At 72.1% G+C, this 55319-nt stretch carries 59 protein-coding genes, 1 tRNA gene and 1 riboswitch (1 of these 61 running past the window's edge); of the genes, 31 read left to right on the forward strand and 29 right to left on the reverse strand.

What is annotated here, in order from left to right; translation table 11 throughout:
- Positions 1-59 precede the first annotated feature (59 nt).
- The 3 genes from BIV28_RS16670 to BIV28_RS16680 form a co-directional block, all read right to left on the reverse strand.
- Complete coding sequence (locus tag BIV28_RS16670) at positions 60-803, reverse strand: sortase domain-containing protein (protein ID WP_076263661.1); 744 nt, start codon at positions 801-803, stop codon at positions 60-62.
- A gap of 25 nt (positions 804-828) precedes the next feature.
- Complete coding sequence (locus BIV28_RS16675; protein ID WP_076263662.1) at positions 829-1614, reverse strand: CHRD domain-containing protein; 786 nt, start codon at positions 1612-1614, stop codon at positions 829-831.
- A gap of 228 nt (positions 1615-1842) precedes the next feature.
- The gene (locus BIV28_RS16680) at positions 1843-2286 is read right to left on the reverse strand and encodes a hypothetical protein (RefSeq protein ID WP_076263663.1); all 444 of its coding nucleotides are present in this window, start codon (positions 2284-2286) and stop codon (positions 1843-1845) included.
- A 237-nt stretch (positions 2287-2523) separates the two neighbouring features.
- Here BIV28_RS16680 and BIV28_RS16685 point away from each other — a divergent pair, with 237 nt between their 5' ends.
- Together BIV28_RS16685 and BIV28_RS16690 are read left to right on the forward strand one after the other, a co-directional pair.
- Positions 2524-3393: an alpha/beta hydrolase gene (locus BIV28_RS16685; RefSeq protein ID WP_076263664.1), complete on the forward strand. Its 870-nt coding sequence runs from the start codon at positions 2524-2526 to the stop codon at positions 3391-3393.
- A complete protein-coding gene (locus tag BIV28_RS16690) occupies positions 3390-3959 on the forward strand; it encodes an AAA family ATPase (protein WP_076263665.1) in 570 nt (189 codons plus the stop codon). The genes BIV28_RS16685 and BIV28_RS16690 overlap by 4 nt, the downstream gene beginning before the upstream one ends.
- A gap of 44 nt (positions 3960-4003) precedes the next feature.
- Here the strand turns inward: BIV28_RS16690 and BIV28_RS20085 are convergent, their stop codons facing one another.
- The 4 genes from BIV28_RS20085 to BIV28_RS16705 form a co-directional block, all read right to left on the reverse strand.
- Positions 4004-4156, reverse strand: coding sequence for a hypothetical protein (locus BIV28_RS20085; RefSeq protein ID WP_207556050.1), 153 nt, complete (start codon positions 4154-4156; stop codon positions 4004-4006).
- A 116-nt stretch (positions 4157-4272) separates the two neighbouring features.
- Positions 4273-5127, reverse strand: coding sequence for an aldo/keto reductase (locus tag BIV28_RS16695; protein WP_076263666.1), 855 nt, complete (start codon positions 5125-5127; stop codon positions 4273-4275).
- Between the two features lie 71 nt (positions 5128-5198).
- Positions 5199-5606, reverse strand: a complete 408-nt coding sequence (locus BIV28_RS16700; RefSeq protein WP_076263667.1) for a (R)-mandelonitrile lyase — start codon at positions 5604-5606, stop codon at positions 5199-5201.
- Positions 5603-7060, reverse strand: coding sequence for an MFS transporter (locus BIV28_RS16705; protein WP_076263668.1), 1458 nt, complete (start codon positions 7058-7060; stop codon positions 5603-5605). The genes BIV28_RS16700 and BIV28_RS16705 overlap by 4 nt, the downstream gene beginning before the upstream one ends.
- Positions 7061-7172: 112 nt before the next feature.
- Between BIV28_RS16705 and BIV28_RS16710 the strand changes: the two genes are divergently transcribed.
- Together BIV28_RS16710 and BIV28_RS16715 are read left to right on the forward strand one after the other, a co-directional pair.
- On the forward strand, positions 7173-8087 hold the full coding sequence (locus BIV28_RS16710; RefSeq protein WP_083707445.1) for a helix-turn-helix domain-containing protein: 915 nt from the start codon (positions 7173-7175) through the stop codon (positions 8085-8087).
- 139 nt (positions 8088-8226) lie between these two features.
- Positions 8227-9861 carry a sulfatase family protein gene (locus BIV28_RS16715; protein WP_076263670.1) on the forward strand — a complete coding sequence of 545 codons (1635 nt, stop codon included), beginning with the start codon at positions 8227-8229 and terminating at the stop codon, positions 9859-9861.
- A gap of 12 nt (positions 9862-9873) precedes the next feature.
- Here BIV28_RS16715 and BIV28_RS16720 read toward each other — a convergent pair whose 3' ends face one another.
- The 5 genes from BIV28_RS16720 to BIV28_RS16740 all read right to left on the reverse strand — a co-directional run bounded on the left by BIV28_RS16720 (position 9874) and on the right by BIV28_RS16740 (position 13044).
- Positions 9874-10254 carry a VOC family protein gene (locus BIV28_RS16720; RefSeq protein ID WP_076263671.1) on the reverse strand — a complete coding sequence of 127 codons (381 nt, stop codon included), beginning with the start codon at positions 10252-10254 and terminating at the stop codon, positions 9874-9876.
- Entirely contained in the window at positions 10254-10778 is a 525-nt protein-coding gene (locus BIV28_RS16725; protein ID WP_076263672.1) for an SRPBCC family protein, read from the reverse strand. Before BIV28_RS16725 ends, BIV28_RS16720 begins: the two co-directional genes overlap by 1 nt.
- Complete coding sequence (locus BIV28_RS16730; protein WP_076263673.1) at positions 10775-11092, reverse strand: ArsR/SmtB family transcription factor; 318 nt, start codon at positions 11090-11092, stop codon at positions 10775-10777. Before BIV28_RS16730 ends, BIV28_RS16725 begins: the two co-directional genes overlap by 4 nt.
- A 123-nt stretch (positions 11093-11215) precedes the next feature.
- Positions 11216-11782: a dihydrofolate reductase family protein gene (locus BIV28_RS16735; RefSeq protein ID WP_076263674.1), complete on the reverse strand. Its 567-nt coding sequence runs from the start codon at positions 11780-11782 to the stop codon at positions 11216-11218.
- Between the two features lie 11 nt (positions 11783-11793).
- Entirely contained in the window at positions 11794-13044 is a 1251-nt protein-coding gene (locus BIV28_RS16740; RefSeq protein ID WP_076263675.1) for an MFS transporter, read from the reverse strand.
- A gap of 46 nt (positions 13045-13090) precedes the next feature.
- Between BIV28_RS16740 and pdxR the strand changes: the two genes are divergently transcribed.
- On the forward strand, positions 13091-14548 hold the full coding sequence (gene pdxR, locus BIV28_RS16745) for a MocR-like pyridoxine biosynthesis transcription factor PdxR (protein ID WP_076263676.1): 1458 nt from the start codon (positions 13091-13093) through the stop codon (positions 14546-14548).
- Between the two features lie 61 nt (positions 14549-14609).
- On the opposite strand, the gene BIV28_RS16750 is transcribed toward pdxR, so the two are convergent.
- Positions 14610-15425, reverse strand: coding sequence for a GTPase (locus BIV28_RS16750; protein WP_076263677.1), 816 nt, complete (start codon positions 15423-15425; stop codon positions 14610-14612).
- Between the two features lie 248 nt (positions 15426-15673).
- Positions 15674-16972 carry a threonine/serine exporter family protein gene (locus BIV28_RS16755; protein ID WP_207556053.1) on the reverse strand — a complete coding sequence of 433 codons (1299 nt, stop codon included), beginning with the start codon at positions 16970-16972 and terminating at the stop codon, positions 15674-15676.
- Between the two features lie 139 nt (positions 16973-17111).
- Between BIV28_RS16755 and BIV28_RS16760 the strand changes: the two genes are divergently transcribed.
- The 10 genes from BIV28_RS16760 (at position 17112) to BIV28_RS16800 (ending at position 25527) form a co-directional block, all read left to right on the forward strand.
- On the forward strand, positions 17112-18014 hold the full coding sequence (locus BIV28_RS16760; protein WP_076263678.1) for an NAD-dependent epimerase/dehydratase family protein: 903 nt from the start codon (positions 17112-17114) through the stop codon (positions 18012-18014).
- 69 nt (positions 18015-18083) lie between these two features.
- A complete protein-coding gene (locus BIV28_RS16765; protein WP_076263679.1) occupies positions 18084-18704 on the forward strand; it encodes a GNAT family N-acetyltransferase in 621 nt (206 codons plus the stop codon).
- Between the two features lie 123 nt (positions 18705-18827).
- On the forward strand, positions 18828-20357 hold the full coding sequence (locus tag BIV28_RS16770; RefSeq protein WP_076263680.1) for a DNA polymerase IV: 1530 nt from the start codon (positions 18828-18830) through the stop codon (positions 20355-20357).
- A 317-nt stretch (positions 20358-20674) separates the two neighbouring features.
- Positions 20675-21121, forward strand: coding sequence for an SRPBCC family protein (locus tag BIV28_RS16775; RefSeq protein ID WP_076263681.1), 447 nt, complete (start codon positions 20675-20677; stop codon positions 21119-21121).
- 155 nt (positions 21122-21276) lie between these two features.
- Entirely contained in the window at positions 21277-21816 is a 540-nt protein-coding gene (locus BIV28_RS16780; RefSeq protein WP_076263682.1) for an SRPBCC family protein, read from the forward strand.
- 141 nt (positions 21817-21957) lie between these two features.
- The gene (gene cysM / locus BIV28_RS16785; protein WP_242653103.1) at positions 21958-22872 is read left to right on the forward strand and encodes a cysteine synthase CysM; all 915 of its coding nucleotides are present in this window, start codon (positions 21958-21960) and stop codon (positions 22870-22872) included.
- 253 nt (positions 22873-23125) lie between these two features.
- Positions 23126-23698, forward strand: a complete 573-nt coding sequence (locus BIV28_RS16790; RefSeq protein WP_076263684.1) for a PadR family transcriptional regulator — start codon at positions 23126-23128, stop codon at positions 23696-23698.
- Positions 23699-23790: 92 nt separating this feature from the next.
- On the forward strand, positions 23791-23940 hold the full coding sequence (locus tag BIV28_RS20090; protein ID WP_207556054.1) for a hypothetical protein: 150 nt from the start codon (positions 23791-23793) through the stop codon (positions 23938-23940).
- A 1-nt stretch (position 23941) separates the two neighbouring features.
- Entirely contained in the window at positions 23942-24775 is an 834-nt protein-coding gene (locus BIV28_RS16795) for an alpha/beta fold hydrolase (RefSeq protein WP_076263685.1), read from the forward strand.
- 251 nt (positions 24776-25026) lie between these two features.
- The gene (locus BIV28_RS16800) at positions 25027-25527 is read left to right on the forward strand and encodes a hypothetical protein (protein ID WP_207556055.1); all 501 of its coding nucleotides are present in this window, start codon (positions 25027-25029) and stop codon (positions 25525-25527) included.
- Positions 25528-25751: 224 nt separating this feature from the next.
- On the opposite strand, the gene BIV28_RS16805 is transcribed toward BIV28_RS16800, so the two are convergent.
- The gene (locus BIV28_RS16805) at positions 25752-25952 is read right to left on the reverse strand and encodes a hypothetical protein (protein ID WP_076263687.1); all 201 of its coding nucleotides are present in this window, start codon (positions 25950-25952) and stop codon (positions 25752-25754) included.
- 493 nt (positions 25953-26445) lie between these two features.
- On the opposite strand from BIV28_RS16805, the gene BIV28_RS16810 reads away from it, so the two are divergent.
- From BIV28_RS16810 to BIV28_RS16850, 9 genes are all read left to right on the forward strand, one after another.
- Entirely contained in the window at positions 26446-27201 is a 756-nt protein-coding gene (locus BIV28_RS16810; RefSeq protein WP_076263688.1) for a DUF6308 family protein, read from the forward strand.
- A 175-nt stretch (positions 27202-27376) separates the two neighbouring features.
- Complete coding sequence (locus BIV28_RS16815) at positions 27377-27847, forward strand: hypothetical protein (protein WP_207556056.1); 471 nt, start codon at positions 27377-27379, stop codon at positions 27845-27847.
- Positions 27848-28081: 234 nt separating this feature from the next.
- Complete coding sequence (locus BIV28_RS16820) at positions 28082-28378, forward strand: hypothetical protein (RefSeq protein WP_076263690.1); 297 nt, start codon at positions 28082-28084, stop codon at positions 28376-28378.
- Between the two features lie 671 nt (positions 28379-29049).
- Positions 29050-29125 (forward strand) — tRNA-Arg (locus BIV28_RS16825).
- 238 nt (positions 29126-29363) lie between these two features.
- Positions 29364-30170: a CYTH domain-containing protein gene (locus BIV28_RS16830; RefSeq protein WP_076263691.1), complete on the forward strand. Its 807-nt coding sequence runs from the start codon at positions 29364-29366 to the stop codon at positions 30168-30170.
- A gap of 227 nt (positions 30171-30397) precedes the next feature.
- On the forward strand, positions 30398-31387 hold the full coding sequence (locus tag BIV28_RS16835; protein WP_076263692.1) for a cupredoxin domain-containing protein: 990 nt from the start codon (positions 30398-30400) through the stop codon (positions 31385-31387).
- Between the two features lie 508 nt (positions 31388-31895).
- Positions 31896-32264, forward strand: a complete 369-nt coding sequence (locus BIV28_RS16840; protein ID WP_076263693.1) for a hypothetical protein — start codon at positions 31896-31898, stop codon at positions 32262-32264.
- A 64-nt stretch (positions 32265-32328) separates the two neighbouring features.
- Positions 32329-32541, forward strand: coding sequence for a hypothetical protein (locus BIV28_RS16845; protein ID WP_076263694.1), 213 nt, complete (start codon positions 32329-32331; stop codon positions 32539-32541).
- An 87-nt stretch (positions 32542-32628) separates the two neighbouring features.
- On the forward strand, positions 32629-33273 hold the full coding sequence (locus BIV28_RS16850; RefSeq protein WP_076263695.1) for a carboxymuconolactone decarboxylase family protein: 645 nt from the start codon (positions 32629-32631) through the stop codon (positions 33271-33273).
- A gap of 45 nt (positions 33274-33318) precedes the next feature.
- Here BIV28_RS16850 and BIV28_RS16855 read toward each other — a convergent pair whose 3' ends face one another.
- From BIV28_RS16855 to BIV28_RS16870, 4 genes are all read right to left on the reverse strand, one after another.
- On the reverse strand, positions 33319-34011 hold the full coding sequence (locus tag BIV28_RS16855; RefSeq protein WP_083707447.1) for a DsbA family oxidoreductase: 693 nt from the start codon (positions 34009-34011) through the stop codon (positions 33319-33321).
- Positions 34012-34153: 142 nt separating this feature from the next.
- Complete coding sequence (locus tag BIV28_RS20460) at positions 34154-34906, reverse strand: C40 family peptidase (RefSeq protein ID WP_076263696.1); 753 nt, start codon at positions 34904-34906, stop codon at positions 34154-34156.
- 2 nt (positions 34907-34908) lie between these two features.
- Positions 34909-35111: riboswitch (cyclic di-AMP (ydaO/yuaA leader) on the reverse strand.
- 228 nt (positions 35112-35339) lie between these two features.
- Entirely contained in the window at positions 35340-36041 is a 702-nt protein-coding gene (locus BIV28_RS16865) for an iron-dependent transcriptional repressor DtxR (protein ID WP_076263731.1), read from the reverse strand.
- A gap of 18 nt (positions 36042-36059) precedes the next feature.
- A complete protein-coding gene (locus tag BIV28_RS16870) occupies positions 36060-37478 on the reverse strand; it encodes an MFS transporter (RefSeq protein WP_242653104.1) in 1419 nt (472 codons plus the stop codon).
- Between the two features lie 68 nt (positions 37479-37546).
- Here BIV28_RS16870 and BIV28_RS16875 point away from each other — a divergent pair, with 68 nt between their 5' ends.
- Positions 37547-38650 (forward strand): hypothetical protein, encoded by a 1104-nt coding sequence (locus BIV28_RS16875; protein ID WP_076263697.1) that lies wholly within the window; start codon positions 37547-37549, stop codon positions 38648-38650.
- A 232-nt stretch (positions 38651-38882) separates the two neighbouring features.
- On the opposite strand, the gene pdxH is transcribed toward BIV28_RS16875, so the two are convergent.
- Positions 38883-39608 (reverse strand): pyridoxamine 5'-phosphate oxidase, encoded by a 726-nt coding sequence (gene pdxH / locus BIV28_RS16880; RefSeq protein ID WP_076263733.1) that lies wholly within the window; start codon positions 39606-39608, stop codon positions 38883-38885.
- 187 nt (positions 39609-39795) lie between these two features.
- On the opposite strand from pdxH, the gene BIV28_RS16885 reads away from it, so the two are divergent.
- Positions 39796-40200 (forward strand): hypothetical protein, encoded by a 405-nt coding sequence (locus tag BIV28_RS16885; RefSeq protein WP_076263698.1) that lies wholly within the window; start codon positions 39796-39798, stop codon positions 40198-40200.
- 25 nt (positions 40201-40225) lie between these two features.
- Here the strand turns inward: BIV28_RS16885 and BIV28_RS16890 are convergent, their stop codons facing one another.
- The gene (locus tag BIV28_RS16890) at positions 40226-40852 is read right to left on the reverse strand and encodes a pentapeptide repeat-containing protein (RefSeq protein ID WP_076263699.1); all 627 of its coding nucleotides are present in this window, start codon (positions 40850-40852) and stop codon (positions 40226-40228) included.
- Positions 40853-41000: 148 nt separating this feature from the next.
- Here BIV28_RS16890 and BIV28_RS16895 point away from each other — a divergent pair, with 148 nt between their 5' ends.
- Together BIV28_RS16895 and BIV28_RS16900 are read left to right on the forward strand one after the other, a co-directional pair.
- A complete protein-coding gene (locus tag BIV28_RS16895) occupies positions 41001-42122 on the forward strand; it encodes a citrate synthase 2 (protein WP_076263700.1) in 1122 nt (373 codons plus the stop codon).
- Positions 42123-42224: 102 nt separating this feature from the next.
- Positions 42225-44333: a PQQ-dependent sugar dehydrogenase gene (locus BIV28_RS16900; RefSeq protein ID WP_083707448.1), complete on the forward strand. Its 2109-nt coding sequence runs from the start codon at positions 42225-42227 to the stop codon at positions 44331-44333.
- A 159-nt stretch (positions 44334-44492) separates the two neighbouring features.
- Here the strand turns inward: BIV28_RS16900 and BIV28_RS16905 are convergent, their stop codons facing one another.
- Positions 44493-45395, reverse strand: coding sequence for a hypothetical protein (locus tag BIV28_RS16905; protein WP_207556058.1), 903 nt, complete (start codon positions 45393-45395; stop codon positions 44493-44495).
- A 305-nt stretch (positions 45396-45700) separates the two neighbouring features.
- Between BIV28_RS16905 and serC the strand changes: the two genes are divergently transcribed.
- Together serC and BIV28_RS20320 are read left to right on the forward strand one after the other, a co-directional pair.
- A complete protein-coding gene (serC, locus tag BIV28_RS16910; RefSeq protein ID WP_076263703.1) occupies positions 45701-46843 on the forward strand; it encodes a phosphoserine transaminase in 1143 nt (380 codons plus the stop codon).
- A 168-nt stretch (positions 46844-47011) separates the two neighbouring features.
- Entirely contained in the window at positions 47012-48358 is a 1347-nt protein-coding gene (locus BIV28_RS20320; protein WP_076263704.1) for a lytic transglycosylase domain-containing protein, read from the forward strand.
- Positions 48359-48502: 144 nt separating this feature from the next.
- On the opposite strand, the gene BIV28_RS16920 is transcribed toward BIV28_RS20320, so the two are convergent.
- From BIV28_RS16920 to BIV28_RS16935, 4 genes are all read right to left on the reverse strand, one after another.
- Positions 48503-49030, reverse strand: a complete 528-nt coding sequence (locus tag BIV28_RS16920) for a ferritin (RefSeq protein WP_076263705.1) — start codon at positions 49028-49030, stop codon at positions 48503-48505.
- A 166-nt stretch (positions 49031-49196) separates the two neighbouring features.
- The gene (locus tag BIV28_RS16925) at positions 49197-50495 is read right to left on the reverse strand and encodes an MFS transporter (RefSeq protein ID WP_076263706.1); all 1299 of its coding nucleotides are present in this window, start codon (positions 50493-50495) and stop codon (positions 49197-49199) included.
- Positions 50492-50929 carry a MarR family winged helix-turn-helix transcriptional regulator gene (locus BIV28_RS16930; RefSeq protein WP_076263707.1) on the reverse strand — a complete coding sequence of 146 codons (438 nt, stop codon included), beginning with the start codon at positions 50927-50929 and terminating at the stop codon, positions 50492-50494. Before BIV28_RS16930 ends, BIV28_RS16925 begins: the two co-directional genes overlap by 4 nt.
- Before the next feature lie 160 nt (positions 50930-51089).
- Positions 51090-52586 (reverse strand): NCS2 family permease, encoded by a 1497-nt coding sequence (locus BIV28_RS16935; protein ID WP_076263708.1) that lies wholly within the window; start codon positions 52584-52586, stop codon positions 51090-51092.
- A 71-nt stretch (positions 52587-52657) separates the two neighbouring features.
- Here BIV28_RS16935 and BIV28_RS16940 point away from each other — a divergent pair, with 71 nt between their 5' ends.
- On the forward strand, positions 52658-52933 hold the full coding sequence (locus tag BIV28_RS16940) for a DUF2530 domain-containing protein (protein ID WP_076263709.1): 276 nt from the start codon (positions 52658-52660) through the stop codon (positions 52931-52933).
- Positions 52934-53027: 94 nt separating this feature from the next.
- On the opposite strand, the gene BIV28_RS16945 is transcribed toward BIV28_RS16940, so the two are convergent.
- The 3 genes from BIV28_RS16945 to BIV28_RS16955 all read right to left on the reverse strand — a co-directional run.
- A complete protein-coding gene (locus BIV28_RS16945; protein ID WP_083707456.1) occupies positions 53028-53882 on the reverse strand; it encodes a DUF3027 domain-containing protein in 855 nt (284 codons plus the stop codon).
- A 5-nt stretch (positions 53883-53887) separates the two neighbouring features.
- Positions 53888-54283, reverse strand: a complete 396-nt coding sequence (locus BIV28_RS16950; RefSeq protein WP_076263710.1) for a cold-shock protein — start codon at positions 54281-54283, stop codon at positions 53888-53890.
- A 137-nt stretch (positions 54284-54420) separates the two neighbouring features.
- Positions 54421-55319, reverse strand: the 3' portion of a protein-coding gene (locus BIV28_RS16955) for an aldose 1-epimerase family protein (protein WP_076263711.1). The gene runs 55 nt beyond the window's last position; only the last 899 of its 954 coding nucleotides appear in the window; the start codon falls outside the window, past its right edge; the stop codon is at positions 54421-54423.

The raw sequence follows: 55319 nt of genomic DNA on the forward strand, positions 1-55319 counted from the left end.
GCTTGACATAGGGCTCTCAGGCGTCGGCCGGCGGTGGCGAGCCGCTCCCCCGGCCTCGGTCAGTCGACGTGGCTCAGACGGGCGAACACGACGACGTTGTCGCGGTACTCGTTCCTGCTGTCCGTCGGCCCCCCGCAGGTCACGAGCCGGAGCTCCGCGTGGCGGAAGTCGCTCTTGTAGACGAGATCGGTGGGGAAGTCGGTCTTCCGGTAGGCGGCGACCCGCTCGACGATGAAGGTGAGGTGGGCACCGTCGCCGCGGCTGACCCGGACGACGTCGCCGGTCTTGACCCGACGCAGGTCGGCGAAGATCCCGGGAACGCCGGCTGGGGTGTCGACGTGGGCGGCCAGCACCGCGGGCCCGAGCTCGCCGGGGGTCGGGCCGTCGCGGTAGAGCCCGACCTCCTGGGCGGTGCCGGGCACCGAGATCGTGCCGTCTCGCTGCACGCTCAGGGGCACGAACGTGCGAGACCGGACCCCGATCGACGGGATCTCCAGAGCCGTCGGTTCCGACGCGGGGAGGGCCGCAGGAGCCTGGGTGGAGGGGCCGCCCCGGCCGGCCGCCGAGGTCTGCGTCTGCCTCGGGGTCCCGGCGGTGCCGGGGAGGCTCGTGCCGGGCGTCGCCGGGCCGGCCGCAGGAGGCGGCGGGCCCGACGTGCCCGCGTCGGGGGACGTTCCGCGCAGGCCAAGGACGAGCGCGACCACCCCCCCGACGAGCAGGACGGCCGTCGCCGCCACGGCCGCCGCGACACCGGTGGTGAGGCGGCGGCCTGGCGTCGACGGCGTGGGTGCCGGATCGGTCACAGGACGCTCTGGGGTCGAGGGCTGGTCAGCCGCGGGACCTGGCCGAGCGACGCGCGGCGAACGCGCCGGAACCGGCCGCGCCGAGCAGGGCGATGCCGCCGACGGCCAGCAGCGCGCCGTTGGTGTTCTGGGCGCCGCTCAGGCCGCCACCGGTGTGCATCCCGCCGGCGGGGGCGACGTGCAGGGCCCCGCACAGCGCCGGGTCGGTCGCCTCGGTGGGCAGCTTCGGGTCGAGGTCGCTCTTGGTGCTGCCGGAGTACTTGCCGTCGTGGTTGTGGTCGACGCCGTGGATCACGACGACAGACTGGCCCTTGGCGATGGCCTCGGCGACGCCGTCGGAGACGGTGATGCTGCCGCGCTCGTAGCTGATCCTGCCGCCTGGAGCGGTGCTGAAACGGTCGACCGCGAGGCCGCTCTTGGGGCTCGTGTCGCCGGTCTTGGTCAGCGAGACGACGATGTCGCCGTAGGCCGGGCCGCCCTCGGTGGTGTTGATCGTGCCGTCACCGCTCGTGTCGTCCTTGATGGTCGGGCACTCGTGCCGCGCCGCGGCCGCGAAGTGGATGTGGGCAGCGTGGGGCTGGTCGGGCAGCAGGCCCCGCGCGGCCATCTCGACCTTGATCGTGTTGCCGGTCACCGTCACCTGGGCGGTGCCGGAGCCGGTGACCTCACTGCCCGGGACGGGCCTGAGGTTGGCGCTGACCCATCCGTCGGCCGCGAAGGCCGGACCGACCGAGAGTGCCATGGCGGCAGCGGCAGCGAGGCCGGCGCCGGCGATCCGGGTCGTGCGAGTGCGAGTAGTGCTGGTGCGCATCTGTTCTTCCTCCTTGAGAGGAGACACAGCCGTCCATCCTTCTCTGCTTCAGACGGGGGTCGTCATCGACCGTCTCCGTTCTGGGGTTCGCCGCGAGCCGCCATCGGGATTGGGGAGTGCGAGAAGTCAGCAGGAGCGGCGGTGCAGTCGGCGATGATCGAGGACTCGCCGACGGGGCCGGGGAACGTCCGCAGCGACCTCCGCGCGACACCGACCGGCCCGGGCGCCCTAGGTGTCGGATGTCCGTCGGCCGCGCCGGTGGCGCACCAGCACGATCACCCGCCACACCAGGACGCCTGCCACCGTGGCCGATACGAGGATGTCCCAGACGCCGAACCGCACGCCTGGCGCCCACGCCCGGTCCCCGACGCGCACTCCCTGCAGCCGGTCACCCACGGCGGCCGGACGGTCCTGCCAGGCAACCTGCGAGGTGCTGGTGCCGTCGGCCTCGGTGAACGTGCCGATCGGGATGTCTGCACCACGGGCCGGCCGGAGGGCCTCGATGACCATGACCCCGGGGCGCCCGTGACCGGACGCGGCAACGACCTTCTCGGCCTCTGCGTCGACGGTGACCCAGAGCACCCACCCCAGCGCGAGGACGATCACGACATCGAGCATCACGACCCCGGCGGAGCTCCTCCTGACGGGGACGTCGCGGTCCGAGCTGCTCATCACGTCCCTCCCGCCTCGAGCCGATCGTGAGCCCGCGCCGCCGACCAGCAGGGGGCTTCGCGGTCACGACTGCTCCATCACCACGCTCACCCGAGTCCGAGCCAGTAGAGCACGCCGTCGGGCCTCGACGAGCCCAGGCGATCTCCACTCCCACCGCGGAACATCCGCGATCGCCGATCGTCGACCCGACGGAAAACGTCTCGCGCCCCAGGCCGCGCTGCACCTACCGTCGCGACCGTGGAACCCGTCGCCTACCGACCGCTGCCCGTCGACCAGTCCGACGTCGTGTACGCGCACGGCCCGGACTCCCAGCGCCAGGAGGGCGTTCCCGTCGGCGAGACGGTCGAGGTCGTCCTCCCGGGCAGCACCGTGTACCCCGGCACGTCACGCCGCGTCTGGGTGCACGCACCGGCCGGTCACGACGCCGCGACGCCCGCGCACCTCGTCGTCTTCCAGGACGGCTGGTGGTACCTCGATCCCGACGGTGAGGTGCGGGCCGGGATCGTGCTGGACAACCTCGTCGCGTCGGGCGCGCTGCCCCCGACCATCGGCGTGTTCGTCGACCCGGGAGTCTTCGCCGGCGTCGAGGATCCCGACGCGCGCAAGAACCGCAACGCCGAGTACGACGCCTTCGACGACCGGTACGCGACCTTCCTCCTCACGGAGGTCCTTCCCCTCGTGGAAGCCCGCTGGGCCCTGAGCGCCGACCCCGCCCACCGGGCCATCTGTGGTGGTAGCAGCGGAGGGAACGGCGCCTTCACCGCCGCCTGGCTCCGGCCGGACGCGTTCGGCCGGGTCATCGCCTTCCTGTCCAGCTTCGCCCAGATGCCCGGCGGCAACCCCTACCCGCAGCTCATCCCGAGCACGCCCGCCAAGCCGTTGCGGATCTTCCTGCAGGCCGGCCACCGTGACCTGTACTGGGACCAGCCCGACTGGAACTGGCTCGCCAACAACCTGCGCGTGGCAGCAGCCCTCGCCGAGGCGGGCTACGACTTCCGGCTCGTCCTCGGCGACGGCGGCCACAGCCCGAACCACGGCGGTGTCCTGCTCCCGGACGCGCTCCGCTGGACCTTCCGGGCGACCGACGCCCAGGGCTCCGGCGCGTGAGCGCGGCCAGGCTCGCCTCGAGCCGGCTCGACGGCGGCCGAGCCTGCCTGCTCGTCACCGGCGCCCCTGGAGCCGGCAAGACCACGGTGGCCCAGAGCGTCGCTCGCTCCCTGTCCCGGTCCGCGCTGATCAGCGGGGACGCCGTGGCGCGCATGGTCGTCGGCGGCTACGTGTGGCCGCTCGGTGACCCGCCCCGGGAGGCCGCCCGCCAGGTGAGGCTCGTCAACGACAACCTCTGCTCCCTGGCCGGCAACTTCATCGACGCCGGGTTCACGCCGGTCATCGACTGGATCGTGCCCGACGCCGACCGGCTGGAGGTCTACCGAGCGCAGTTCGGTTCGCGCCTTCGGCTCGTGGTCCTGGACCCCGGGGCCGAGGCGTGCGTCGCACGGAACCTCCAGCGGCCGGCGGTCGAGCAGTTCGCCTTCGACGGGCACGCCCAGCTGCGAGCGAGCATGTGGGACGGCTTCAGGTCCCTCGGGTGGTGGCTCGACTCCTCAGGCCTCGACGCGGAGTCCACCACTCGCCGGATCGTGGACCAGGCCTACGAGCGAGCGGCCTGCTGACCGCAGCGTCCGGCGCGGACCGCCGGCAGGTACGAGCCCGCAGGTCAGGCCCACGGGTTGGTGGCCTTGTCGTTCAGGCGCTTGCGCCATGCCAGCTCCTGGGCGGCGCACCGCTGGCACACCAGCATGTCCTTGTCGCCGGCCTTGACCCTGTACATGTGACCGAGGATCCAGCACGGGAAGTTTCGAAGGCTCATGACCGGCCCCTCTCGTTTGCGCTGCCACGCCGCTCCGGCGTCCTGGGCCCCACTCTCGCGTCACCCGCGACGCGCGTCTGTGTCCGTGGCGACACTGCGATGAAGACCCGGCGCCGCTACTTGCCGCTGTAGACGGGAAACGCTGTGTGGTCGCCGTAGTCCTGGAACACCAGGCTGCGCAGCTCGTCCATGTCGCCTTCGGAGATGACGAAGTCGACGCGGGCGTTGTCCCGCAGGTGATCGGGGTCCGCCGTCTTGGGCAGGGACACGGTGCCCAGCTGGAGGGTGTAGCGGATGCACAGCTGGGGCACGGTCACCGAGTAGCGGTCGGCGATCGCCGCGACGTCCGGGCTCTTGAGGATCTCACCGTGCGCGATGGGCGAGTACGCCTCGACGAGGATGTCCTGGCTCTTGCAGTAGGCGAGCAGGTCGGCCGGGGTGTTCCCCACGTGGACGAGCAGCTGGTTCACGTGCGGCCTCACCGTGCAGGCGCTCAGGATGTTCTCGAGGTCGCGCTGCTGGAAGTTGGAGACGCCGATCGACCGGAGCTTGCCCGCCCGGTAGGCGTCCTCCAGCGCGCGCCACGCCTCGCGGTTCCCCTCGGCGTAGTCGCCGCCGCGGAAGTCGTCCCACGGTTGCGGGCTGTGGATGAGCATGAGGTCGATGTGGTCGAGCCCCAGGGTGGCGAGCGAACCGTCGATCGCGGCCGCAGCGTCGTCGTAGTTCTTTATTTCGGCCGCGAGCTTGGTCGACACGAACAGCTGCTCGCGCGGGATCCCGCTCGCGCGGATGCCTTCCCCGACGCCGCGTTCGTTGCCGTAGGCCTGTGCCGTGTCGATGTTTCGGTAGCCGGCCGCGACGGCGTCGGTGACCGCTCGGGCGGCCCTGTCGTCGTCGATGAACCAGGTGCCGAGGCCGAGCCTGGGGACGGTGACGCCGTTGGACAGCGTGTAGGTCTCGTCGAGGATCATGGGTTCTTCCTTCTGTTCCTTGGTGATTCGTGGCTCGCGTGCCGACGCGGCACGCGGGCCGAACGTGGTCGTCAGGCGCCGTACTCGCTGTCGGTGACGTGGTCGAGCCAGGTGACGACCTGCCCCGACTCGTCGGCCTCCTGGATGGCGACGTGGGCCATGAACCGGTCGGGGGTGGCGCCGTGCCAGTGCTCCTCCCCCGGCTCGATGTAGACGACGTCGCCGGGGCGGATCTCGCGGACCTCGACCGTGCCGTCACCACCCCGTCGCGCGACGTAGCCGATGCCGTCGGTGACGTAGAGGGTCTGGCCCTTGGGGTGGTGGTGCCAGGCGGTTCGCGCTCCGGAGGTGAACCGGACGTGCGAGCAGCCGACGGCGGACTGGTCGTCGGGCGTGCGGACGCCGTCGATGTAGACGGTGCCGGTGAACCAGTCCGCGGGTCCGGTCGCGGTCTGGCCGCTGCTCTGGGTGAACTTCATGGTGTCTCCTCTGGTGTCTCTCGGTGGATTCGGTGGTGGCGGTGGTGCCGGTGGTGGCGCTGGTGGTGGTGCCGGTGGCGGACCGGCCGCAGGGCGGTCGCGGCAGCCGCGGTGAGCAGGGCGACGACTGCAGCGGTCAGGAGGCTGGCCCGCAGCCCCGACATGAAGGTGCCGTGGCCCAGCAGCGCCCCGAAGACCGCGACGGCGAGCGCCCCGCCGACCTGGCGGCTGGTGTTGAACACGCCCGAGGCCACACCGCCGCGCCCGGGCGGAACGGTGTCGAGCAGGATCGCGGTGGTCGGCGGCATGACGAGCGGTCCGGCCACACCGACGAGGACCATCAGCGCCGCCACGACGGGTAGCGGTGTCGTCGCGGTGATGAACGCGAGCGCGCAGAGCCCGAGCACCATCGACGCGAGCCCGGCGACGATGACCGTCCGGGCGCCGAGGCGCTGCACGATCCGCGGCGCGAACGGCGTGAGCACCAGCCCGACCAGCATCATCGGCAGGAACACGACGCCGGTCCCCAGCGGGGACAGCGCCCGGACCTGCTGGAGGTAGAGGCTCAGCACGAACGGCAGGCCGTAGTAGCCGATCATGAAGGCGAAGCCGATGACCAGGGGCGTCGCCGCGTTCCGCGCCCGGAACAGGCCCAGCGGCACCATCGGGTGTGCCACGCGAGCCTGGCTGAGCAGGAAGGCGACGCCGGCCACCGCGGCGGTGCCGAGCGCGACCACGACGCGTGGGTCGGTGAAGCCGCGGTCGCCGGCCTCGATCACGCCGAAGGTCAGGCCGGCCATGGCCAGCACGCCGGTGAGCTGCCCCACCCAGTCGAAGGCGGCCCGGTGGAGGCGGGTGGTCGCGGTCCGGGCCATGAGCAGCAGGGCGAGGACGCCGACCGGCACGTTGACGAGGAAGATCAGCCTCCAGCTCGCCAGGGTGAGCACACCGCCCAGGACCGGCCCGGCGGAGGAGGCGATGGCACCGCCCATGGCCCACATCGCGATCGCGCGCGCCCGCTCGACCGGGTTCGGGAAGGCCTGCCCGAGCAGCGCCATCGAGGCCGGCATCATCGCCGCGGCGGCCGCGCCCTGCACGAACCGCGCGGCCACGAGCATCCCGAGGGTGGGTGCGGCGCCGCACGCCGCCGACGCGAGCACGAACAGCGCCATGCCGTACGTCAGGGTCCGCCTGGCACCGACCCGGTCGGCGAGCGAACCCGACGACAGCAGCAGTGCGGCGAACATCAGCGTGTAGCCGTCCACCACCCACTGCAGCCCCGCGATCCCACCGCCGAGCTCGGCGCGGATCCGGGGCAGCGCGACGTTGACGATGACGGCGTCGAGCGTGATGACGAAGAACACCAGCGTGGCGGCGACCAGCGCGGTGGCCGGCCGAGCCGCCCGACGCGTGGGCGTCGGTGGGGCCGGGGCGGTGACGGCGGGGGCGGGCATGCCTCCATGCAAGCCGGGCCGCCGGCCGCGCAACAGGCCGCGTCGTTCCGGGTCACGACGCGACCCCCCACGGCACCCTCGGCGGCCCTCGAGCCGCCGTAGCGTGGAAGCCGTGAGCAGGAGAAGCCAGGAGGCGCGCGACTTCCTCGTCAGCCGCCGCGCCAAGATCACCCCCGAGCAGGCCGGGCTCCGACGCTACGGCGGCCTGCGCCGCGTCCCCGGGCTGCGCCGGGAGGAGGTCGCCATCCTGGCCGGCGTCTCCGTCGACCACTACACCCGACTCGAGAAGGGCAACCTCTCCGGGGTGTCCGACGGCGTCCTCGATGCGGTCGCCGGCGCCCTGCAGCTGACCGAGGCCGAGCGCGTCTACCTCTTCGACCTTGCGCGCGCCGCCAACGCCGCCGGCGGCCGGCGCGAGCCGCCGCCCGCAGCAACCGTCCACGCGTCCCTGCACCGTGTCCTCGACGCCATGACCGGGGCCGCCGCGTTCGTGCGCAACGGACGGCTCGACATCCTGGCCGCCAACCTGCTCGGTCGGGCCCTCTACTCCCCTGTGTTCGACAGCCCCACGCGGCCCACGCCGACCGCCCCGCCGAACATCGCCCGGTTCCACTTCCTCGACCCCAACGGCCCCGACTTCTTCCCGGACCTCGACGCGTCCGAGAGCACCGCCGTCCAGCTGCTGCGTGCCGAGGCCGGGCGCCGCCCCCACGACCGGCAGCTCACCGACCTCGTCGGCGAGCTGTGCACCCGCAGCGACAACTTCGCCCGACGCTGGGCCGACCACGACGTCCGCAGCCACCGCACCGGCCTCAAACGCTTCCGCCACCCCGTCGTCGGCGAGCTGGCCGTCTCCTTCGACGCGATGGACCTGCCCGCCGACCCCGGCCTCACCATGACCGTCTACACGACCGAGCCCGGCTCCCCTGACGAGGAGCGGATGCGCCTGCTGGCCACGTGGGCCGCCACCGAGCTGGCGCCGGCGGCGCTCTCTGCGCCGGTCGAGGACCCGGCCCCCAGCACCTGACGACGCACGAACGGGGCGTATCCGACGGAAATCCGGGTCCTGACCCGGGGCGTCACCGGCGGGCTTATCGTCGAAAGACCGTCGGCGGCGCCTGGCCGCGCCGTCGCTCCCTCGGGGCCATGCCGCTACAGGAGTTGTCGTGTCCGAGTCCACGCCGCGCCTGGGGGGGCCCGCGGGCCGCCCCAACATCCTGCTCATCACCACGGACGAGCAGCGCTGGTCGCTGCCGAAACCTCCGGGGTTCAGCCTGCCCGCCCAGGACTGGCTCCGCGAGAGAGGCACGACGTTCGACCGGTACTACGTGGCCTCGGCGATGTGCAGCTCCTCGCGGTCGGTCATGTACACCGGCCGGCACGTGCCGGTCACGCAGATCTACGACAACGACAACATGCCGTACATCCGGCCACTCGACCCGGGCCTGGGCACCCTCGGCACGATGATGCGCTCGGCCGGCTACTACACCTCCTACCAGGGCAAGTGGCACCTCTCGAACGCCTACCTCTCGCCGACGAAGCAGACGACGACGGTCGACGAGCTCGAGCCGTACGGCTTCTCGGAGTTCAACGACTGGGGCGACATCGATGGCGGCGCCTGGGCGGGGCTCAAGATCGACCCCGTCATCGCCGGGCAGGCGGTCAAGTGGCTGCGCAACCGGGCCCCGGTCGTGGCGCAGTCCCAGCCGTGGTTCCTCGCCGTCAACTTCGTCAACCCGCACGACGTCATGAGCTACGACTACGGCACCCGGCGCTCGATCGCCCCGCCGCCCAACCTCGCCGAGGCCGTCAAGGTGCGCCCGCCCGCCGGTACGCCGCTGTACGACAAGGTGTGGGACCTCGAGCTGCCGGCGACGGCCGGCGACGACCTGTCGGGCGCGCCGCAGGCGGTACGGGAGTACGCCGGCCTGGCCGACACGATGTTCGGCGGCATCACCTCACCGGAGCAGTGGCGGCTGGGAATCAACTTCTACCTCAACTGCATTCGCGACGTGGACCGCAGCATCGCGCTCGTCCTGGACGCGCTCACCGCGTCGGGCCAGGCCGACGGCACGGTCGTCGTCTTCACCTCCGACCACGGTGAGATGGCCGGCTCGCACGGGCTGCGGCAGAAGGGCAACCTGGTCTACGACGAGAACTTCCACGTGCCGCTCGTCGTCGTGCACCCCGACGTCCGAGGTGGTGGCCGCAGCCACGCCCTCGGCTCCGCGGTCGACCTCGCGCCGACGATCCTCGAGCTCGCCGGCGTCGACCCGACCCGTCTCCGCTCCGAGTTCGCGGGCCTGCACGGGCGGTCCCTGGCGCCGGTCCTGCACGACCCGTCGGCCCGGGTGCGCGACGGCGTCCTCACGGCCGTCGAGTCGGTGCTCACCCTCGACGCCGACTTCTGGCGCGCCTTCGGCCGCGGCGACGCGCCGGCCCGGGTGCAGTCGGGTGACCTGCGCCCCGACTGGCGCAAGCGCGGCTTCCTGCGCGGGTGGACCGACGAGCGGTACACGTTCGGCCGCTACTTCTCACCGCTCGAGCCGAACCGGCCACGCAGCGCGGCCGAGCTGGTGCGGGACAACGACGTCGTCCTGTACGACCGCGAGAGCGACCCCGGCGAGACCCACAACCTCGCCTCCGACCCCGCGCACCAGGGCCTCGTCGAGTCGCTGTCGAGCAGGCTCGAGGCCCTGATCGACGCCGAGATCGGCGCCGACGACCGCGCGTGGGTGGTCGAGCGCCCGGTCCTGCTCGGACCGCCCCGCTGGCGCGGGGACTCGGTCGGCGCCGCCTGACGCGGGTGGCCGCTAGTCGCCGACCTTCGGCTCGCCCCACGTCGACAGGCAGAACGGGTGACCGGCCGGGTCGGCGTACACGAAGGAGTGGTCGGCGTTGGGCTGGTGCTCGAACCGGGTGGCCCCGGCGGCCAGCACCCGGTCCCCAGTGGCCTCGAGGTCGTCGACGAAGAACTCGAGGTGCATCTGCATCCGGACCTGCCCGCCCGGCCACGTGGGCGGCCGGTACTCCTCGACCTGCTGGAACCCGATGTCACCGTCAGGGCCCTCGACGAGCGCCCAGCGCTCGTCGCCCGTCGCGACGCCGCCGGTGATCTCGGCGTAGAACCGCGCGAGCGCGATCGCGTCCGGCGCGTTGACCGTCGTGCCGCTGAGCCGGATCCGGTTCGACATCAGTGGATCTCGGCCTGCTGGTAGCTGGGCGTGAGCTCTTCCCAGCGCCGCTTCCAGCCGGCCGCCCCGGCGTCGGAGCCCCATCCGTCCGTGTGCACCGGGCCACCGAGCTCGAGGGACCGGCCGAGGTCCTCGAGGTGGACGCGCCAGCCGGAGGCGTGGAACGGCAGGTGCGTCAGCGGCAGCCCGCGCTCCTCGACCACGAGGCGCGTCCGGGAGCCCTCCTCGGTGAGCCAGACCTCGATCTGTCCCTCGTCCTCGGTCCCCGGTTCGGTCGTCAGCAGCAGGTGGTGGGGCGCCTCGCACTGCTCGACGCGGGCCGGGCCGGTCCAGCTGCTCGTGAAGACGAGGTCGACGGTGCCGCCGACCCGCAGGTCTCCCTCGACCCGCGCGATCCAGCGGGCCAGCCGCTCGGGGGACGTGCACGCCTGCCACAGGTCGTCGACGTCGGTGTCGTACAGGTCCTCGACGCGGACGGCGCCGCGGGTCTCGTCGAGCGCTCGCATCGTCGCACTGGTGGTCATCGTCGTGCCTTCTTTCCTCGGGCGATCTCGGTGTGCAGGGCATCGAGCCGGCTCTCCCAAAGCCGGCGGTACTCCCCCAGCCACTCGTCGACCTCGACGAGCGCCTCCGGGCGGAGGGTGTAGATCCTGCGCTGCGCGTCCTGGCGCACCTCGACCAGGCCGGCCTCCCGCAGCACGCGCAGGTGCCGGGACACGCCCGGACGCGCGATCGGCAGGGCGTCGGCCAGCTCTCCCGAGGTGGCGGGGTGGTCCCGGAGGATCTCCAGGACCGTGCGCCGGCTCTCGTCGGCCAGCGCGTGCAGCACAGCATCCATGACGCCAATGTACCTACTTGGGTAATTACCCGCAACGGTAAACACTGCGAGGACCCGCACGGCCGTCCCGGCTCCGGGCGATGGTGCGGCCGGAGCGCGCCGTCCCCGGGCAGGCGACGCCAGTCAGGACGCGTCGCGCTCGCGCACGTGACGGAGGCCCACGACGCGTCCGTCGAACGTGCGAGCCTCGGCCAGCCGCAGCGCGCGGCGACCGTCGACCGCGTGGAACGACGCACCTCCCCCGAGCAGGACCGGGTGGACGAAGACCTGGTACTCGTCGACGAGATCCGCCTCCTCGAGCGCCGCGACGGTGCGTGAGCCGCCGAAGACGTACGCATCACCGTCGGCGTCATCGACGAGGGCTCTCAGGCCCTGCGTCGAGGGCAGCACGGTGGAGTTCCACCCGGCGGTCTCGCGGGTGGTGGACAGGACGGCCTTCGGCATCGGCCGCCAGATGCGCGCGTAGGCCATCTGGTTCGGGGTGCTGTCGGGGAGGGTGTCGGCGATCGGCCAGAACGAGGCCATCATGTCGAAAACCTCTCTGCCGTAGACGAAGAGGCCGGCGTCGGCCAGCGTCGTGACGAAGTGGGTGTGCAGCTCCGTGCCCACGTCGGCCCAGTCGAACTCACCGTTAGGGCCCGACGTGAAGCCGTCGGCGGACGCCTGCATCCAGACGATGATGCGGTTCATGGTGGTGCCTCTCAGCTGTTGAGCGGTGCGGGAACGTGGACGGCGTCGGTCACCGGGCGGGCGACCACGTCGGGTCCCGCCTCGCGGCGGGCGAGGACGAGCGCCGGGAGCATGGCGGCGGCCACGAGGAGGAACGCGACGCCGTAGCCGGTCGAGGCCACGAGGGCACCGACGGCGACGGCGCCGAGGCCCATGCCGAGGTCGTAGGCGCCGTTCCAGATGGCGCTGACGGCGGCATAGGCGTCGGTGGGCACCCGCGCGTACATGAGCGCGAGCGACGCGTTCTGCAGGACGCCGAAGCCGGCGCCGAAGACGGCCGCACCGGCGACGACGGCAACGCCCGACCCGGTGGCCGCGATCGCTGCCATCCCGGCGGCCGAGAGCGCGACGCCCGGCACGAGCAGCCGTGCCTGACCGACGCGGTCGCCGAGGCGTCCGGCCCACCAGCGGGCGACGGTCGAGGCCGCGGGCTGGGCCAGCAGTGCCGTGGGGACCACCCATCCCGCACGGTCGCCGACGGCGAGCGGCAGGTACGTGACGAGGACGCCGGCGGCCGATGCCGAGGTGGCGAAGACCGTGGCGGGCCGGACCAGCCGCCGGTCGCGCAGGCCGGCCACCACTCCGACGACGCCGCTGGGGTCCGCGCCGGTCGGCGACAGGCTCGACGACCGGCTCGACGACGTCTTTGCCGACGGGCGCCGCCCGAGCCCCGGCGGCAGGCCCGGCACGCTCGCGACCCCGACCAGGGGCACCACCGCGGTGAGGACGAACACGGCGCCGTAGCCCCAGTGGTCGGCCGCCCAGGTGCCGAAGGGCAGGGCGAGCAGCGACGGCACGCCGCCGACCAGCCCGACGAGCGCGAGGCCCTCCCCGCGTCGGTCGGCCGGGAGCAGGGCCGCGGTGAGCGCGCCGCCGGACACGACGGCGATGGCGAAGCCGACGCCGCGCACCGCGTTGACGACCAAGGTGGCGCCGACGGACGCGCCCAGGGGTGTGAGCAGGAGCAGGGCCGGCGTGCCGAGCAGGACGAGCCCCAGGGTGAGCGCCCACCGGTGCCCGACCCGCTCGACGAGGCGCGGGGTGGACAGCTCCGCGGCGACCGTGGCCCCGAGCAGGGCCCCGTTGGCCAGCCCCGCGGCAGCCGCCGCGCCGTGCGCGTCGGCGAACATCGGGATGACCGACAGCGGCAGGTAGAAGCCGACGGCGCAGGCCACGACCGACACGAGGCGGACGGCGAGGGGGCGGGAGATCAGCGGGCTCATGCCGACGACGCTAGGAGCCACCGGACCGCTGTTACAGTCCGGTTGCATGGCCGTCGAGTGGTCCAGTTCGGCACCGGAGGTGCTGCTCACCGTCGACCGCGACGCGCCGGCGCCGTTGCGGGCCCAGCTCGAGCTGCAGCTCCGCGACGCGATCCGCGCCGGTCGCCTCGCCGCCGGCGAGCGCATGCCGTCCTCGAGGGCCCTCGCCGAGCACCTCGGCCTGTCGCGCGGGATCGTGCAGGAGTGCTACGAGCAGCTCGTGGCCGAGGGCTACCTCGTCTCCCGGCCCGGCTCGGCGACCCGCGTCGCGTCGGTGTCGACGCGGGCCGACGAGCGAACCGAGCAACCGTCCGCCGCACCGGGCGGACGCGTCGGACCGGCCGGACGCGTGGGGCCGGGCTCCCTTCCCGCGTCGGCCCCGCGGCTCGTGGCCGACTTCCAGGCGGGCCTGCCCGACCTCGGCCTGGTGCCGCGGGAGGACTGGGCGTGGGCGGTCCGCGAGGCGTGCCGGACCGCCCCGTCGGCCGCCTTCGACTACGGCGACGTCCTCGGCGACGACGGGCTGCGCGAGGTCCTCGCGTCCTACCTGCGCCGTGTCCGGGCCACCGACGCGAGCGCGGCCCGGATCATGGTCTGCGCCGGCTACCAGCAGGGCCTCACGGTCGTCCTCCAGGCGCTCGCGGCGTCCGGGCGGCGGCTCGTGGCCGTCGAGGACCCCGGCTCGGTCGGCACCGTGACGGCGGCAGCCCGGTCGGCGCACGGCGACTGCGTCCCGGTGCCGGTCGACGCGGAGGGCATCGACGTCGAAGCCCTCGACCGCACCGGCGCCCGCGTCGTCGTCGTCACGCCGGCCCACCAGTGGCCCACCGGCGTCGTGCTGTCGCCCGGTCGCCGGCACGAGCTGCTCGCCTGGGCCCGTCGCCGCGACGCCGTCGTCGTCGAGGACGAGTACGACTCCGAGTTCCGTTACGACCGTGAGCCGGTCGGGTCGCTGCAGGGCCTCGACCCGCACCGCGTCGTCTCGATCGGCACGGTGAGCAAGTCACTGGCGCCGGCGCTTCGCCTCGGCTGGGTGGTCCTCCCGCCCTCGCTCGTCGACCCCGTCGCGGCGGTCCGGCGCACGGTCGACCGGGGCACGCCGACGATCGACCAGCTCGCCCTCGCGGTGCTCATGGAGTCGGGTCGCTACGACCGGCACCTGCGACGCATGCGGGCCGAGTACGCCAGACGCCGACAGTCCCTCGTCGCGGCCGTCGAGACCCACGCGCCCGAGCTGCGCCTCACCGGGTTGGCGGCCGGGTTCCACGCCGTGGCCCACCTTCCCGACGGGTCGCCGGAGGAACGCGTCGTGGCACGGGCCCGCGAGCACGGGGTCGGCGTCGAGGGCATGAGTCGCTATCGCTCCACCGGCGCCACCACCCCGGGGCAGCTCGTCATCGGCTTCGGCAACACCGGGCCCCGCGCCATCGCCGAGGGCATCGGCAGCATCCGGTCGTGGCTCTGACGCTGTGGGTCCCGGGGGCAAGACGCGCCGTGCCCACCACTCGCGGTGTCGGGGTGGTCTCTCAGGCGTGGCCGCTGAGCCGACCCAGCCGGTCGGCGAGGGCGTCGACCATGGCCGAGGCGCGCTTCTCGGAGATCGGCGCCTTGCGGTCGCCGCCCTGGCTCGAAACGGCGAGCACGTCGATGGACAGCTTCGCGCCGCCGGCGAGGGCCCGCAGCGCGTCGATCTTGGCGGCGAACGGCGAGCCGCTGCCCGGCGAGTAGTAGCGCACGACCTGCTCGATGTCGTGCGGGTAGAGGTCGGTCTTCGTCACTGCGATGACGAGCCAGATCGGCTTGTAGCGGCGCACGGCCATCGAGGCGATCCGGTGCGAGGTGATCGTCCAGTCCTCGAGCTCGGCGGCGAGCTGCTCCTCGCGCGACGCGGTGGCGGCGCCGGTCGTGCCCGCGGCGCGTCGGGGGGTGGCGTAGCCGTTGGCGACGACGTGGATGACGCCGTCGACCGGCTCGTCGTGGAAGACCTCGTCGAGGGCGCCGAGGCGCGTGGCGGCGTTGTCGCCCGGCACGACGAGGAAGCGGAAGCCGTGCAGCTTCGAGCCGCGGCGGGTGCGACGCTCCATCACCGCCGACCCCACCTCCGACAGCGCCTCGTCGGTGGCGCGTCGTGTCAGCCGGTCGACGAGCTGGCTCTTGCCGACGCCGGTCATGCCCGTCACCGCCACCATCGGGTAGCGGTCGCGCATGAGCCGGCCCAGCTTGTCGGGAGCCGAGGCCAGCGCGGTCAGCACTCCCCCGGCGACGGTCGCCCCGATGGCGGGCAGGGCAGCGCGGCTCGATGGCGGCAGGATCGTCCGGATCCGCGATGACGTCTGGGACACGGTGCCTCCTCGGCGTGGTGGTTCAGGTGCCAGTTGGCCCCACGAGCCTACGGTCCGGGGGTCCTCGTGTGCACTGCGGTGCCGTCGGGTCCGTTCTGTCCCCGGTGGCCCCGTGCGGCGGGACACGTCCTCACGTACCCACCGACGCCACGGCGTCCCGCGGCCCGACGCGTCCAGCGCAGCGACGCGTCCCGCGCGCCCCGACGCGTCCCGCAGCCCAGGCGGCGTGCCCCGGGGTGCCGGCGGGCTCAGGCGTGCCCGGGTGCCGCAGGGTCGACGGGGAGGGCGAAGCGTCCGCGCAGGGCACGGCCGACGGAGGACCCGACGAGCAGGCCCAGCGAGATCGCGATGGCCACCCCGAGCAGGCCGAGCGCGACGTCGGTGACCGACTCGCGGCCGGCGGCGAGCTCGGTAACCCCGACGAGGCCGAGGCTGCCCGGCACGAGCAGCCAGAAGGCGGGCAGGAAGAGCACGAGGCGGGGCAACAGGGGACGGCGCAGCTCGACGACGCTCGCGCCGAGGCTCGCGGCGATGGCGCCGAAGAAGCCGCCGAGCGCGACCGAGCCGAGCTCCTGCCCTGCGACCTGCGCGCCGAAGGCGAGGGCCAGCACGAGCAGCACCCAGCCCTGCAGGCGCAGCGGCACCCCTTCCATGAGGCAGATGCTCGCGCCGACGAGCAGCAGCCCGACGGGCGCGCCGGCCCAGCCGATCTCGTCGACGCGGAGGTTGACGAGGGTCTCGGTGGGGATGCGCAGCAGGGCCGTGGCCATGAGCAGCCCGAGGGCGAAGAGGCCGAGCTGGGCGAGCCCGTAGGTGAGACGGGCGGAGCCGGCCTGCATGTGCCCGGCCGCGAGCTCCGACATGCCGTTGACGACGAGGGCGCCCGGGAGCAGGACGGCCAGCGGCGGCAGGACGGTGCGCAGCGGTCCCTCGAGCAGGCCGGCGTTCGCGGCCCCGAACACGGCGAGCGACACGACGAACGCGGCGAGCGTCGGCATCAGCGCCTTGACCACCTCGTAGCGCTCGGCGAGGTGGACGAGCCCGAGGACGATGAGGGCGCCCACCGCCGCGGCGGCGATGTTGGCCCAGCCCGGCTGGAGGATGAGCGCGATGCCGACGGCGAGCACGGGCCACGCGAGCGCGACGAGCCAGGGCGACTGCTGCACCGGACGCGTCGTCGTGGCCGCCAGCTCGGTGCGGGCCTCGGCGACGGTCAGCTCGTCGTGGAGGAGCTGGTGGCGGATGAGGCGCACGCTCGCCGCCTGGTGCAGCCGCAGCCCGGCGGGCGCGGACCGGTAGGTGGTCGGGCCGCCCGGCGTCAGGGTGACCATCAGGCCGGTGGGCCCGACCGCCGACTGGACGTCGGGGTACCCGAGCCGGACGCTCACCTCGGCGAGCTCCTCCTCGATCTCCTGGACCGGCTGGCCGGTGGCGATCATGGCGGTGCCGAGCTCGGCCAGCAGGGCGCGGGTCTCGGTCTCGCGGTCCGGGTCGGCTCGCTCGGCGTCGGGCTGGCCGGCGTCGGGCTGGCCGGCTGGGAGCGTCACGACGCGGCGTGCCCGCCTTCGCGCGCGGCCGCAGGTCCCTCCATGCGGCCATCATGTCAGGGCCGTGGGCCGGGTCGTCGGTCCCGCTCGCCCGGCGGGCTCGAGCCCCGGCGTGCTACGCCGGTGGTTGGATCGAGGCATGCGCATCTTCTTCACCGGAGGCAGCGGCAAGGCCGGCAGGCACGTCGCGCCGTTCCTCGCCGAGCAGGGCCACCAGGTCACCAACGCCGACCACGTGCCGCTCGGGCACCCGGCCGTCGACGACCTGACCGTCGATCTCACCGACATCGGCGAGACGTACTCGGCCCTGGCCGGGCTCGCGCGCTTCGACGAGCTGGAGCTCGAGGCAAAGCCCGCCTACGACGCGGTCGTGCACTTCGCCGCGGTCCCGCGGATCCTGCTCACGTCGGACGCCAAGACGTACGCGACGAACGTCCTCAGCACCTACAACGTGCTCGAGGCGGCGACCCGGCTCGGCATCCGAAAGGTGGTCTTCGCGTCGTCGGAGACGACGTACGGCATCTGCTTCGCGCAGGGCGAGCGGCGGCCGCTCTACGTGCCGGTCGACGAGGAGCACCCCACGGTCCCGGAGGACTCGTACGCGATGTCGAAGGTCGCGAACGAGGTGACGGCGCGCTCGTTCCAGGCCCGCACCGGCGCCGACGTGTACGGGCTGCGGATCAACAACGTCATCGAGCCGCACGAGTACGCCGAGATGTTCCCGCCGTTCCTCGCCGACCCGGCGCTACGGCGTCGGAACGTCTTCGCCTACATCGACGCCCGCGACCTCGGCCAGATGGTGCAGCGCTGCCTCGAGGTCGACGGGCTCGGCTACGAGGTCTTCAACGTGGCCAACGCCGACATGTCCGTAGCCGCCACGACCGACGAGGTTCGCGAGCGCTTCTACGAGGGCGTCGAGCTGCGCCGGCCGATGGGGCGCGACGAGACCTTCTACTCCATCGACAAGGCCCGCGACCTGCTCGGCTTCTCGCCCCAGCACTCGTGGCGCGAGGTCCTCCGGGACCCCGGGCACGACGCCTGAGCCCCGCGCCGCCCGGATTCGGCGGGTCGCGCGGCGCCACACGCGTCGACGCGCGTCTACGCTCGCGACGTGCCCGAGTTCAACTGGCGGTCGGCCAACGAGGCGACGTGCGAGGACCTCGAGGCCGTGTTCGATGCCGGTGGCGCTCGGAAGTGCCGGTGCCAGGCACTCAAGGTTCCGGGCTGGATCTGGCGCGACACCACGCAGGAGGAGCGCGACGAGGCCCTGCTGGAGCAATCCGGCTGCGGCACGAGCGGCTCGAGCAGTTCGACCTCCGGCCTCATCGGCTACGTCGACGGCGAGCCGGCCGGCTGGGTCGCCGTCGAGCCGCGCGAGAACTACCCGAGGATCTGGGCCCGGCAGAAGGCGTGGATGCGGATGGACCCCGACCTCGACGGCGTCTGGTCGGTCACCTGCTTCGTCGTGCGCCCGGGGTTCCGCCGGCAGGGCCTGATGTACGAGCTCGCCGCGGCCACCGTCGAGTACGGCACGAAGGTCGGCGCCCATGTGCTCGAGGGCTACCCGACGGAGCCGGTGCCGGGAAAGACCGTGATCTGGGACGAGGCGTCCGTCGGGCTGCTCCAGGTCTTCCTTGCCGCCGGCTTCGAGGTCGAGGCCTCACCCACGTTGCGCCGCAGGGTGGTCCGCCACCGGCTGGGCGCGACGACCCCGGACGCGCACCCCGCCTGACCGCGTCGGACGCCGTCCGCGACGGGCGCCGGTGGGACGCGGGTGCGTGGGCGTGCGGCACAGTGAGGGCTGCGGCCACCACCGGGACGGTGCCGTCGGAGAGGCGCGGAGGGAGGCCCAGCGGTGCGCGAGGACGCGAGCGTGATGCACGTCGACGCCGACTCGTTCTTCGCCTCGGTGGAGACCCGGCACAAGCCGTCCCTGGCGCGCACCCCGGTCCTGGTCGGCGGGACCGGCCCGCGAGGGGTGGTCGCCACCGCGAACTACGAGGCGCGGGCCTTCGGGTGCCGGTCGGCGATGCCGATGTCCCAGGCGAGGGTCCTGTGCCCGTCCGCGACCGTGCTCACGCCCCGGTTCGCCGCGTACGCCGCCCACAGCGCCGTCATCATGGCCACGTTGCGGCAGCTGTCACCGCTGGTGCAGCCGGTCAGCCTCGACGAGGCGTTCGTCGACCTGGCCGCGGGACCGTTCGCGGCCGACCCGGTCACGGCCGCCGACCTGGCCCGCCGGCTCGTCTACAACCGGTCGGGGCTGGTGGTCTCCGTCGGGCTAGGACGGTCCAAGCTCATCGCGAAGATGGCCTCCGACGCGGACAAGCCACACGGGTTCACCGTCGTGCCCGGTGCGGACGAGGACGCGTTCCTCATGCCGAAGCCGGTGGGCGCCCTGTGGGGTGTCGGGCCGGCCACCGAGGCGACCCTTCGCACGCTCGGGATCCGCACCGTCGCCGACCTCCGCGCGGCCGGGCGTGAGGAGCTGGTGCGCGTCCTCGGCGACGCGGCGGGGTGGAACCTGTACCGGCTCGCGCGCGGGGACGACCCGCGCCCGGTCGTCGTCGAACGCGAGGCCAAGAGCGTCGGTGCGGAACGGACCTTCGCCCAGGACCTGCTGCGGTGGGAGCTGCCGGGCGCGCTCGAGGACGTCCTGGCGCGGGCGCTGCGCCGGCTCGGGCACCACGGCGGTGGCGCGCGGACGGTCACCGTCAAGGTCCGGCTGGCCGACTTCACGACGCTGACCCGCTCGGTCACGCTGGCCCACCCGACCGCCGAGGCCGCGCAGCTGCGCGAGGCGGCGGGCGCGGCGCTCGCCGCGGCGAACCCCGTCGAGCCGGTGCGCCTGCTCGGCGTCTCCCTGTCCGGCCTCACGCACTGGGCCCAGCTGCGCCTGCCGGAGGACGACGGCGGCCGTTCTGCCGGCGATGACCTCGACGCCTTGGACGTCCTGACCGGATCGCCTTCCCGCAGTGGGGAACCGGACGCTTCGGCCGATACGGAGGCCCCGGCCGGAGCGGAGGACCCCGCCGGCGCGGACGACGCGGACGACACGGACGGCGCGGACGACACGGACGAGGAGCGGCTGCCGGCGCCGCTGACCCTGCACACCGTCGCGGTCGGGCTGGACGTCTCCCACCCGGACCACGGTGCCGGCTGGGTGGTGCGGGCCGAGGACGGCGTGGTCACCGTCCGGTTCGAGGGCCCGGGCACCCCGCCGGGGCCGGAGCGCACGTTCGACATCCGTCGTGAGCTGCTGATGCAGGTGGACCCGCCCGCGCCCTGTCCGCCAGCGCGCCTGACCTCGCTGGCGAACCTGGGCGGGGTCGAGGACATCACCGCGATGCTGCTGCCGAGCGAGGCGACTCCCCCGGCCTCGTGACGGCGTGACCCGCGGATGCGCGCCCGGGAACCGCATGAGGGGCGAACATCTCGATGCGACGAGACGTGCAGGTCACGGTTCCGTCGGAATTCATCAACCGTGTGTGGTTCCCGGGCTCAGGAAAAACGGTAGGTCCTGTTTGCTTGATCATCAAGTGGCGCGATCATCAAGCAATAGATCGTGGCTGCCTCAGGCCCGGAAGGGCGCGCGAAATGGGGTTCTCCTGACGAACGGTTGGGCGGTCGGGGCTCGCCGCCACGGCGCCGGGCGAGCCATCGGCGGAATCCTCGCCGCCCGCGCCCGAGTAGGCTCCAGCGATGGCCGTGGACGTGCAGACCTCCATCGACATCGACGCTCCCCGCGACCGAGTGGCCGCCTTCGCGTCCGACCCGGAGAACGCCCCACGCTGGTACGTGAACATCAGGTCCGTGGTCCTGGAGACACCGCCGCCTGTCACCGTCGGGTCACGGATGGCGTTCGAGGCGCAGTTCCTCGGCCGGCGCATCGCCTACACCTACGAGGTTCGCGACCTGGTGGAGGGCGAACGGTTCGTGATGAGCACCGCCGAGGGGCCGTTCCCGATGGAGACGACCTACACCTGGTCCGACGCGGCGGCCGGAGGGACCCGAATGACGCTGCGCAACCGCGGGGAACCGACGGGCTTCGGCCAGCTCGCCGCTCCCGTCATGGCACGGGCCATGCGACGCGCGAACCTCAAGGACCTGCGCGCCCTCAAGGACCTCCTCGAGGGCACGACCACTTAGTCCTCCCACCGCGTCGCGGCGACCCCTGCGGACGCTAGGCAAACGGCGGTGGGACGCACGTTCCGAGAGAGCGGATCGCGCCAGTCCGGTGACGGCCGCAGGTCTGCCGGCACGGATAGAGTCATTGCCCGCCGACCATCGTCGATAGGCACGGCATGTTCGCGTCCATCGCGGCCACGGCCGCGGAAAGAGCCACAGCGCGTCGCGGCGACGAGTTGATCGCCCCGGCCGACGTCGTCATGGACCGCGCCTTCACGCTGCCCGCCCCGCCGTCGCAGGTGTGGCCTTGGCTGACCCAGCTGGGCAAGAGGCGCGCCGGGTGGTACCTGCCTGCCGGGCTCGAACGGTTCCTGCCGGCCTCCAAGCGGGCCGCCTGGGAGATTCAGGACCGCTGGCAGCACCTGCAGGTCGGCGACACCGTTCCCGACTACGGCGGCACGAACGAGACACTCACGCTCGCCCAGATCGAACCGCCAACCGCCATCGTCTACACCTCGCAGCGCGGCGCCACGAGCTTCAGCTGGTCCATCACCCTGGAACCGACCGGCGTCGGAACCCGAGTCTTCCTCCGACTGAGGATGGCCCCTGTCCGCCGTAGGTGGCTGGCCAAGACAGCAGGGGAACTCATCGACGTGCTGACCATCGCTGGCATGGCCACCGGCCTGCGGCAACGCCTGACCGCCCGATCCAGCTGACTCGCGCTGAGCATCCCCGAACGGTGCAGCGGGCTTCAGCCGCTCGACCACGACGTCCCGCGGTAGGGCTTCCGCGGGACGTCCAGACGCAAGTTCTGGTCGAGCCGGGGTGTCAGCGGCCGCCCCCGTAGACTCCGGCGTGTGAGCAACCCTCCGGCGTACCCCACGATGGAGGACGTCATCGGCGACACCCCTCTGGCGCGTCTGCAGCGCCTGCCGGGGCCGGAGAACGAACGCCGCGGCAACGTGCTGCTCGCCAAGCTCGAGGGGAACAACCCGGCCGGCTCGGTCAAGGACCGGCCGGCGATCAGCATGATCCGGGGCGCCGAGGCGCGAGGGGAGATCTCCCCCGGCGACACCCTGTTGGAAGCCACGTCGGGCAACACCGGGATCGGCTTGGCGATGGCGGCGGCGATCAGCGGCTACCCACTGGTCATCGTGATGCCCGAGGACGCCTCCACCGAGCGGATCCAGACGATGAAGGCGTACGGAGCCGAGCTGGTCCTCACCTCGGCGCGCGGCGGCATGGAAGAGGCCCGCGACGTCGTGACGCGGATGGAGCGGGAGGGCCGCGGGCGGGTCCTCGACCAGTTCGGCAACCCGGACAACCCCCGTGCCCACGAAGACGGAACGGGCCCGGAGCTGTGGCGACAGACCGACGGACGGATCACGCACTTCGTGTCCGCGATGGGCACCACCGGCACGATCACCGGGGTCTCGCGGTTCCTGAAGGCGCGCGACCCCGGCATCCAGATCATCGGGGCACAGCCCGCCGAGGGCTCCAAGATCCCTGGGATCCGCGCCTGGCCACCGGAGTACGTACCGAAGATCTTCGACCCGTCGGCGGTGGACCGGACCGTAGAGGTCACCCAGACCGACGCCGAGGAGACAGCCCGCCGGCTGGCCCGCGAGGAGGGCATCTTCGGCGGTGTCTCCGCGGCCGGCGCCTGCTGGACCGCCCTGCAGGTTGCCAAGGAGGTCGAGGGGGCGACGATCGTCTTCGTGGTCTGCGACCGCGGCGACCGGTACCTCTCCAGCGGCGTGTTCCCCGCCTGAGAGTTTGGCTGACGCACAGAGACATCCGGCCCCGAGCACGCGACTTGACGTTCCATTCCGTCCCCCAAACGTCAGGTCGACTTGCGGCGTTGCAACGCGAGCTCCTGTCTTTGGAGGTCTCCACCAGCACCGTTGTAGGTCAGTGCTGACACCACCCGGACCAGGAGGGCGCCCTAGTGTTGGTGGGAGTTGACACAACCCTGGCGGGCGCGCAAGCGGAGTGAGTCCGAGCAGATTGAGCGGAGGTGGGCGCATGTCGGCGACGAAGCTCCTGGTACTCGGTGTCGTGCACCTTTCCGGCGGCGCGCATGGCTACCAGGTGCGGTCCGAGCTGCAGAGTTGGCGTGCGGAGATTTGGGCCAAGATCAAGCCCGGCTCGATCTATCACGCGCTGAAGAAGGCGGCGGCTGATGGCCTCCTCACCGAACACGCCGAGCCGGGCGATTCCGGGCCGGATCGCGTTCTGTACCGCGTGACAGCTCGGGGACGTGACGAGATAGTCGAACTGGTCCGCGACGGTCTGCGGCGCACCCATGACCCCACCATGCTCGACGCGTCGATCGCCATGTTGCCCATGCTGACCAGGACAGATGCCATCGCGCACGTCAACGAGCGGGTCGCGCGCCTGGAAGCGGAGCTCGTAGAGCAGGCCAGGTGGCGGGAGCACCCGAACCCCGACATTCCCGAACACGTCCGCGATCAGGCCGAACTGTGGGCGGGCCATGCACGCACCGAACTGGAGTGGGCGAAGAGCCTGAGCAAGCGACTGGCTGAGGGCGCCTACACCATGGCCGATGATCCGGGTTCGTGGCGAACGGTCCCCTAATCAACCTTGACTAGACGCTCCTCCTCACGTACTTTGGCCGGGTAATCAAACTTGACTAGTCCGCTAGGCCTGGACGCGGTGAGGAGAGCCGAATGAGCACCATCCTCGAGCAGAGCCCGTGGCTGCCGCTCGCCCTTCTCGTCGGTGGCGGCCGTGATCGCAAGGGCGCGGTGGTCGCGCACCGAGGCCGTCGTCGGCACGCTGCTCAGGCGCTGAGACAAACCTCTCGAACGGAGGCGTGAGATGCACGAGATGGCCTTTCGCGTGACATCAAATGATGGCACCACCATCGCCTACGACCGGAAGGGAAGCGGCCCGGCTGTCGTCCTGGTGGGCGGCGCACAGGACGACGGAGCCGAGAACGCCCCCTTGATTCCTGCTCTCGCCGAGCACTTCACGGTTTACAACTATGCCCGTCGGGGACGCGGCGCGAGCGGCTTCACCGAGCCCTACGCCGTGGAAAGGGAGATCGAGGACCTGGATGCGTTGATCGCGGAGGCGGGCGGCTCGGCACACCTGTTCGGGGCGTCCTCTGGTGGCGCTCTGGCGCTGGAAGCCGCCGCGGCCGGGTCAGCCATCGACACGATCGCCGTGTGGGAGGTGCCGTACGCGGTCGGGGACGACATACGCCCGCGATTCGAGGAGTACGTCGCGGACACCCGACGCGCCTTCGACGCCGGGCGAGACGAGGAGGTTCTCGAACTGTTCATGCGCATGACCGGCGCCTCCGACGACAACATCGCGGCCAGGAAAGCGGCAGGCAAGCAGTCGGCGCATTGGGCGGATTCAGTCGCCCTCGCGCCCACGCTGGTCTACGACAGCCTCTTCCTCAACCGCTACCAGTTGCCGGCCGATCGGCTGGCAACGGTCACCCAACCGGTCCTGGTCACCACCGGAGGACCGATCACGGTCCCCTATATGGCGGGCCTGCCCTCGGACTTCTTCGACCGCGCAGCCGACGAGCTTGCAGACCTCCTACCCCACGCTCAACGGGAGACCCTCGAGGGGCCGGATCACGTCGTCGACCCACAGATCATCGGCCCGCCGTTGCTACGGTTCTTCAGCAGCGAACACTGAGGGACCCGCGAGTTGTTGCGGGAAGACCGATCAGACACCGCGCAAGCAGATCTTCGTCGCGCCAGGGACACAGGGCGGACAGGTGGTGTCGAGGTTCGATGTCGTCGTCGGCATCACAGGCCTGATCCGGCCCGGCGGCATCGCCCCGGCAGGCGGCGAAGTGACGCTGGTTCCGGGCGGTGTCGTCCGCCAGTGAACGGCCGTTCGCGAGCTTCGCAACGCGTTCCCGTGGAGGCTGCGATGATGCCTCGGTGAGCCCGCGCGCCACCCGATTCCCGTTCGACCCGAAGTCGACGGCGCACCTACGACCCGGGATGTTCTGGCCGATTGTTCTGGCCGATGGAGCATTTGGCGCGGGCGTCGTGCTGGGCGTGCCGCGCGCCGACGATCCACACCTTCCACAATCCAGCCGGATCTTCGTGGCCGGGCTGGTGGACTGGTTCGGCATTGCGGCCCCGGCTGTCGACGACCTCGTGGGCGCCCGGTTGATTACGTGGGGCACGGCGCATGTGAAGTCGATCAGTGCGACGAGCGATGGTGTGGGGCTGACTGGCGCGGCCTCGACCGATTGGAACGGCGTTGCCATGGTGTCGCACCGCGGCGGCGGACAAGTTGCGGTCTACGTGAACGGCGCGATGCGGGGTCCGGCTACGGCGAGCGAGGCCATGGACATGCCGGTGCTGGCCACGTGGGGCCTGACGTTTGTTCGGGCGCTCGCTGAGCGCCGCTTAGCTGCGAGGACGGCATCTTGAAATGCCGCGATCGCCTCTGTCCTCGCCCCTTGAGGCCAGTCGGATGCTTGAATGCGAACCATGCCGAACTGGGCGTTGCTCAATGACGCGTACGGGACAGCGGAGGACGTCCCGGGCCTCCTGACGAGGGCCGAGGGCTCGGACAGAGCGCTGGAGTGGGACGAGCTGTGGGGGCGGCTGTGTCACCAGGGAACGGTGTACTCGGCGAGCTATGCAGCGCTGCCTCAGTTGGCCGTCATGGCCAAGCGGCATGAGCCGGAAGGGCTCAGTGCGCCGGTGTATCTGGCGGCGTCGATCATCGCGTCCACCGACGGGCCGGTCGACCCGCGCGTCGTGCGCGCCGAGCATGCGGGCGTCTTGGCCGACCTGCGCGACATTGCCGAGCGGAACCTGTCCGAGCAGCGAATGACGTCGATTTCCTTCATGGCCTCGAGGCTCTCATGGCGTTCGAGGACGGCGGAGTGTGGCAGCGCAATCTCAACTTTGTGGCCGACGGCGAGATGCCCATGGAATGCCCGGCTGCCGAGAGCTACTGGTCCTCGACCTGGACGAGGATCTTGGCGCGCTCTCCAGCGAGACGGATGCCTCGGTGGCCGCAACCACAGTGTCCCCCGCTGCGCCACCGCCAGCGACAGTCGAGGGCCGACTTCTGCACCTGTCGCGGCTCAACGGGCACCCTGCCGTCGCGGAGAAGCTGTCCCTTCTCTTCGGACCCGGCAGCTGTCCTCACTGCGCTCAGAGCTTCGAAGTGGCCTCAGCGCTGTTCTGACCGCATGATCAGCTGGCGGCGAACAGACGCAGTCAGGCTGGAAACTTGATGGGCCGCCCAACCTCGATGAGGAGCGCGCTGGATAGTCTCGGGAATCCCGGCCCGCTGAGGCGTGTGGCTGAGGAGCATCGGTCGGTACCGTGCGGGTCATGACGACGCACACGGGGGATGTCCGGATCGGTCGAGTTGTCATCACGCTCGACACTGCTTCCGCTTGGATCCGCGACTACACCAATAGTGCGGGAAACATGGTGAGTGCGCGCCCGTTCGCCTTCCCCGCGTACGACAACTACGACGGCGGCACCACTGAGCCAGACCGACTCACTGACGGCGACCTGCTCGCGCCGGGACTGTTGAACGTGCCGGTCAAGATCAGGTCGTTCTACGGACTCCAACGCGTGCGCGGTCAACTGGAGGAGGCGCTGAGACACCCCATCTTGGAGGAGCCCCTAGCCGATGTGGAAGATCGAGAGGAGTTACAGCAGGCCGTGCGTGGGCTGTACGAGGTGCTGGACGACCCGACCTCGTCTCCGTGGGGCGTCGGAGGGACAACTCTGTCCAAGGTGCTCCACCGCAAGCGACCTCACTCGGTTGTGCTCCATGACCGGTGGGTGCACGCCTGCTACGTCGGCGACGACGCCCCAGTCGGCCGTGCTAAGGGCCGGACCTGGGCCGACTACATGGTCCTGATCACCGATGCGATCAAACAGGACATCACGAGCCAACCCGGTGCGTTCGGGATTCTCAGAGCCGCCGCCGGAGAGCCGGGCCGTCTCAGTGACGTTCGGCTCCTGGACATTCTGGCTTGGAACTCCAAAGGCGACGCTCCAGCAGTGAGCCCTGACGACTCCAACAGCGACGATGAAGAGGCCAGCTACCGGAACTCGGACACGACTGTCAGGTAGCGCATTAGGTCAGGTCAGCGCCGCGTAGAGCAACGTCCCGCCTGCGCGGCGGATAGACACGGGTCAAGTGCCCGACCCGCTGGACTCGACATTGGCCATCTGCCAGCCGAGGAAGGGGCCCGCCCTCCACCGCGTCGATAGAGCGCAGGAGCAAGTCCGCCGCTACCGTGCCAATGTGAGCACCCACCGCCTCCGAAAGCCCTTCGTACTACTCGAGGCCTTCTTGACTCCGGCTATCGCAGCTGCGTTGTTGCTGGCGGTCCTTCGACCGCTCTCCCTCGCTGTGCCCCTCGCGGTGCTGGTCTTGGCGTTCGGCGTCTCGACGATGGTTCGGGCATCACGTCGCTCCCTGACTGTCACAGAAGACGGGATCCAAATTCAGCGCGACAAGTACCGGCTGGACGCTCCATGGGATGCGATCACCGGGCTTGACTGTGGCCGGCGCCGGGGCCTGATCAGGGCCGACGAACTCCTCCTTGACGACTGCACGATCAGTGCTGTGGATCACCGCGGACGGGCCACAACCCTGCCTGACAGCCTGCAACCCCACCCCGCGACCACCCGGGTGCAGGTCAACTTCTACGACCGCGATTGGGCCTCAGGCCCCATCGGCGCGCATCTCAAAGCCAGAGGCGTGGCCAGTTAGCTCAGTGCGAGTGAGCAACTCCTGAGCGCGCGGCCACGCGGCGTTGTGACACGGCACCAGCTGGGCCGGCCGACCCCGGCCTACTCGCCACCGAACCGTCAAACACGCATCCCCATCAGTGTCGAACATGTGTTCTAATGGATGTCGGGCCAAATATGCGCCCGAGGACGCTGACGCACCGCAAGACGCGTGCGGTGTCACACTCGCGTGGTTACCTTGCGTTATCGTCAAACGATGGATCGGGAGGGGACGGGGTCGATGGTCACCGTGAAGACGCTCGAGTTTGAACTCAGTGGACGGTTCCAAGAGATCGCGGACACGGTGGGCAAGCGCCACCTCAGCGTGCGCTGGGAGCCCGCCCCTCGGATCGCCCGAGTGGGCGCGATGCTCGAGAACTACGACTGGGATACGCGCATGGCCGCGATCGAGGTCCTGCGCGCGTTCGAGCGCGAGCACGAGGACGAGTTCGCCCTCGAGTACGACGTCGTCCCGCTGGAAGCAGTGACGGACGAGTCCTACGCAGAGGCCTGATGGGGAGTCGGAACTGGCACCTCGAGCGTGCGAAGCGGCATAAAGCTGCGGCTGACGCTCTTCGGGACAACGACTTCGAGGACTGGGCGGCCGTCGCGCTGGCCTACGCCGCTCACCAGTGGGTGCACTCCGCACTCTCCGGCGAGCCTACGCTTTCGCGTGATGAGCGCCACCCCCCGAAAGCACACATCCCCGCCCGGGGCCGCCCATGGTGGTCGTGGGACCAACCAACTCGTCAACGCCTTGTTCCCGGACAGTGTGTCCCTCGCCTTCGCGTCGTTGTTCGAGATGGGACGCCGCTCCCGATACGACTTCAACAAGCTGGGCCCAGGAGCGTACAAACTGCTTGAGATGCAGTACGAAGTCGTTGTCCGCCATTGCAAGGCGCTCAACGCTTCCCGTCCGGATCGCTCAACACAAGAGCCCTGAAGCGGCGGTGTGACACTGGTTCGCGGAGCGCCGGTGCCCTCTTGGCTGGCCCATGGCCGAGCGCGCACTGACACGGGCGGACGCGGGGCTTCGGCTCGTGGGCGCGGCAACAGGCGGGCGGGCGCCTGTGCGCAGCCTGGTGACGCGGTCCAGTAGCCTGTCCCCCGTTGGCCAGCCCATCCGGGCCTCGCTATTGCGACGTTTGCAGCGAGGCTCCATCCAGAAGGTTGAAGCCATGCCCCGCCCTCGTAGCTCAGGGGATAGAGCACCGCTCTCCTAAAGCGGGTGTCGCAGGTTCGAATCCTGCCGGGGGCACCACACCTTCACACCTTCCGTCCGAACCGGGCAGCCAGCGCGCCGCCGGCCCATTCACCCGCAACGGCTGACGCGGACCTCCGCGCCGGGCGTCCACCATGACTGCGTCGGCGGCGTCCCGACGCCCGGCGTTGCGGCGTGGTCGGCACCATCCCGGTTCGCGGGCGAAGCGAGCAGTCGCGAGCGAATCGGGCCATCCGGCGGGCGACCTTGCGTCGAGCCGTTTCCGAGGAGGTTGCTTGTGACCACACAGACGAAGCCCGACCAGCCCGCCGAGCCGGCTCGCGCGGGGGCCCTCAGCGACAAGCAGCTCGTCGAGCTGCTGCGGCTCATCAAGGGCGCCGACACCGTCGAGCTCAAGCTGAGCGTGCCCGACGCGAACCAGCGATCGACGGTCATGGCCCTCGGCATGGACCCGCTCGAGAGCCACATCCGCCAGGTCTTCTTCTTCGACACCCCCGGCCTCGACCTCAACGGCCACGGAGTCGTGCTGCGCGCCCGGAGGATCCAGGCCCGGCCCGGCGACTCCGTCGTCAAGCTGCGCCCGGTCGACCCCGAGAACCTCAGCGCCGAACAGCGGCAGGCGCCCGGCTTCGGGGTCGAGGTCGACGCCATGCCCGGCGGCTTCGTCTGCTCGGCGTCGATGAAGGCCGAGCAGCCCGACGCCAAGATCCTCGAGGTCATGGCCGGCGCCCGTCCGCTGTCCAAGCTGTTCACCAAGCAGCAGCGCGCCCTGTACGAGTCCCACGCGCCGGCCGGCATCGCCATCGACGACCTCTCGGTCCTCGGCCCGATCAACGTCCTGAAGCTGAAGTTCACGCCGCCCGACTTCGACCGCCGGCTCGTCGCCGAGCTGTGGCTCTACCCCGACAGCACGCGCATCCTCGAGCTGTCGACCAAGTGCCCCACCGCCGAGACGTTCGACACCGCCGCCATCGTCCGGGGCTACCTCTCCTCCCACGGCGTCGACCTGGCGGCCGCACAGCAGACGAAGACCAAGACGGCGCTCGAGTTCTTCGCGCGCGAGCTGTCGGGCGCGACGTCGTAGCATGAGGCCGCATCCCGATGTTGCGGGATGTGCTGCGACACAGTCGATTCCGGAGACACGTCACGGAATGGACCGACATGGTGGGGCCAAACGACGCTCCCCGCTGGGAGGTCCTTGGGGGCCCTCTGGGATGTTCCTGTTCCACTGTGGGCGCACCTCGTCTTCCCTAGCGTGGACACGCCCTTCGGGGGCTTCGGAGGGCGACGTTCCGCTCCTATGGAGGACCCATGAAGAAACACGCGTCCACACGACTCAAGACGTTGCTGGCAGCCATCGGGTCGGTCCTTCTCGGCACCGCGTTCCTCGCACCAGCGAGCGTCGCCGGAGCCGAGACGAGCCACAGCCCGACCACCTGGAGAGTGCACGTCGGAGCGCAGTCGCCCAACGGGGCGATCCAGGGGATGCAGTTCCTGCCGGGCGACATCTGGATCGACGTGGGTGACACCGTGCACTGGACGGCCGACTCCATGGAGCCCCACACCGTCACGTTCCTGCCGGTCGGCCAGCTGCCGGCACCGTTCGACCCCACGGACCCGGCGCAGACGACGCCGTCTCCCCAGCACTCGATCGCGGCCCCGGGCGACATGCGCAACTCCGGCGTCCTGTCGACCCTGCAGTTCTCCGAGCTGCCCGCGACGTACACCTCGTACAACCTGACCTTCACCGGCACCGGGGACTTCGTGTACTACTGCCTCATCCACGGCAAGGCCATGAAGGGCACGGTCCACGTGGCGGCCGCCGGCACGGCCTACCCGCACAGCCAGCGGTTCTACGACCGGCAGTTCCGCAAGGGCCGCGCCGAGATGATCCGTGACGGCAACCGGTTCTACGCCAAGGCGCGCACCGAGTCCTCGAGCCACCACGTCTTCGTCGGCGCGGTCGACGAGGCCGGGATGCTGATGATCATGCGGTTCATCCGCACCACGGTGCACGTGCACGTCGGCGACACGATCGACTTCGACTGGTCGCTCAACAACGGCGACCCGGTCCCGCACACGGTGACCTTCGGCCCCGAGCCGCCCGCGCCGTTCCCGGTCGGCGATCCGACGCACTTCACCGGCGGGTCCCTCAGCTCGGGCGTCCTGCCGACGGCCGGGCCGGGCACGCACTTCCGCGTGACCTTCGACAAGGCCGGCACCTACCCGTACATCTGCATGTTCCACGACGGGATGGGGATGGTCGGCAAGGTCGTCGTCACGGCCGGCCACGACGACTGACCTGCCGGACCGACGCCGGTGGGGCGGTGCGTCGACACCACCCCACCGGCGTCGACCGGGACCCGGGCCGGCGACGGCTCGTCGTCCCGGGTGGCCCAAAACGGACGCCGAGGGAGCATCCGACAGGATCCGGCGCACACCCAGCCCACTCACGGGGATGTTGCAGGAAGTCGCAGCCACAGAATCCCCCACGGGGTACCGACGTGTGTCACCGTGGACTCAGGGTCGAAAAGACGGCCGGGTCGTTTCACCGTCCGGCCGGACCCGTCCACACTTGCTCGTCCCGCCGCGGCGCCCTCCCGGACCAGGCTTCACCCTCCCGGAACTGGCCACCCGAAACGCGGCGGGACGAGCCCCTTCCCAGCCCCGGCGGCCCTCGCCCGACGCTCCCTGCGCGGCGCGTGTCGGCGCGTGTCGGCGCGTCCTGACGCGGGTACGGCGTCCACCGGCAGCACGACGCCGCAGCGACCGACGCTGCGCAGCGCCCGACGCCGGAAAGGACGCCCCCATGAGCGTGACGAGCTTCCAGGACCTCCCCCTCGCCGACCGCGACCGTGAGTGGGACGGCGACGCCGCCGAGAAGCGGGTCCGCCGCTGGGCCGACGCCGAGGACGAGCCGAACGCGAGGTACCGCGACGCGCACGTCTGGTACGACGCGAAGAAGAAGGACAACTTCACCGCCTACAAGCTGCTCGTCGCCGATGTCGTCGACGGCCGGCTGCACGCCGTGCCCCGCGGGGTCATGGCCGCGGCGGCCGTGATGCAGGGCTCCCGCGGCGGGGTCGACCTGCCGGCGAAGGACGCCGACCGCGTCCGCAGCCACCTCGCGAAGTACTACGCGAAGATGGGCGAGGAGGCTCCGTGGGAGCGGGACTGACCCGCCCCCTGGCGACGCGCCGACGCGGTGTTCAACGGGTACCCGGGGTGGGTACGGGCAGCCCATGAGCAGAACCGTCACAGCGATCGTCGCCGAGCTGGCCCGCGTCGAGGACGAGGTGCGCTGGGCCGCCCTGTCCGCCGGCACCCGCACCGACGCCCTGCACCTGGCCGAGCTCACCGCCCGGGAGGACGCGCTCGTGCGCGAGCTGCGCGCCGTCGACGTCAGCATCGACCTCTCCCAGGGCCCTGACGCCCTCACGGCCCCCGCGCTCTGATCGGACGCCCCACCGGACCACTCCCCCGCCCCGTCCGCGCGTGCCACGATGTGAAGGCGTCGCACGCACGGACGAACGGAGCGCGTCATGGCCACCGACCCCGCCCACGGCTTCCTCACCGAACCGCCGCTGACGGATCACGTCCGCGCCTCGTTCCAGGTTGACGTCGACACCCAGGGCTTCGTCATGAACCTGTCGCACCTGTGGGCGCACGACCCGGCCGCGCACGACACGCTCTTCGCGCTGCTCGCCGACATGGTCCGCATCGGCGGCCTGAGCTTTCGGCAGCGCGGCATCCTCGTCAGCGCCGCGGCGGCCACCGCGGGCGACTCCTACTGCGCGCTCGCGTGGGGCAACCGCCTCGCCGGTGAGGCCGGCGACGACGTCGCGGGGGCCGTGCTCACCGGCGACGACGCGTCGCTCGACGCCACCGACGCCGCGCTCGCCGCGTGGGCGCGCACGGTCGCCCGCGACGCCAACGCGACGACCCCCGCCGACCTCGAGCCACTGCGCGCGGCCGGGTTCGACGACCGGCAGATCTTCGCCATCACGGTCTTCGTCGCGCTGCGCCGGGCCTTCTCGATGGTCAACGCGGCCCTCGGCGCCCAGCCCGACGCGCAGCTGCGCTCGGCGTCCCCGGTGCCGGTCGGCGACGCGGTGTCGTTCGGGCGGCCCACCGCCGGGGCGCCCTCGGCCACGAGCGTCGACGCGTCGACCCCGGACGCCCCCTGAGCCCGGACGCGTCGAGGCCCGGACGCGTGGTGCGTCAGCCGGGCGCTAGGCCCGGTCGCCGCCCTGCACGGCGACCCCGCGCAGCAGCGCGAGGTACTCCTCGACCGGGCGCGCCCCGGCCACGGCGGCGAACCCGTTGGCGAGCACGAACGGCGTCGAGGTGATGCCGAGGTCGCGGGCCTGCTTCTCGTCGGAGCGCACCTCGCCCGCGTAGTGGTCGGACGCGAGCACCGCGGCCACGCGCCGCTCGTCGAGGCCGCACTCGGCGGCGAGCCGCTGCAGCACCTCCGGCTCGTCGAGCGGCAGGCCCTCGCGGAAGTGCGCGGTGAAGAACCGCTCGACCGCGGCCGACTGCAGGGCCGGGCCGCCCAGCTCGCGGGCCAGCGACACGAGCCGGTGCGCGTCGAAGGTGTTGGCCGTGACGGCCGAGTCGAGGTCGAAGACGAGGTCGTCGGCCTCGGCCACCTCGTGGGCGTGCGCGCGCAGCGCCCGCTCGGCCTCGGCCTCCTCGTCGGGCCGCGAACCGAGCTGGTCGGGCACGGGCTCGTTGCGCCGGGCCGGCCACTCCGGGTCCAGCTCGTAGGCGCGCAGCCGCACCGTGACGTCGTGCGGCCGTTCGAAGGCGTGGATCGCGGCCTCGATCCGGCGCTTGGCGATCCAGGACCAGGGGCAGACGAGGTCGGCCCAGACGTCGAGCTCGATGAGGGTCGTGGACTCTGCAGCAGGCTGGACGGTCATCACCTCATCCAACCACGGTCGCACCCGGCGACGGGCGGCCCCGATGCCTCGGGACGAACCCCGGAAAGTCCCGAGAACGACGTCGCGCCCCCACCCGGACGGGTGGGGGCGCGACGGAGGGTCCGTGGCTGCGAGCCGAGGCTCAGGCGCGGCCGTAGCCCGACGGCGTGGTCCAGATCGAGTGGTAGCCGATCGTGGTGCCGGGGCGCTGGGCGTCGATCATGACGCCGGGGCTGACGTAGATGCCGACGTGGTAGACCGGCGAGCCGAAGAAGACGAGGTCACCCGCGCGCGGGTTGCTGACCGGCGTCGTGGCGGCCTTCTGCTGCGACGCCGTGCGCGGCAGAGAGACGCCGGCCTGGCGGAAGACGTACTGGACGAAGCCCGAGCAGTCGAAGCCCGACGGGCTCGTGCCGCCGTAGACGTACGGGACGCCGAAGTAGGACTGGGCGATGCCGACGATGCCGGACGCCGTGGGCGCCGGGTCGGACAGCGCGACGCGGGAGGCCGAGCGGGACGCGCGGTCGGCGGCCTGCTGGCGGGCGTCCTCCGCAGCCTTGGCGGCGGCGCGCTCCTTCTCGACCTTGACGTCCTTGATGACGACCGGCTTGACCGTCGCCTGCTTCGCGGCCGGCTTGGCGTAGCCGATCGAGGAGAGGGCGCTGGCCGCCTTGAGCGTGCCGACCTGGGGGCCGACGACCGACGGCGCCGCGGTGCTCGAGCCGTCGGCCGCGCTCGCCGGACCGGCGAACGTCGCGACGAGACCACCGGAAGCGGCCACGATCGCGGCACCCTTCACGGCGGGCTGAGCGGACTCCTTGGCGATGAGCTTGAGCTCGGCGATCGCGTTGAACCGGCCGGGGGCGCGGTGGCGCCCGGTAACGTTCTGAGCCACGTTTGACCTCTCGACGCCTACGAGGTGAGCTGTCGGGTTCGGGCGGATTGAGGTACTGCTCGCCCGGCCATCGCTCGGACCTTGCGGTCCACGGAGGGCTTCACCCCGAGGACGTCCGGAGACGCCCGAAGGTGGTTCCCCCGCTCCTGCCATGCGGATCGTGCAGGGGCCCCGGGTCGATGGCAGGATTAGGCGGTTCGACCCGTGGCACTCGCCCGACGGGGAGAGCGAGCGGGGCTCACGCTACCCAAACTGCGCGCGGGTTGTCACCCCGAGAGACCGACGATTTCAACGGATTTTCCGTCGGATCGTCCGAGGCCGTCCCAAATGCCCACAGCCCCAACACAATCGGGCACGCCGAATCGGACGAAACGGACAGGTCGGGCCCGGTCCGCTCCGTGGGCACGCCTCCGAGGCGTCCGCTGGCGTGGGCTCAGGCGGCCTGGCAGAACACGTGGACGGCCACCTCGTCGGGCAGCGACACGCCCTCACCGGCGTCCGGCGCCTCGCTCACGGCCACGACCCGCCCGCCCTCGCGGACGACGCGCACCCGCGCCCCCGGCAGCACCCCGGCGGAGGTGAGCAGGGCCAGCGCCTCGGGGTCGACCTGCACCGGCTCGCCGATCCGGCGGATCGTCACGACAGCCGGCTCGGCGCCCGCCGCGGTGGTCAGGGCCGTGAGGCCGGTGAGGAAGCCGGCGGCGGCCTCCTCGGACACGCCGAGCTCGTGCAGCCCCGGGATCGGGTTGCCGTAGGGCGACTCGAGGCCACCCTCGATGAGGCCGAGGATCTTGCGCTCGACCTTCTCCGACATGACGTGCTCCCAGCGGCACGCCTCGTCGTGGGCGTACTCCCACTCGAGGCCGATGACGTCGACGAGGAGCCGCTCGGCGAGGCGGTGCTTGCGCATGACGCGCGTCGCGAGGAGGCGGCCGTGGTCGGACAGCTCGAGGTGACGGTCGCCCGACACGGCGACGAGGCCGTCGCGCTCCATCCGGGCCACGGTCTGCGACACCGTCGGGCCGGAGTGGCCCAGACGCTCCGCGATGCGTGCGCGCAGGGGGACGATGCCCTCCTCCTCGAGCTCGAAGATGGTGCGCAGGTACATCTCGGTGGTGTCGATCAGGTCCGTCACGGTCATACCTTCTCAGAATCAGGACGCCTCGGGCGTCGCCCCTCCCGGCGCCCCTTCCGCCGCCTCTCCCGCGGCGCCGGCACCGCGGCCCCGCAGGGGTCGCGTCGGGTCGTGGCGCGGCACCCAGATGCGCAGCCACCCCGCGCCGAGCAGCGCCGCCGCGCCGAGGACGACGGCGGACGCCCCGAGCGTCAGGACGGCCGTCAGGGCTGACAACGCCAGCGGGCCCGCCGCCCTTCCCAGGTCGGCGCAGAGGCGCCACCCGCCGAGGAACTGGGCACGCCCGTCGGCCGGCGACGCGTCGGCCCCGAGGGTCATGATGAGCCCGGCCCCGAGGCCGTTGCCGATCCCGAGCACCGTGGCGGCGGCGGTCACGGCCACGAGCGAGGTGGCGAGCGGCAGCAGCGCCATGCCGAGGCCGAGCACGAGCATGCTCGGCACCGCGGCGGCCACCCGGCCGAACCGGTCCATGAGCCAGCCCGAGGGATAGAACAGGAGCATGTCGACGGCTCCGGCGACGCCGAAGACGAGCGAGGTCTGCGCCGGGCTGAACCCGACCGACTCGGCCCACAGCGGCACGAGCGCCTCGCGGATCGCCCGCGCGCCGGCGACGCACATCGCACCGGTGCCGAGGGTCAGGAGCACGTGCCGGTGCTCGAGGAGCACCGACGCCACCGACCGCGGGGCGCGCCCGCCACCCCGGACGCGACCGCCCCGACCGCCCCGACCGCCCCGACCGGCCGCGTGCGCGTCGTGGCCGGCGGTGATGTCGGGCGCGACGAGCACGAGCAGGAACGCCGCGACGCTCGCGATGCCGCCGACGACGTAGGCCGACTCGATACCCCACCGGGTGATGACGAGAGAGCCGACGAACGGGCCGATGAAGTAGCCGATGCGGTGAACCCCGCCGAGCGTCGACAGGGCCCGGGCCCGCATCGCGACCGGCACCGCCTCGGTGAGGTAGGCCTGCCGGGCCAGGCCGAACAGCGATCCGGCCAACCCGATGACGAGCACGCCAGTGAAGAGCCCGGCGACCGAGCCGGCCAGCGCCGCCACGACCATGCCGACGGCCTCGACGACGGCGGCCACGAGCAGGGCCCGCCGCTCGCCGATGCGCGCCGCGAGCGCCCCGGACGGCAGGTCGCCGAGCAGCTGGCCGATGCCGAGGGTCCCGACGAGCAGGGCCGCGACGCCGAGCGAGGCACCGAGCTCACGGGCCGAGACGGCGATGATCGGCGCGACGGCGCCGGCACCCGTGGAGCCGAGCAGCGTCGGCCCGTACGCCGACAGCGCGACGGCGCGCAGGCGCAGGGGCTCGCCCTCCTGGGCAGGCGCCGATGCAGGGCCGGGCGCAGGGCCCGGGCGCCCCGACGGGCGTCCGATATGCCCCGGTTCGGGCCCGGGCCCGCCGTTCCGCTCCCCCTGAGTCTCGGTCACGCCACAGGACCCTAACGATCGGGTTACTCAGGTGGCCGGGTCGTTCCGGCCGACGGAACGATGGGGCCGTGACGACGAGCGAGCGGGCTACGGGGGCCCTGGCGGTGGCAGCAGCCACCGCCCTCGTCGTCGCGCTCGCCTCCCCCGTCGCCACCGCCGTCATCGGGCTCATCATCTTCGGCACCCTCGCCGTGCTGCTCGAGCTGCGCTACCTCATCGGCCGCCTGCCCGTCATCGCGCGCCGCGACGTCGTCAGCGGCCTCGCGGTGCTCCTCGCCGGCACGAGCGTGCTGCGCCTCGCCGAGCACCTGCTCGGCAGCCAGGCCCGACGCGCCGAGGCCATGCTCGGCTTCTGCGTGGTCGCGCTCGTGGCCCGGGTGGGCCTGCGTGGACGCCGACGCGTCGTGGCCTACGTCGTCGCCGGGCTGCTCGGCGCCGCGTCGCTCGTGTGGCCCGACCACTACGCGTTCGCGCTGCTGCACCTGCACCAGCTCGTCGTCCTCGTCTTCCTCTGGGACTGGGCCGGCCGCCTGCCCCGGGCCTTCGACCGCCGGCTGTTCCGCGGCGTCCAGCTCGCGTGGGGGCTGCTCGTCCCCGCGGCCCTGCTCGCCGGCGCGGTCGACTCGTGGCTGACCGGCGAGCCCGGCATCGTGCGCAGCGTCGTCGGCGACGGGCGCTCCCTCGTGGCCGCGGCCGCCCTGCCCGGCGACGCGTCGGGCGTGCTCGACCTGCGCCTGCTCACCGTCTACGCGTTCCTGCAGACGATGCAGCTGCTCGTGTGGGTGGCGTTCATGCCGCGCTTCGCCACCGAGGAGTCGGCCGCCTTCGAGGGCCGCTTCCCGTGGCTGACCGGGGCCCGGGTCTGGGCGGTCGGGTTCATCGCCGCGGCGGTCGTCGCCGTCGTCTTCGCGATGGGGTTCCGGCAGGGGCAGGTGCTCTTCGGCGCCCTGTGGTCGTGGGCCGTGCACCTCGAGATGGCAGCGGCGCTCGTCGTCGTCGCGGCCGGTCGCCGCACCCGGACCAAGCCGCGCCTCACCCTCGTGCCCGACCCGCCAGCCAGCGCCGAGCCGCCCACGCCGCGCCAGGCCGGGCCCGCTGCCGGCGGCCACGGCTCGGTCGCCGACCCGCAGCCGGCCACGGCCGTCGCCCCCGAGGCCGAGGTCGGCAGCTGACCGACCGCGCCACCGGCGTCGGTTCGCCCGGTGGAAAAGTCCTTGCCCGCCTCCGCGGCGCGACGTAACGTCGTCGCATCGACAACGGAAGGAGGTGGTCCGAGAAGTGATCTCTTCCGGAACGTGCGAGGTGGCCACGCGATAGCCGCGTCCCCACCTTCACTCAGGAGTGAGGCAGGGCGGTCCGGTCAGCCGGGCCGCCCTGTTCTGTGTCCGCCGCCGGTCGGCCCGCTCAGGGCTGCAGGCGCGAGCGGCTCCAGGCCGAGGGGTCGGCGAGGCTGCCGACGCCGGTGCGGCGGAAGACGATGCGGTCGTGGAGCCGGTTGGCGCGTCCGGCCCAGAACTCGACCTCGTCGCAGACGACGCGCCAGCCGCCCCAGAAGTCGGGCACCGGCACGTCGGCATCGCTGCCGGTGTCGGGGAAGCGCGCCAGCACCTCCTGCCAGCGGCGCTCGAGCTCGGCGCGGTCGGCGGCCGGGCGCGACTGGTCCGAGGCCCACGCCGACAGCCGGGAGCCGTACGGGCGCGAGGAGAAGTAGGCCTCGACCTCGCTGCGCCCGACCAGCTGGGCCCGGCCCCGGAACCGGATCGCCCGGTAGAGCGAGGGCCAGGTCAGCGACACCGCGACGCTCGGGTTGGCGCGCAGCTCCTCGCTCTTGGCCGAGCCGAGGTTGGTGACGAAGCCGGGACCCCGCTCGTCGAAGAAGCGCATGAGCACGGTGCGCACGTTCGGCACGCCGGACGCGTCGACGGTGGCCACCGAGATGGCCGTCGGCTCTGGCACGTCGTCGCGCTCGTGGGCCGCGAGCACCGCGGCGTCGACCCACGCGCGGGCCTGCTCGTAGGGCGATTCCGCCACCTGCGACTCGTCGAGGCCCTCGCCCGCGTAGTCGACGCGTCGCGCCTGCGGGGGCACGGACGCGTCGGACGCACCTGACGCGTCGGTCGCGCCGGCCATGCCGCCGGACGCGTCGGTCGAGCGGTTCGCGTCGGTCGCGTCGCTGGTGCCGGCGCCGGGCGGGTACGAGGAGTCCGGAGTGTCCATGACCTCAGACTAGGGTTTGGGGCAGACGGCCCGCGGGCGTCGGGCGACGGCCCCGCGGACGCAACGATCGGCCCGGCGACGGGCAGGAGGAGTAGACGCGATGGCAGGCAAGGGCAAGGTGATCGGCCAGGGCGTCCGGCTCGGCATCAAGTACGGACCGCAGATCTGGGTGGCCACCCAGGCGTTCCGCGAGCCGGCCAAGGAGGCCATCAACAAGGCCGTCTCGAGCGAGAAGGCCCGCCGGCAGGCCATGGCCCACGCGTCGTCGCTGTCCGAGGGCAGCATCCTCAAGGTCTACAAGGGCGATCGCGCGCACTGGGTGGTCTTCAGCGCCGACGAGTCGGTCACCGTGTACCCGCCGGCCGACATCCCGCTGTCGATGCTCGTCGAGCGTGCCGACCTCACCAAGCGGATCCGCCCCGAGGACAAGGTCGGCGTCAAGGGCCGCGCCAAGGACGCCGCCACCGCGGCCCTGCGCCGCGGCAAGCCCAACCAGCTGAACTGACCCCGCTCCACGCCGCGGGCCCGCGTCAGTCGGCGATGACGATGCCGAGCTCGGCGGCGAGCGCGTCGGCCAGGTCGATGACCTGCGGCCGCGACAGCGTCGCGCCCTTGAGGCCGGCCAGGCCGTGGGGTGCCCGCAGCGTCGCCCCTGATAGGTCGAGCCCCTTGTAGCGGCCACGGCCGAACGACGGCTCGACCAGCGTGCACCCCTCGAACGTCAGCCCGTCGACAGTGGCCTCCTGCAGGTCGAGCTCGACGACGACGCAGTCGAGGAACGTGACGTCCTTGAGCTTCGCACCGCGCAGATTGAGGAAGTCGATCTTGCCGCCCCGCACCGTGACGTCGCGCCACGTCGAGCCCCACGCCGACACGGCCCCGAGGCGGCAGCCCTCGAGGGTCGTCTCGATCAGGCTCGCCTCCGGCAGGCTGACGCCGACGCCGTGGACGCGGTCCCACTCGCACTCGGACCAGCGCGAGGACTCCAGGTGGGCGTCGTCGAGGCCCACGTCGACGAGCGAGCACTCGAGGAAGGTGAAGCCGCCGGCGCGCGCCGCGGTGAAGTCGGTGCCCTCGAAGCGCACGGCGTCCTGGTGGGGGTCTCGTGTGGCGAACACCGCGTCGCGAAAGGAGGTCTGGTCGGCTGCTGACGGCATACGGTGAGTCTGGCAGCGAGGACCGACGGCTCCCGACCACGGCGCCCGACGCGTCCGCGAGGACCGACGGCTCCCGACCACGGCGCCCGACGCGTCCGCTGCCTGGCCTCCACACCGCGGTGGTACCGCCTGCACAGCAAGGACCCACATGGCAGACAGCACGCCGGACCCCGACTTCAAGCCGGGTCTCGAGGGAGTCATCGCGTTCGAGTCGACGATCGCCGAGCCGGACAAGGAGGGTGGGGCCCTCCGCTACCGCGGCGTCGACATCAACGACCTCGTCGGCCGCGTCGACTTCGGGCACGTCTGGGGCCTGCTCGTCGACAACGAGTTCGACCCGGGCCTGCCGCCCGCAGAGCCCTATCCCCTGCCGGTCCACACCGGCGATGTCCGCGTCGACGTCCAGTCGGCGCTCGCGATGCTCGCGCCCGTCTGGGGCTTCCGCCCGACGCTCGACATCGACGCCGAGGAGGTGCGCGACAACCTGGCTCGGGCCGCCGTCATGGCGCTGTCCTTCGTCGGCCAGTCGGCGCGCGGCCTCGGCCGCCCGATGGTGCCCCAGCGCGAGGTCGACAAGGGCCGCTCCATCACCGAGCGGTTCATGATCCGCTGGCGGGGCGAGCCCGACCCCAAGCACGTCGAGGCCGTCGACGCCTACTGGGTGTCGGCCGCCGAACACGGCATGAATGCCTCCACCTTCACCGCGCGCGTCATCACCTCGACCGGCGCCGACGTGGCCGCCGCGCTCTCCGGAGCGGTCGGCGCGATGTCGGGACCGCTCCACGGCGGGGCCCCCTCGCGCGTGCTCCACATGCTCTCCGGCGTCGAGGAGCAGGGCGACGCGTCGGCCTACGTCAAGGGTGTCCTCGACCGCGGCGAGCGCCTCATGGGCTTCGGCCACCGCGTCTACCGGGCCGAGGACCCGCGCGCCCGCGTGCTGCGCGCGGCCTGCGAGCGCCTCGGCGCCCCGCGCTACGAGGTGGCCGCGGCCCTGGAGAAGGCCGCGCTCGAGGAGCTGCAGGCCCGGCGCCCCGACCGCGTGCTCGCCACGAACGTCGAGTTCTGGGCAGCGGTCATCCTCGACTTCGCCGAGGTGCCGCCGGAGATGTTCACGCCGATGTTCACGTGCGCGCGCACCGCCGGCTGGTCGGCGCACATCCTCGAGCAGAAGCAGACCGGACGCCTCATCCGACCGTCCTCGCGCTACATCGGCGAGGGGCCCCGCAAGCCCGAGGACGTCGCGGGCTGGACGCCCCAGGTCACCGGCTGAACCCACCGCTCTCCCGGGGTGCCCCCCGGCTCTGACGCGCGTACGGTGGCGGGAGGAACCTCGCAAAGAGGACACCTGCAGCGCCCAGAGTCGGGAGGCACCATGGTGCGGCGTGCGGTTGTCAGAGCGTCCATCGCGGCGGCGAGCACGATCCTCGCCGCCGGCGTCGTCACGGCCTCCGGTCCACCGGCTGCCACCGCCTCGCCGACGCCGCCGGGTTCCCTGGCGCCGCTCGCGGCGCCGGCCCCGGCGTCCGCTCCTGCAGCGCCTGTGGCCGCCACCGCGCCCTCCGCCACCACCGCGTCCACGACGCTGCAGGTCACGACGGTCGTGTCGGGCCTGTCCTACCCGTGGGACCTCACGTGGGTCGGCAGCCTCATGCTCTACGACCTGCGCGGCGGGCAGGTGTGGTCCAAGCGCGACGGCGCCGCCCCGCGTCGGGTGACGATCAGCGGCTTCCCGTCCCTCTACGTCAACAGCGAGGGCGGGCTGCTCGGGATGGTCGCCGACCCCGGCGCCGCGACGAACAAGCGGTTCTACACCTGCCAGTCGGTCCGCGGCTCCACCGGCAACCCGCTCGACGTGCGCGTCCTGCGCTGGCGGCTCACGAGCGACACCACCGCGGTCTCCGACGGCTCGCCCGTCGTCACCGGGCTGCCCGTCACCAGCGGGCGGCACTCGGGCTGCCGGCTGCGCTTCGGCACCGACGGCAGGCTCTACGTCGGCACCGGCGACGCCGCGACCGGCACCAACCCGCAGAGCCTGTCCTCGCTCGGCGGCAAGGTGCTGCGCGTCAACGCCAACGGCACGATCCCCTCCGACAACCCCTTCTACTCCCGCGGCGGCAACGCCCGGTACGTCTGGAACTTCGGGCACCGCAACGTCCAGGGCCTGGCGCTGCGGCCGGGCACGAGCGAGCTGTGGTCGGCCGAGCACGGCACCGACCGCGACGACGAGATCAACCTGTCGGTCCGCGGCGGCAACTACGGCTGGGACCCCGTGCCCGGCTACGACGAGTCGACGCCGATGACCGACCTGTCGAAGTTCCCGTCGGCGCGCACGTCGCAGTGGTCCTCCGGCTACCCGACCGTCGCGACGAGCGGGGCCACCTTCCTGCGCGGCGCGGCCTGGGGCCAGTGGCAGGGCGCGCTCGCGGTCGGCCTGCTCAAGGGGCAGGGCCTCTACCTCATGCGGCTCAACCCCTCGCCGACCACCGGGAAGGTCGCCCACGTCGAGCGCCTCGCCGTGGCCCAGGGGTACGGACGCGTCCGCGCCGCCCAGCTCGGCCCCGACGGGTCGCTGTGGTTCACGACCTCCAACGGCAGCAACGACCGCATCGTCCGGGTGCACCCGACCGGGACGGTGCCGCGCAAGAGCGGTGGGCAGCTCGTCACTCCGGTCGGGGTGACGGCAGCCCGCACGGGTACCGAGGTCGTGGCGTTCGCCCGCGGCGCCGACGGCGTCGTGCGCTTCACCCGCTCCACCAACGACGGCTCCACGTGGGCCTCGTGGGCCAACACGTGGGTGTCCTCGACCGACGCCCCGTCGGCCACGAGCTCGCGCGCCGGACGCGTCGACCTGCTGACCCGCAACGCCTCGGGCCAGGTCGTGCACACCTGGTACGTCGGGGGTGTCCGCAAGGGCGCGACCAACCTCGGCGGACGCGTCGTCTCCCAGCACGCGTCCTCGCTCGGCGACGGCACGCTCGACGTGTTCGCGGTGGCGCCCGACGGCACCGGCCTGCGTCGGCACTTCGACGGACGCGTGTGGCGGGCGTGGCTGCCGGCCGGGGGCGTCTTCACCTCGGCGCTGTCGGCGTCGGCCTCGCCCTCGGCGAAGGGCACGATCGTCAGCGGCCGGGGCACGAACGGCGCGACGTACGAGGCGCTCTTCACCCCGAACAGCACGAGCCGCGGCACGTGGACGCTGCGCTACGACTCGCTCTCGCTCTTCTCGGCCCGGGCGCTCGGCGACGCCTTCCCCGGCCAGGCGCGGGTGGCGGTCGGCGTCGGCATCGACGGGCGCCTCGTCGTGCAGCGCGGCAGCATCCTCACCGGCACGGCCGCGGCGTCCACGTCGGCGCCCGACGTCGTGGCCCGCTCCGACGGCGGCTTCCTCGCCTTCGGCCGTGCCTCCGACGGCACGCTCTCGCTCTACGACGCGCGCCCCGGCCAGTACGTCGTCCGTTCCCTCGGCGGCACCGTCCGCTGACCCCGGCGGGGTGCGCGATCCCCTCAGGAGTGCGCGGTTCCGTCAGGAGCGCTGTCTGCTCGGCGCACTCATCGGGGAAACGCGCACTTCTGGCGCGAAGACGCACGGCTATGGCCGGCTCAGGCCGGCTCAGGCCGGCTCAGGCCGGCTCAGGCCGGCTCAGGCCGCCCAGCGTCGGGAGTCGGCGATCGCCTGCGCCGCCCGGGCCCCGATGAGCCGGACGTCGTCGCGCTCGTCCCAGACGTACCGGGCGAAGAAGTAGCCCTTGCGCCGCATCGCGTCCTCCCGCCGCTTCTCCTCGAAGGCGGCCTCCCTGCCGCCGTACTTCTGCGCGCCGTCGAACTCGACGAGGACCCGGGTGCCGCGGATGCGGAAGTCGGCGAACCGCGGACCCAAGTCGGTCTTGACCTCGAACTGCGGGTCGAGCACGTAGCCGAGGGCGCGGAGCCGGTGGCCGATGATGCTCTCCCCGGGCGACTCGATGCGCTCGTCCGCCTCGCGCAGGATCGCGCGCACGGGACCGATGCCGCGGCAGCCGGCCATCAGGTCGCAGGCCAGGTCGAGCTGCTCTGCCGTCACGAGCCCCCGGTGCAGCGCCGCGTCCGCGGCAACGAGAGCGGTGAGCGGCACGCCTTCGAGCCCGGCCTGGACGACGCCGACGGCGGTGGGTACGCGGTCGGGCAGACCGCCGGAGAGGGGCGACGGAAGGTCGGGAAGGGCGCGGTGGACCTTCAGCCCACGCCCGTTCCGCGTCGTACCGTGGCCCTTCCTCGTCAGGTGGACCACGCCGAGGTCGAGGGCGTAGTCGGGCAGGTTCTGCGCCACGAGCACCGACTGGTGGCTGAGCAGCGCCCGACCGCCGAACCTGCGCCACCCGGCCGTGGCCCGCAGCCAGTGCAGGTCGCGAGCGTCACGAGCAGGACGCACCGAGTACCAGCCCCGAATCAGTGGCACGAGGAGGCCGGCCCGGACGGCGGCGGCGATGGCGGCATCGGAGTGCCCGGCGGCGGACAGTCGGGCAGCGCTGACGACGTCGTCCCGGGCCAGCTGCTCGACGTCCATGCCGTTCATGATGGCCCGACCGACGCAGGCGCCGCGGGGAGCCTGTGGACAGCCGCGGGCGATGCCGCCAGAGGTGCGCGCTCCCCGCACCGATGCGCGTCGCATCGGCCACCCCTGGTGGAAACGCGCACTTGTGGCGCAAGTCCGCACGGCTGGCGTGGGTGGGTGTGGGCGTCCACACGTCGGGCAACGGTGTCCACCAGTCGGGCAGATCGGGTTCAATGTGGCGGGTGACACCGGAGTCACTCCGTCGAAACACCCGTGCCACACGCGAGGCGTCGTGGCCCCGTCCGAGGTGAGCACACGTGACCGAAGCACCCGCCGCGACCCCGACCATCACGATCCCCGCCGAGCTGCGGCCCAGCGACGGACGCTTCGGGTCCGGGCCCTCGAAGGTGCGCCCCGAGCAGGTCGAGTACCTCGCCTCCCTGGCCGGCACGGTCCTCGGCACCTCGCACCGCCAGGCCCCGGTCAAGAACCTCGTCGGCGAGGTCCGCCAGGGCCTGCGCGACCTCTTCAGCCTCCCCGACGGCTACGAGGTGATCCTCGGCAACGGCGGCTCCACCGCGTTCTGGGACATCGCCGCGTTCGGCCTCGTCCGCGACCGCGCCCAGCACCTCGCGTTCGGCGAGTTCTCGAGCAAGTTCGGCGCGGTCACCAAGGCCGCCCCGTTCCTCGGCGAGCCGACGATCATCACGGCCGACCCCGGCACCCTGGCGACCCCGCGGGCCGAGGCCGGCGTCGACGTCTACGCCTGGCCGCACAACGAGACCTCCACCGGCGTCATGGCGCCGGTCCGACGCGTCGAGGGTGCCGACGACGACGCGCTCGTGCTCGTCGACGCGACGTCCGGCGCTGGCGGCCTGCCCGTCGACATCACGCAGGCCGACGTCTACTACTTCGCGCCGCAGAAGTGCTTCGCCTCCGACGGCGGTCTCTGGCTCGCGCTCTTCTCCCCCGCCGCGCTCGCCCGCGTCGAGGAGATCGCCGCGACCGGCCGCTGGGTGCCCGACTTCTTCAGCCTGCCCACCGCGATCGACAACTCGCTGAAGAACCAGACCTACAACACCCCGGGGCTCGCGACGATCGCCATGCTCAACAGCCAGCTGCAGTGGCTCAACGGCAACGGCGGCCTCGACTGGGCCGCGGCCCGCACCAAGGACTCGAGCAGCCGCCTCTACGCGTGGGCCGAGCAGACCGGCTACACGACGCCGTACGTCGCCGACCCGGCCGCGCGCTCGCAGGTCGTCGGCACCATCGACTTCGACGCCTCGGTCGACGCCGCCGCGGTGGCCACGGTGCTGCGCGCCAACGGCATCGTCGACGTCGAGCCGTACCGCAAGCTCGGCCGCAACCAGCTGCGCGTCGCGATGTTCCCGGCCGTCGAGCCCGACGACGTCACGACGCTCACCCGGGCGATCGACCACGTCGTCTCCGCCCTGCGCTGACCTCGCGCCGACCCCGCGCTGACCCTGCGCTGACCCTTCGTTGACCCCTCGCCGACCGCTCGTGTGGCGGACACCACACGAGGCGATACCACGACGCGTGACCTTCCGCCTCCCGACTCGTTGACCCCTGCGACCGCCAATGGGGGCGGCTGTCATCGAGGAGTCACCATGGTCCGCATCGTCCGAGCCGGTCGCGTCAGCCGACGCGTCGCCGCGGCGCTGCCCGTCATCGCGCTCGCGGCCACCGGCATCGCCGTGGCCGCCCGTTCCGGGGCCGACCCGACGCCCACCGCGCTCACCGTGCCCGACCAGGCCGTGACGCAGTCGGCCGGCCCGGACTACCCCGACGCCGGTCCCGCGCCGGCACCGATGCAGCTGCCGCCGGTCTACGACACCTACACCTCCGACTACGCGAGCGTCGCGGTCCCGAGCGCCGCTCAGGAGGCCGTGCACGCCCTGAGCGGGCTCATGCCCGTGCGCCTCGACTCCAACGGCATCCCGAGCCTGGCCCTCGCGGCCTACCAGCAGGCGGCCGGCCTGCTCGACCACGTCGACCCCTCGTGCGGCGTCGACTGGGCGCTGCTCGGGGCCATCGGCCGCGTCGAGAGCAACCACGCGCAGTTCGGCGGCAACCGGCTCGACGCGTCGGGCGTCGCCCGCCCCGGCATCATCGGCATCCCGCTCGACGGCAGCCGCGGCACGAGCCGCATCACCGACACCGACGGCGGGCGCCTCGACCGCGACAGCGTCTACGACCGCGCCGTCGGCCCCATGCAGTTCATCCCGACCTCGTGGTCCTCGATGGGCCGCGACGGCAACGGCGACGGCGTCTCCGACCCGCAGAACCTCACCGACGCCGTCACCGCCGCGGGCGCGATGCTCTGCTCCGGCCACGCGAACCTGCGCGACCCGCGGGCCGCCTACGACGCGGTCTTCCGCTACAACCACTCCGACAGCTACGTGCACAGCGTGCTGTCCATCGCCGACGCGTACCGCCGCGGCGTCTCGGTCGTGCCCGTCGGCTCCCTGCCGGCCGCGCGGCCCGCTGCCGGCACCGGCACGGCCACCCCCGACGGTTCGGGGTTCGCCTACGCCGGTCCGCCGGCCCACCAGCCGACGGCTTCGCCGGGGGCCCGCCCCACACCGGGCTCCTCGGCGAAGCCGTCGCCCTCCGCCTCGAAGCCGGCCCCGAAGCCCTCGGGCTCGAGCACCCCGGCTCCGAAGCCCGCGCCGTCGAAGGCGCCGCGCCCGGCGATCACCGTGCCGGTCCCCAAGGTGCCGGGGGTCCCCCTCCCGACGCCGACCGTGCCGGTGCCCGTGCTCCCCTCGGTCCCGCCGCTGCCGGTGCCGACCCTGCCCGCCGAGATCGTGCGCCTGCTCGCGCTGCCGCACCTGCCGCTGCTCCCCGGCGACCCGACGGGCCTGGTCCGCGTGCTCGACCCGCTCTCGGCCAAGGTCGTGTGCCTGCTCGACAAGAAGGTCGTCACGTGCCCGAGCGGAGGGCTCCTCGGCTGAGGCCGAGGTCACCCCTCACACGGAAGCGGCCGTCCATCCGGGGCGGCCGCTTCCGTCGCGTCCGGGGGACCCACGCGTCAGGGTGCCCACGCGTCAGGGTGCCCACACGTCAGGATGCCCACGCGTCAGGGGCCGACGCGTCGGTCAGGGGCGACCGGCCACTGGCGGTGCGGAGGGGTCGACGCCCTCGGTCCCGGCTTCGCGGCGCAGGTAGTCCTCGATGTTCTCGATGTCCTCGCGGTTGCGCTCGACGACGGCCAGCAGCGAGGACATCGAGCTGACCTCCTCGACCTGCTCCTTGATGAACCACTGCATGAACTGGTCGGAGGCGTAGTCGTTCTCGGCGCGGGCGACGGCGGTCAGGGCGTTGACCTGCTCGGTGACGCGCTTCTCCTGCTCGAGCGCGAGCCGCACCGGCTCGACGATGTCGGCGAAGTCGTTGCGCGGGGCCTCGACGCCGGGGATCGTCACGGTCGAGTCGGTGTCGAGCAGGTACTGCACCATCATCATCGCGTGGTCGCGCTCCTCGAGCGCCTGGCGGTGGAACAGGGCCGCGGTCTGCGGCATCGTCAGGGTGTCGTAGTACACGGCGATGGCCACGTACTGCTGGTGCGCGGCGTACTCGTGGGCGACCTGCTCGTTGAGCAGCTCGACGAACTTCTGCGATGCCATGGGGGTGGGCTCCTGCGTCGGCGCGGTCGGGCGGCCCCATCCTAGGGAGACGCCCGACGCGTCAGCTCACGGGACGCGGCTCAGCGATTGACGACCGCCGCGACGACGGCGATGACGATGAAGAGCACGAGCGCCGCGACGGTGATGCGGTGGCGGAACTTGAAGTTCACTTCGTCACCTCGGGCGTCGCCGGGATCTCCGACGGCGTCGCCGAGGCGAGCTGGATCCGGAAGCGGGGCCGGGACTGGGTCTGGAAGGTCACCGCGACATTCTGCCGACGTGCGAACCAGAGAGCCACCGCCCCCAGCGACAGGCCGACCGCGGCGGTGCCGATGCCGATGGTCCAGCGCGGGCCCCAGACGTCGCCGATCCACCCGATCACGGGCGCCCCGATGGGGGTGCCGCCCATGAAGATCGCCATGTAGAGGGCCATGACGCGGCCCCGCATGACCGGGTCGACGCTGACCTGCACCATGGCGTTGGCGGTGGTCAGCGCGGTGAGGGCCGACAGGCCCGTCGGCACGAGCCAGACCGCGAACATGACGTAGTTGGGCGCCGTCGAGAGCAGCGCCGTCGACGCGGTGAAGCCGGCGAGCGCGACGAGCAGCACCCGCAGCCGCGGCCGGGCCCGACGCGCCGAGAGCAGCGCGGCGGTGAGCGAGCCGATCGCCATGATCGAGCCGAGCAGGCCGTACTCCCCCGGACCCTTGTCGAAGACCTTCGTGGCCATCAGCGCCATCGTCAGCTGGAAGTTCATGCCGAAGGTGCCCAGCACGAAGACGAGGGCCATGACGAGCATGATGTCGGGGCGGCCCCTGACGTAGCGCAGGCCCTGGCGGATCTGGTGCTTGCCGCGGGCCCGGGGCGACGGGGTGAGCAGGCTGGTGTTCATCCGCAGCAGCGCGACGAGGACGAAGACGAACGTGGCGGCGTTGGCATAGAGCGCCGGTGCGATGCCGAACCACGCGATGACGAGGCCGGCGACGGCGGGCCCGACGAGGCGGCCGAGGTTGAACGACGCGCTGTTGAGGGCGACGGCGTTGGGCAGGTGCGCCGTGTCGACCATCTCGGAGACGAATGTCTGGCGGGCCGGGTTGTCGACGGCCGTCGCGACGCCCTGGAGGAAGGCGAGCGCGTACACGTGCCACAGCTCGACGACGCCGGCCGCGGTGAGGACGGCGAGCAGCAGGGCCGTGACGAGCAGCGCGGTCTGGGTCAGGAAGAGGATGCGGCGCTTGGGGAAGCGGTCGACGAGCATCCCCGCGAACGGCGCGAGGATGAGGAAGGGCAGGAACTGCAGGCCGGTGACGATGCCGAGCGCCGTGGACGAGTGGTCGGTGAGGACCGTGAGGACGAGCCAGTCCTGGGCGACGCGGCCCATCCACGTGCCGACGTTCGAGACGATCGCGCCGGAGGCGTAGATGCGGTAGTTGGGGATCGAGAGCGAGTGGAAGGTGGGGCTCACTTGGACGCCACCTTCGCCAGCACGACGGCGGCGCGCTGCAGCAGGTCCCTCTCGTCGTCCGTGAGGGTCTCGAAGCGCTCGAGCATCCACTCGTCGCGGTGGCGGCGGATGCGACGCAGCGCCTTGCGACCCTCGGGGGTCAGCGACAGGATCACCTGCCGGCCGTCCTGGGGGTCGTCGGCCCGGGCCACGTAGCCCTGCTCGACGAGGGCGCCGGTGGTGCGCTTCATGCTCGGGGCGGAGACGCGCTCGATGTCGGCGAGCTCGCTGTTGGTGCGGTGGGTCTCCTCGAGGCGGCACAGCACGGAGAAGTGGTGCGGCGGCAGCTCGCGGTCGGACTCGAACCGGACACGGCGCGAGATCCGCATGCACGCGAGGCGGATGTCGTTGCTCAGCGAGACGAGCTCGCTGCGGGAAAGGGTCTTGGTACGCAAACGGGTGCTTTCGACAGTTCTGTTCCTGGTGATGCTTAGCCTAACTCATTACTTCTGCTAACTATTCCGAAGTCCGTCGAACCCGCCACGGACCGGACACGGCGAGAGCCCCCACCCGGTGCGGGTGGGGGCTCGCGACGGGACGAGCGGGAGGCGTCGGTCAGCTGAAGAGGCTCTCCAGCGGCGTCTTGACGAAGTACACGACGAAGAAGCCGGCGACGACCCACAGCAGCGGGTGCACCTGGCGTGCGTGGCCCTTGGCGATCTTGACCAGGACCCAGGCGATGAAGCCCGCGCCGATGCCGACCGTGATGTTGTACGTGAACGGCATGAGGACGATCGTGAGGAACGCCGGCAGGGCGACCTCCATCTCGGTCCAGTCGATGTTCGTCACCTGGCTCATCATGAGGAAGCCGACGATGACGAGCGCCGGGGCCGCGGCCTCCGACGGGACGACGGCGAACAGCGGCGCGAGGAACGTCGCGAGCAGGAACAGGACGCCGGTGACGACCGACGCGAGACCGGTGCGCGCCCCCTCCTCGACGCCGGAGGCCGACTCGATGTACGAGGTGTTGCTGCTGACGCCACCGGCACCACCGGCGATCGCCGCGACGGAGTCGACGACGAGGATGCGGTCGGTGTGCGGCGGGTTGCCGTCCTCGTCGAGCAGCCGGGCCTCGGTGCCGATGGCCACGACGGTGCCCATCGTGTCGAAGAAGTCGGCGAGCAGCAGCGAGAAGACGAACATCACCGCGGTGACGATGCCGAGCTTCTCGAACGAGCCGAGCAGGCTGAACTGGCCGAGGATCCCGAGGTCGGGCGTCTGCGTGACCGAGTCGGGCAGTTTCGGCACGGTGAGCGACCACGCCGACGGGTTGGTCAGCGCACCCTTGTCGTCGTAGACCCGGCCGCCGATGTGGAAGATCGCCTCGAGGACCATCGCGAGGACGGTCGCCCCGACGATGCCGATGAGGATGGCGCCCTTGACCTTGCGGATGAGCAGCATCGCGATGAGGAAGACGCCGACGACGAAGACCAGCGTCGGCCAGCCGTCGAGGCTGCCGCCGATGCCGAGCTCGCTCGGCACGGAGCCGGGCGTGGTCGGGCGGCGGGCGAAGCCGGCGTCGATGACGCCGATGTAGGCGATGAACAGTCCGATACCGACCGAGATCGCAACCTTGAGCGGCGCCGGGATGGCCTTGAAGACGGCCTTGCGGAACCCGGTGAGCACGAGCACGAGGATGATGACGCCCTCGATGACGACCAGGCCCATGAGGTCGGCGAAGGTGATCTTCTCGGCCCGGTGGGTCAGCACCATGCCCGTGATGAGGCCGTTGATGCCGAGGCCCGCCGCGAGGGCGATCGGGAAGTTGGCGACCAGACCCATGAGGATCGACATGACGCCGGCGATGACGGCGGTGCCGACGGCCACGAGCAGCTTGCTCTTGGTGAGGTCGGTGGTGCCGCCGATCATCGTGCCCGAGCCGTCGATGACGCCGGAGAGGATGATCGGGTTGAGCACGACGATGTAGGCCATCGTGAAGAAGGTGACGACGCCGCCGCGGACCTCACGGGCGAGCGTGGACCCACGCTCGGTGATCCGGAAGAAGGCGTCGACCCCGGAGACGCCCGAGCGAGCGTGGGTATCGGTCGACATGGCGCACACCTTAGTGGCGGGACCGGTGGGGGGACGATTCGGACGCGTGTGCAGACCCTAGGCTGTGCTGCGTGACCGACCCGAACGCCGCGCACGACCCGCAGCCCGACGCCGAGTCCCCGGCTCCCGCCGAGGAGCTGCGGCCGCTGCCCGTGCCGATGCGCCGCATCGTCGAGGTCGGCATCCTCGCGTGGGTCGTGGCGCTGCTCGTCGTGCTCGTCGTGCCGGCGCTGCACACCGGCGACCGGGACTGGTGGCCGTGGACGTGCGTCGCCGGCATCGTGCTCGGCGGGATCGGCTGGAGCTACCTGCGCCGCGGGCGCGGCAACGCCAGGGACGCCGGCTGACGCGCTGGACCCGCAACACACCGAGTAGTTGCCAACCCGTTCGGGTTATTCCAACCCCGGTTGGCAACTGCTCGGTATGTTGCGGAGGAGCCGATCAGCCTCGCTGGTCGGTGGCCGGCGCGTCGGGTGTGTCGTCGTCGGTGGACGCGTCGTCGGTCGACGCGTCGGTCGTGGACGCGTCGGGCTCGGGCGTCGTGCGCTCGACGGGCTCGAGGTCGACGGCGAGCTCGTCGATGACGGGGTCGCCGACCGGCACGGGTGCCGGGTGGTCCTCGTCGGTCTCGGAGTGCGCGCCGCACCCGTGGTCGAGGCTGACGACGCGGCCGTCGGAGGGGCTCCACTCGTTGGCACACACGCCGAAGACGGCCCGCAGCGCGCCCGCCATCGGCACGAAGTAGCCGCACGACGAGCACCGCTCGGACGCCTTCTGCGCGACCTCCGAGGTGGGGCCGTTCTCGCCCTCGTACCAGCGCATCGCGGCGGTCTCGCGGCCCTCGGCCGACAGGACCCGCTTGCGGCCGAGGCCGAGCTCGTCGAGGGCGACCCGGTCGACGTCCTCGTCGCCGGTCGCCTCGAAGCCGGCCTCGAGGTTGGGGTCGTCGAGGCGGTAGGGCAGCACGTCGCCGGCGCCGAGGTCGCCCGGGGCGAGGCGGTCGGCGTAGGGCACCCACTCGGGCGCGAGCACGGCGTCGGAACCGGGCAGCAGGTTGGTCTCGCAGACCGTGGCGACCTTGCCCCGGGGCACGCGCGCGACGCTGACGCCCCAGCGCCAGCCGCGGTAGCCGGGCGAGGTGCAGGCGAACCAGTGCATGGCGAGGCGCTCGCCCAGCGCCTCGACCCCGAGGTGCTCCCCGACCGTGCCGGGCTCGGCAATCCCGTCGAGGGCGCCGCGCGCGAGGTCGACGGCCGCGGCGAGCACGGCGTCCTGCTTGGTGGTGGTGGCGATCATCGCCGTCACTTCTCCAGCTCGTCGGCGAGGCCGCGCAGGGCCCGCGCGACGTTCGAGGTGAGCTTGCGCTCGGGACGGCGACCGGCGCGGTAGGCGTTGCCCACCCCGTCGAGCAGCTGCACGACGTCCTCGATGATGACCGTGAGCTCCTCGGTCGACCTGCGCTCGCGCTTGGTGATGTTGGCGGCGACCGACTGCGTGGGTTCGAGCACCTTGACCTGCAGCGCCTGGGCGCCCTTGCGGCCCTCGACGACGCCGAACTCGACGCGCGCGCCCTTCTTGAGCGTCGTGACGCCCTCGGGGAGCGCGTTCGCGTGCAGGAAGACGTCACGGCCGTCGTCCTCGGAGATGAATCCGAAGCCCTTGTCCGCGTCGTAGAACCTGACCTTGCCAGTCGGCACAGCCCACCTCGTTGATCTCGGTCGCTCGGCCCTCCCGGGCACGACGCGATGGCGCTCCTTGCGCTCTGCTCCAGCCTAACGGCTGGGAGCAAACGGGATTTCGCCCTGTGCCCCGTGGGGCACGCCGGCCGCGCGTGTCAGGCGGACGCGTCGCTCGGGCTGATCCCCCACGTGCCGGTCCACTCCTGCCCGGGCTCGAGCACGACGAGGCCGTCGCCGGAGTTGAAGGCCTCGGCGGGGCAGCTCATCGGCTCGACGGCGATGCCGGGCACGCCCTTGCGGTCGCGGGCCACGGCGGTGAACACCTGCAGCCACGGGAAGGCCTCGTCGGCCCACAGCGTCAGGGTGCCGGACGCCGTGGCGACGCTCGCGCGCCAGGCCCCGTCGTCGTCGCGCAGGACGTCGGTGAAGGCGGTGTCGAGGTTCGTGGCGCCGACGGCGCGCGCTGAGCGGAAGTCCTGCTCGGTGCCCTCGACGGGCGTCGTGCCGGTCGGCAGCAGGCGGTCGTCGACGTCGACGCGCGTGGCGGCGGGCACCTGCAGCCGCACGTCGGACAGGTCGGTGTCGCCGATGGCGAGGTAGGGGTGGGCGCCGTAGCCGAACGGCGCCGGGGCGGTGCCGACGTTGCGGGCGGCGACGGTGACGACGAGGCCGGAGTCGTCGAGCAGGTAGGTGGTGCGCAGGTCGAGGTGCCAGTCCCAGCCCGGCTGGGGGTGCAGGCGGTAGCCGACGGTCACGGCGTCGTCCTCGAGGTCGACGAGCTCCCACAGGGCCCAGCGCACGAGGCCGTGGCTCGCGTTGCGGAGCGGCACCTCGGTGACGGGCAGCTGGTGCTCGGTGCCGGCGAAGTCGTAGCGACCGTCGCGGATCCGGTTGGGCCACGGCATCAGCTGCTGGCCGCGCCCGGAGGCGCACGCCTCGTCGGCGTCGTAGCCGGCGACGAGGTCGATGCCGTCGCGGGTCAGCGTGCGCAGCCCGCCGCCGACCTCGACGACCGTCGCCTCGAAGGGGCCGTGCCCGATGGTCCACTGCTGGC

The sequence above is a fragment of the Intrasporangium flavum genome, assembly GCF_001956915.1.
GTDB lineage: Bacteria > Actinomycetota > Actinomycetes > Actinomycetales > Dermatophilaceae > Monashia > Monashia flava.

Excerpts from the sequence above, each read along its gene's own strand:
- BIV28_RS16675 (WP_076263662.1), bottom strand. The coding sequence starts at position 1,614 with ATGCGCACCAGCACTACTCGCACTCGCACGACCCGGATCGCCGGCGCC.
- BIV28_RS16680 (WP_076263663.1), bottom strand. The coding sequence starts at position 2,286 with ATGAGCAGCTCGGACCGCGACGTCCCCGTCAGGAGGAGCTCCGCCGGG.
- BIV28_RS20085 (WP_207556050.1), bottom strand. The coding sequence starts at position 4,156 with ATGAGCCTTCGAAACTTCCCGTGCTGGATCCTCGGTCACATGTACAGG.
- BIV28_RS16695 (WP_076263666.1), bottom strand. The coding sequence starts at position 5,127 with ATGATCCTCGACGAGACCTACACGCTGTCCAACGGCGTCACCGTCCCC.
- BIV28_RS16700 (WP_076263667.1), bottom strand. The coding sequence starts at position 5,606 with ATGAAGTTCACCCAGAGCAGCGGCCAGACCGCGACCGGACCCGCGGAC.
- BIV28_RS16705 (WP_076263668.1), bottom strand. The coding sequence starts at position 7,060 with ATGCCCGCCCCCGCCGTCACCGCCCCGGCCCCACCGACGCCCACGCGT.
- BIV28_RS16720 (WP_076263671.1), bottom strand. The coding sequence starts at position 10,254 with ATGTCGAACCGGATCCGGCTCAGCGGCACGACGGTCAACGCGCCGGAC.
- BIV28_RS16725 (WP_076263672.1), bottom strand. The coding sequence starts at position 10,778 with ATGACCACCAGTGCGACGATGCGAGCGCTCGACGAGACCCGCGGCGCC.
- BIV28_RS16730 (WP_076263673.1), bottom strand. The coding sequence starts at position 11,092 with ATGGATGCTGTGCTGCACGCGCTGGCCGACGAGAGCCGGCGCACGGTC.
- BIV28_RS16735 (WP_076263674.1), bottom strand. The coding sequence starts at position 11,782 with ATGAACCGCATCATCGTCTGGATGCAGGCGTCCGCCGACGGCTTCACG.
- BIV28_RS16740 (WP_076263675.1), bottom strand. The coding sequence starts at position 13,044 with ATGAGCCCGCTGATCTCCCGCCCCCTCGCCGTCCGCCTCGTGTCGGTC.
- pdxR (WP_076263676.1), top strand. The coding sequence starts at position 13,091 with ATGGCCGTCGAGTGGTCCAGTTCGGCACCGGAGGTGCTGCTCACCGTC.
- BIV28_RS16760 (WP_076263678.1), top strand. The coding sequence starts at position 17,112 with ATGCGCATCTTCTTCACCGGAGGCAGCGGCAAGGCCGGCAGGCACGTC.
- BIV28_RS16775 (WP_076263681.1), top strand. The coding sequence starts at position 20,675 with ATGGCCGTGGACGTGCAGACCTCCATCGACATCGACGCTCCCCGCGAC.
- BIV28_RS16780 (WP_076263682.1), top strand. The coding sequence starts at position 21,277 with ATGTTCGCGTCCATCGCGGCCACGGCCGCGGAAAGAGCCACAGCGCGT.
- BIV28_RS16790 (WP_076263684.1), top strand. The coding sequence starts at position 23,126 with ATGTCGGCGACGAAGCTCCTGGTACTCGGTGTCGTGCACCTTTCCGGC.
- BIV28_RS20090 (WP_207556054.1), top strand. The coding sequence starts at position 23,791 with ATGAGCACCATCCTCGAGCAGAGCCCGTGGCTGCCGCTCGCCCTTCTC.
- BIV28_RS16795 (WP_076263685.1), top strand. The coding sequence starts at position 23,942 with ATGCACGAGATGGCCTTTCGCGTGACATCAAATGATGGCACCACCATC.
- BIV28_RS16805 (WP_076263687.1), bottom strand. The coding sequence starts at position 25,952 with ATGAAGGAAATCGACGTCATTCGCTGCTCGGACAGGTTCCGCTCGGCA.
- BIV28_RS16810 (WP_076263688.1), top strand. The coding sequence starts at position 26,446 with ATGACGACGCACACGGGGGATGTCCGGATCGGTCGAGTTGTCATCACG.
- BIV28_RS16820 (WP_076263690.1), top strand. The coding sequence starts at position 28,082 with ATGGATCGGGAGGGGACGGGGTCGATGGTCACCGTGAAGACGCTCGAG.
- BIV28_RS16835 (WP_076263692.1), top strand. The coding sequence starts at position 30,398 with ATGAAGAAACACGCGTCCACACGACTCAAGACGTTGCTGGCAGCCATC.
- BIV28_RS16840 (WP_076263693.1), top strand. The coding sequence starts at position 31,896 with ATGAGCGTGACGAGCTTCCAGGACCTCCCCCTCGCCGACCGCGACCGT.
- BIV28_RS16845 (WP_076263694.1), top strand. The coding sequence starts at position 32,329 with ATGAGCAGAACCGTCACAGCGATCGTCGCCGAGCTGGCCCGCGTCGAG.
- BIV28_RS16850 (WP_076263695.1), top strand. The coding sequence starts at position 32,629 with ATGGCCACCGACCCCGCCCACGGCTTCCTCACCGAACCGCCGCTGACG.
- BIV28_RS16855 (WP_083707447.1), bottom strand. The coding sequence starts at position 34,011 with ATGACCGTCCAGCCTGCTGCAGAGTCCACGACCCTCATCGAGCTCGAC.
- pdxH (WP_076263733.1), bottom strand. The coding sequence starts at position 39,608 with ATGGCCGGCGCGACCGACGCGTCAGGTGCGTCCGACGCGTCCGTGCCC.
- BIV28_RS16885 (WP_076263698.1), top strand. The coding sequence starts at position 39,796 with ATGGCAGGCAAGGGCAAGGTGATCGGCCAGGGCGTCCGGCTCGGCATC.
- BIV28_RS16890 (WP_076263699.1), bottom strand. The coding sequence starts at position 40,852 with ATGCCGTCAGCAGCCGACCAGACCTCCTTTCGCGACGCGGTGTTCGCC.
- BIV28_RS16895 (WP_076263700.1), top strand. The coding sequence starts at position 41,001 with ATGGCAGACAGCACGCCGGACCCCGACTTCAAGCCGGGTCTCGAGGGA.
- BIV28_RS16900 (WP_083707448.1), top strand. The coding sequence starts at position 42,225 with ATGGTGCGGCGTGCGGTTGTCAGAGCGTCCATCGCGGCGGCGAGCACG.
- BIV28_RS16905 (WP_207556058.1), bottom strand. The coding sequence starts at position 45,395 with ATGGACGTCGAGCAGCTGGCCCGGGACGACGTCGTCAGCGCTGCCCGA.
- BIV28_RS20320 (WP_076263704.1), top strand. The coding sequence starts at position 47,012 with ATGGTCCGCATCGTCCGAGCCGGTCGCGTCAGCCGACGCGTCGCCGCG.
- BIV28_RS16920 (WP_076263705.1), bottom strand. The coding sequence starts at position 49,030 with ATGGCATCGCAGAAGTTCGTCGAGCTGCTCAACGAGCAGGTCGCCCAC.
- BIV28_RS16935 (WP_076263708.1), bottom strand. The coding sequence starts at position 52,586 with ATGTCGACCGATACCCACGCTCGCTCGGGCGTCTCCGGGGTCGACGCC.
- BIV28_RS16945 (WP_083707456.1), bottom strand. The coding sequence starts at position 53,882 with ATGATCGCCACCACCACCAAGCAGGACGCCGTGCTCGCCGCGGCCGTC.